Consider the following 48,213-nt stretch of genomic DNA (forward strand, 5'->3'; position numbering starts at 1 on the left):
TGGCGCGCGGCTACCTGCACCGCCCGGGGCTGACCGCCGACCGGTTCGTCGCGTGCCCGTTCGGTGGCCGTCCGGGTGAGCGCATGTACCGGACGGGCGACCTGGTGCGCTGGAACCGGGACGGGCACATCGAGTACCTCGGGCGCCTCGACCACCAGGTGAAGGTGCGGGGCTTCCGCATCGAGCTGGGCGAGATCGAGGCGGCGCTCGCGGCGCACCCGGCCGTGTCGCAGAGCGTCGTCGTCGCCCGCCGCGACGCCGCGGGCGACACCGTCCTCGCCGGCTACGTGGTCGGCGACGCCCCCGACCCGGCGGCGCTCCGCGAGTTCGTCGGGCGGACGCTGCCCGACTACATGGTCCCCGCGGCGGTCGTCGTGCTGGACGCGATGCCGCTGAACCCGAACGGCAAGCTCGACCGCGCCGCCCTCCCCGCGCCCGGCGTGGCCGGGTCCGCCGCCGGACGGGCGCCCCGCGACGCCCGCGAGGAGGCGCTCTGCGCGGTGTTCGCCGAGGTGCTCGGCGCGGAGCGGGTCGGGATCGACGACGACTTCTTCGACCTCGGCGGCGACTCCCTCAAGGCGACGCGCGTCGCGTCCCGGGTCCGCGCCGTCCTGGGCGCCGACGTGAAGGTCCGCGCGGTGTTCGAGGCGCCGACCGTCGCGGCGCTCGCCGCCCGGCTGGCGGCGGAGGGCGGCGGCGACGCCCGCCCGCCGCTCGTCCCCGCCGTGCGCCCCGACCCGCTGCCCGTCTCGTACGCGCAGCGCAGGCTGTGGTTCATCCACGACCTGGAGGGGCCGTCCGCGACCTACCACATCCCGATCCCGCTGCGCCTGCGCGGCGACCTCGACCTGGCCGCCGTCCGCGCCGCGACCCGCGACATGCTCGCCCGGCACGAGGCGCTGCGCACGGTGTTCGCCGAGGCCGGCGGCGAGCCGTGCCAGCGGATCCTGCCCGTCGGGGAGGCCGCGGCGGACCCGGTCGTCGCCGACTGCGGCCCGGACGAACTGGCCGGCGCGGTGCTCGCCGCCGCGACCCGCGGGTTCGACCTCGCCGCCGAGCCGCCGGTGCGGGTGCACGTGTTCCGCGTCGCGCCCCGCGACCACCTGCTGCTGCTCGTCCTGCACCACATCGCGGGCGACGGCTGGTCGATGGAGCCGCTGGCCCGCGACCTCATGACCGCGTACGCGGCCCGCGCCGCGGGGCGCGCCCCGGACTGGGCGCCGCTGCCCGTCCAGTACGCCGACTACGCCGTGTGGCAGCGCGCGGTGCTCGGCGACGAGGACGACCCCGCGAGCCCGATCTCCCGCCAGCTCGCTTACTGGCGGGCCGCGCTGGACGGGCTGCCCGAGGAGCTGGGGCTCCCGGCGGACCGCCCGCGCCCGGCCCGCGCGTCCGGGCGGGGCGCGCAGCACGCGTTCACGCTGCCGCCCGGGCTGCACGCGTCGCTCGCCGCGCTCGGCCGCGACCACGGCGCGAGCCTGTTCATGGTGCTGCAGGCGGCGCTCGCCGGGCTGTTCACCCGGCTGGGCGCCGGGACGGACGTGCCGATCGGCGCGCCGGTCGCGGGCCGCCCCGACGAGGCGCTGAACGACCTCGTCGGCGTGTTCGTCAACACGCTCGTGCTGCGCACCGACACCTCCGGCGACCCGACGTTCGGCGAGCTGCTCGCCCGCGTCCGGGAGACCGACCTCGCGGCGTTCGCGCACCAGGACGTCCCGTTCGAGCGGCTCGTCGAGGTGCTGAACCCGGCGCGGTCGATGGCGCGGCACCCGCTGTTCCAGGTCATGATCTCGATGCAGAACGACCCGTCCGCGCGGGTCGAGCTGCCCGGCCTGACGGTGGAGCCGGAACCCGTCGACCCGGGCGTCTCCCGGTTCGACCTGGCGCTGCTGGTGGACGAGCGGCACGACGCGTCCGGCGCGCCCGCCGGGATCGACTGCCGCCTGGAGTACGCCCTCGACCTGTTCGAGCCGGACACGGCGCGGGCGATGGCCGCGCGCCTCGAACGCCTCCTCGCGCAGGTCGCGGCGGCCCCCGACCGCCGGCTGTCGTCGGTCGACCTGCTCGACGGCGCCGAGCGCGCGATGCTGCTGGACGAGTGGAACGACACCGGCGTGCACGTCGAGCCGGCGGTCGTCCCCGACCTGGTGGAGGCGCAGGCCGCCCGGACGCCCGCCGCGACGGCCGTCGTCGCGGGCGCGGCCCGCCTCACGTACGCGGAGCTGAACGCCCGCGCGAACCGCCTGGCCCGGCACTTGATCGGGCGGGGCGTCGGCCCTGAGGACTTCGTGGCGCTGGCGCTGCCGCGCGACGCCGACCTCATCGTGGCGGCGCTGGCCGTGCTGAAGGCGGGCGCGGCCTACCAGCCGATCGACCTGGCCTACCCGGCGGACCGCATCGCGTACATGCTGGCCGACGCCGCCCCGGCGGCCGTCATCACCACGACCGCCGCCGATCTCCCGCCGCTCGACGCGGCCCGGATCGAGATCGACGCCCTCGACCTGGCCGGCGGCGACCTGGCCGGCGGCGGCCCGGCCGCCGACGCCGCCGACGTCACCGACACCGAGCGCGTCCGGCCGCTGCACCCCGGGCACCCCGCGTACGTCATCTACACGTCCGGTTCGACCGGGCGGCCCAAGGGCGTCGTCGTCTCGCACGCCAACGTCGTCGACTTCTGCGCCGAGTCGTGGGACTCCTACGGCTGCGCGCGCATGGCGCGGGTGCTGTTCTCGACGTCGCTGAACTTCGACGTGTCGGTGTTCGAATGGCTCGTCCCGCTGACCTGCGGCGGCGAGATCGAGGTCGTCCGCGACCTGCTGGAGGTCGCCGAGCGGGGCGGCTGGTCGGGGACGCTGATCAGCGGCGTCCCGTCGGCGGTCGCGGCGCTCGTGGCGCGCGGCGGGCTGCGGCTGGAGGCGGGCGACATCGCGCTCGGCGGCGAGGCGCTGCCGCCGCAGCTCGTCCGGGACCTGCGCGCGCTGCTGCCGGACGCCCGCATCTCCAACATCTACGGCCCCACCGAGGCGACGATCTTCGTCACCGGCTGGTACGACGACGGCAACGCGCGGGGCAACGCGCCGATCGGCCGCCCCATGGCGAACACCCGCGCGTACGTGCTGGACGAGCGGCTGCGGCCCGTGCCCGTCGGGACGCCCGGCGAGCTGTACCTGGCGGGGGAGGGCTTGGCGCGCGGCTACCTGCACCGCCCGGGGCTGACCGCCGACCGGTTCGTCGCGTGCCCGTTCGGTGGCCGTCCGGGTGAGCGCATGTACCGGACGGGCGACCTGGTGCGCTGGAACCGGGACGGGCACATCGAGTACCTCGGGCGCCTCGACCACCAGGTGAAGGTGCGGGGCTTCCGCATCGAGCTGGGCGAGATCGAGGCGGCGCTCGCGGCGCACCCGGCCGTGTCGCAGAGCGTCGTCGTCGCCCGCCGCGACGCCGCGGGCGACACCGTCCTCGTCGGCTACGTCGTCGGCGACGCCCCCGACCCGGCCGAGCTGCGCGCGTTCGCCGCGCGGACGCTACCGGAGTACATGGTCCCGGCCGCGGTCGTCGTGCTCGACGCGATGCCGCTGAACCCGAACGGCAAGCTCGACCGCGCCGCCCTCCCCGAACCGGACTTCTCCGGCGCCGCGACCGCGCGCGGTCCCCGCGACGCCCGCGAGGAGATCCTGTGCGGGATCTTCGCGGACGTCCTCGGGCTGCCCCGCGTCGGCATCGACGACGGGTTCTTCGACCTCGGCGGCGACTCCCTCAAGGCCACCCGCGTCGTCGCCCGCGCCCGCGCCGCGCTGCACGCCGAACTGCCCGTCCGGGCCCTGTTCGAGACCCCGACGGTCGCGGGCCTCGCCGCGCACGCCGCGTCCGCCGCCGCGGCCGGCCCGGCGCGCCCGGCGCTGCGCGCCGCCGCCGAGCGCCCCGACCCGCTGCCGGTGTCGCCCGCGCAGGAGCGGCTCTGGTTCCTCAACCGGTTCGAGGGCCGCACCGCCACCTACAACATGCCGATCCCGCTGCGGCTCACCGGCGCGGTCGACGTCGGTGCGATGCGGGCCGCGCTGCGCGACGTCGTCGCCCGGCACGAGCCGCTGCGCACGGTGTTCGGCGACGCGGACGGCGAGCCGCACCAGGTCGTCCTCCCGGCGGACGCCGTCGAGGTGCCGTTCACCGTCGCGGACGCCGACCCCGCCGACCCGCACGGCGCCCTGTTCATGGACGCGGCGCGCGGGTTCGACCTCGCCGCCGAACCGCCCCTGCGCGCCCACCTGTACCGGCTCGGCGCCGCCGCCGGGAGCGGGGAGGACGAGCACCTGCTGATGCTCGTGCTGCACCACATCGCCGGGGACGGCTGGTCGATGGCGCCGCTCGCCCGCGACGTGATCACCGCCTACCTGGCGCGCCGCGACGGCGGCGCCCCCGAGTGGGCGCCGCTGCCCGTCCAGTACGCGGACTACGCGCTGTGGCAGCGGGAGCTGTTCGGTTCCGAGGACGACCCGGGCAGCCTCGTCTCCCGCCAGATCGCCTACTGGCGCGGCGCGCTCGCCGGGCTGCCCGACGAGATCCGGCTGCCGCACGACCGGCCCCGCCCCGAGCGCGCGTCCTACCGCGGCGGGCAGGTCCCGTTCGAGCTGCCCGCCGACCTCGCCGCGGGGCTGCGCGCCCTCGCCCGCGACCACCAGGTCAGCGTGTTCATGGTGCTGCAGGCCGCGCTCGCCGCGCTGCTCACCCGGCTCGGCGCCGGGACGGACGTGCCGATCGGCTCGCCCGTCGCGGGCCGCACCGACGAGGCCCTCGACGACCTCGTCGGCGTGTTCGTCAACACGCTCGTGTTCCGCACCGACACCTCCGGCGACCCGGCGTTCGCCGAGCTGCTCGCCCGCGTCCGGGAGACCGACCTCGCCGCGCACGCCCACCAGGACGTCCCGTTCGAGCGGCTCGTCGAGGTGCTGAACCCGGCCCGGTCGCTGGCCCGGCACCCGCTGTTCCAGGTGATGCTGACGCTGCAGAACAACCCGGAGGCGTCCGTCGAACTGCCCGGCCTCACCGTCGCCGTCGAACCGGTGGACGCCGGGGTCGCCAAGTTCGACCTGGAGTTCCTGCTGGAGGACGCGCGGGACGGCTCCGGCGCCCTCGCCGGGACGGTCGAGTACGCCCTCGACCTGTTCGACCGCGACACCGTCGAGCGCCTCGCCGGCTGGTACCGCCGCGTCCTGGAGGCGGCCGTGGCGTCCGGCGGCGCCGTCACCGTCACCGGCCTCGACCTGCCGGGCGCGCCCGTCCCCGAACCGGTCGAGGAGCGGACGGAGAAGCGGCTCGTCGCCTACGTCGTCGCGGCCCCCGGCGAGAAGCCCGACCCGGAGGAGCTCCGCGCGCACCTGCGCGCGAACCTGCCGGAGTCGATGGTGCCCGCCGCCGTCGTCGTCGTCGACGAGATGCCGCTCACCCCGAACGGCAAGGTCGACGTGAAGGCGCTGCCGCGGCCCGACCTCGCCGCGCCCGAGCCCGCCGCCGCGTACCGGGCGCCGTCCGGGCCGCGCGAGGAGGCCGTCGCCGCCGTCTTCGCCGACCTGCTCGGCGCGGACCGCGACCGGATCGGCGCCGACGACGACTTCTTCGCCCTCGGCGGCAACTCGCTGATCGCGATGCGGGTCGTCGGCCGCGTCCGCCGCGCGTTCGGCGCCGAGATCCCCGTCCGCGCCCTGTTCGAGGCGCCGACCGTCGCCGGGCTCGCCGCCCTCCTCGACGCCGGCGCCGAGCCGGAGCCCGCCCGCCCGCCGCTGGAGCGGCGCGAGCGGCCGGACGTCCTGCCGCTCTCGTACGCGCAGCAGCGGCTGTGGTTCCTCGGCCGGTTCGAGGGCCCGTCGGCGACCTACAACATGCCGACCGCGCTGCGCATCCGCGGCCCGCTGGACGCCGCCGCGGTCGACGCCGCCGTCGGCGACCTCGTCGCCCGGCACGAGACGCTCCGCACGGTCCTGCCCGACCACGGCGGGGTCCCCCGCCAGGTCGTCCTCGACCCGGCCGCCGCCCGCCCCGAACTGGAGATCACCGACACCACCGAGGCCGAGCTGCCGATGCGGCTCGCGACGGCCGCCGGGTACGCGTTCGACATCTCCGCCGAGCCGCCGCTGCGCACCCACCTGTTCCGGATCGCCCCGGACGAGCACGTCGCGCTGCTGCTCATGCACCACCTCGGCGGCGACGGCTGGTCGATGGCGCCGCTCGCCCGCGACTTCATCACCGCGTACGCGTCGCGCGCGGAGGGGCGTGCCCCCGAGTGGGCGCCGCTGCCGGTGCAGTACGCGGACTACACGCTGTGGCAGCAGGAGCTGTTCGGTTCCGAGGACGACCCGGACAGCCTGATCTCGCGGCAGATCGCCTACTGGCGCGACGCCCTCGCCGGGCTGCCGGAGGAGCTGCCGATCCCGACCGACCGGCCGCGCCCCGCCGAGGCGTCCCACCGGGGCGCCACCGCCCGCTTCCGGCTCGGCCCCGACACCCTCGACGGGCTCCGCCGCCTCGCGCGGGACACCGGCGCGAGCCCGTTCATGGTCGCCCAGGCCGCGTTCGCCGCGCTGCTCACGCGGCTGGGCGCGGGGACGGACGTGCCGATCGGCTCGCCGATCGCGGGCCGCACCGACGAGGCCCTCGACGACCTCGTCGGCATGTTCGTCAACATGCTCGTGTTCCGCACCGACACGTCCGGCGACCCCACGTTCCGGGAGCTCGTCGCGCGGGTGCGGGACACCGACCTCGCCGCCTACGCGCACCAGGACGTCCCGTTCGAGCGGCTCGTCGAGGTGCTGAACCCGCCGCGCCACCTCGGCCGGCACCCGCTGTTCCAGATCGGCCTCACCTTCCAGAACAACCCCGAGGCCCGCCTCGAACTCGACGGCTTCAGCGCCGAACCCGAACCCCTGCACGCCGGCGCCGCCCGCTTCGACCTGCTGATGGTCCTCACCGAGCGGGAGGACGGCCTCGACGGCGAACTCGAGTACGCCCTCGACCTCTTCGACGGCCGCACCGCCGAACGGCTCGTCGCGCGCTTCGAGCGCTACCTCGCCGCGCTGCTCGCCGCGCCGGACGCGTCCATCGCCGCCCCCGACGTCCTCGACGCGGACGAGCGCACCGCCGTCCTCGGAGACTGGGCGGGCGGCTCCGGCTCCGCACGTCCCGTGGAGCGCGCCACGATCCCGGCGCTGTTCGAGGCGCGTGCGGCGGAGCGTCCGGACGCGGTGGCGGTGTCGTTCGAGGGGGTGTCGTGGACGTTCGGTGAGGTGAACGCGCGGGCGAACCGGTTGGCGCGTCGTCTGGTCGAGCGGGGTGTGGGTCCGGAGCAGTTCGTTGCGCTGGCGCTGCCGCGTTCGGCGGAGCTCGTGGTCGCGATCTTGGCGGTGTTGAAGGCAGGGGCGGCGTATGTGCCGATCGATCCGGACTATCCGGCCGATCGCATCGCCTACATGGTCGAGGACGCCCGTCCCGTCCTGACGATTCGCGCCGAAGACGTGGACGCAGCCGGATACGACGACGCGAACCTGGATGTCCAGGTCTCCCCGGACAGTCCGGCGTACGTGATCTACACGTCCGGTTCGACGGGACGTCCGAAGGGCGTCGTGGTCCCGCATCAGAACGTGGTGCGGCTGCTCCGTTCCACGGAGGAGTGGTTCGGTTTCGGTCCGGACGACGTGTGGACGCTGTTCCACTCGTACGCGTTCGACTTCTCGGTGTGGGAGCTGTGGGGCTCGCTGCTGTACGGCGGCCGTCTCGTCGTCGTGCCGTACCTCACGTCCCGTTCGCCGGCCGATTTCCTCGCGCTGCTCGAAGCCGAACGGGTCACGGTTCTGAACCAGACGCCGTCGGCGTTCTACCAGTTGATGGCGGCCGACAAGGAGTCTCCGGGGCGTGACCTGTCGGCGTTGCGGTACGTCGTGTTCGGTGGCGAGGCGCTTGAGCTGGGCCGTCTGGACGACTGGTACTCGCGGCACCCGGAGAACGCTCCGACGCTCGTCAACATGTACGGGATCACCGAGACCACGGTGCACGTCTCGTACGTCGCCCTCGACCGTGCCTACGCGGCGACCGCTCCGGGCAGCATCATCGGGACCGGCATCCCCGACCTGCGCGTCTACGTGCTCGACGACTACCTCCAGCCCGTTCCGCCGGGCGTCGTGGGCGAGCTGTACGTGGCGGGCCCCGGCCTCGCGCGCGGCTACCTGAACCGTCCCGCGCTGTCCGCGGAGCGGTTCGTCGCCGACCCCCACGGCAGAGCGGGCGCCCGCATGTATCGGACGGGTGACCTGGGCCGATGGCGCCGCGACGGGGCACTGGAGTACCTCGGGCGCGCGGACCAGCAGGTTCAGCTGCGCGGGTTCCGGATCGAGCCGGGGGAGGTGGAGGCGGCCCTCACCCGCCACGGCGACATCCGCGACGCCGCTGTCGTCGTGCGCGACGACCGCTTGGTCGCCTACGTCGTCGGCTCGGGCGTCGAGTCCGCCGAGCTGCGGCGGTTCGTCGGCCGCGATCTGCCGGACTACATGGTTCCTGCGGTCATCGTCGAGCTGGAGGCGCTGCCGCTGACGGTGAATGGGAAGCTCGACCGCAAGGCGCTTCCCGAGCCCGACTTCTCGGCCAAGGTTTCCTCCCGTACGCCGTCCACTCCCGAAGAAGAGACCCTGGCCCGTCTGTTCGCCGAGGTGCTGAACCTTGAGCGGGTCGGGGTGGACGACGGGTTCTTCGACCTCGGCGGCGACTCCATCATCGCCATCCAGCTCGTTTCCCGGGCCCGGCAAAGCGGCTTGGTGGTGAGCCCGCGCGAGGTGTTCCAGCACCAGACCGTCGAGGAACTCGCGGCGGTTGCCCGGCCGGTGGGGGAGGACGAGCAGGTCGAGGCGGAACCGCCCGGCGCGGGGGTCGGCCCGGTGCCGGTCACCCCGATCGTCGGGTGGCTGCGCGAGCGCGTGGACGGCGACGCGTCGCTCATCGCCGGGTTCCACCAGTCGATGCTGCTCCGCACGCCGCCCGCCCTCGGCGTCGACCGGCTGGCGGGCGCGCTCGCGACCCTCGTCGACCACCACGACGTCCTCCGCCTCCGCCTCGACGCGGACGAGGACGACGGCGGCCGCTGGCAGCCCGTCGTCCGCCCGGCGGGCACGGTGGACGCGGCCGCGCTCGTCACCCGGGTCGACATCGCGGGCCTGGACGACGACAAGCGCGCCGCGCTGCTGGCCGAGCAGGCCGCGGCGGCGCGGGACCGCCTCGACCCGCGGGACGGGACGGTGGCGCAGCTCGTCTGGTTCGACGCGGGCGACGAGCAGGGCCGGCTCCTCGTCGTCCTGCACCACCTGGTGGTGGACGGCGTGTCGTGGCGGATCCTGCTGCCCGATCTCGTCACCGCGTGGGCCGGGGGAGACCTGCGGCCGGTCGGGACGTCGTTCCGCCGCTGGGCGCAGAAGCTCACCGCCGCCGCGCCCGGCGAGGACGCGCTCGAGGACTGGCTCGACATCGTGGACGGGCCGCCGCAGCGGCTCGCGTCCCGCGACCTCGACCCGCGGGTGGACATCGCGGCCCGCGCCCGGCACGTCACCCTCGACCTGCCCGCGGACGTCACGGGCCCGCTGCTCACGGACGTCCCGGCCGCGTGGAACGCCCGCGCGAACGACGTGCTGCTCGCGGGCCTCGCGCTCGCGGTGGCGCAGTGGCGGCGGCACCGGCCGGGCGGCGGGCGCGGCACCGACGTGCTGATCGACCTGGAGGGGCACGGCCGCGACGACGTGGTGCCGGGCGCGGACGTGTCCCGGACGGCCGGCTGGTTCACCTCGATCCACCCGGTGCGCCTCGACGCGGGCCCCGCCGACTGGACGCAGGTCCGGGCCGGGGGACCGGGCGTCGCGGCGGCCGTCAAGAAGGTGAAGGAGCAGCTCCGGGCCGTCCCGGACGCCCAGCAGTACGGCCTCCTGCGGTACGTCGACCCCGACGGGGAGGCCGCGGCCGAGCTGGCCGCGGCGCCGACCGCGCAGATCGCGTTCAACTACCTCGGGCGGGTCGCGCCCGGCGGCGCCGAGGACTGGGCGCTCGCGCCGGAGGAGCCGCCCGCCGGGGAGGACCCGCGGATGCCGATGGCGCACGCCCTGGAGATCAACGCGATCACCCGGGACCTGCCGGACGGCCCCGTCCTGTCCGCCACCTGGACCTGGCCGGGCGAGCTGCTGGACGGCGCCGACGTGCGGGACCTCGCGGACGCCTGGTTCACCGCCCTGCGCGGCCTCGTCGCGCACGTCACCGCCGCCGCGTCCGCCGACGGCGCCGCGCCGGTCGGCGGGTTCACCCCGTCCGACCTGCTCGTGGACCTCGACCAGAGTGAGATCGACACGCTGCAGAACGCCTGGAGGAACCAGCATTGAACCGGGGGGACCTCGAAGACATCCTGCCGCTGTCGCCGCTCCAGCAGGGGTTCTTCTTCCACGCCCTGTTCGACGCCGACGACACGGACGTCTACACGGCCCAGTTCGTCCTCGACCTGGAGGGCCCGCTGGACGTTCCGGCGCTGCGGGCCGCCGCGGAGACGCTGCTGCGCCGCCACGCCAACCTGCGCGCCGCGTTCTGGCACGAGGACCTGTCGCGGCCGGTGCAGGTGGTCCCGCGGACGGCGGACCTGCCGTGGGAGGAGGTCGCGGCGGCGGACGCGGCCGAGGCGGACGCGGTCGTCGCGCGGGAACGGGCCCGCGGGTTCGACATGACCGCGCCGCCGCTGCTGCGGTTCGTCCTGGTCCGGACGGGGCCCGAGCGGTTCCGGCTCGTCTTCACCAACCACCACATCCTGCTGGACGGCTGGTCGACGCCGATCCTCGCGACCGAGCTGTTCATGCTGTACGTGCAGGGCGGCCACGACGCCGGGTTCCCGCGCGTCACCCCGTACAAGAACTACCTCGCGTGGCTCGCGCGGCAGGACCGGGCCGCCGCCGAGGACGCCTGGCGCCGCGCCCTCGACGGCGTCGACGGCCCGTGCCTGGTCGCGCCGGAGGCCGCCGCCCGCGCGCCCCGCCCGCCCGAGCGGACGGCCACCGCGCTGGACCGGCGGACGACGCGGCGGCTCACCCGCGCGGCCCGCCGCCACAACGTCACGCTGAGCACCGTCCTGCAGGGCGCGTGGGGGCTGGTCCTCGGCAGGCTCCTCGGCTCCCGCGACGTCGTGTTCGGCGCGACCGTCTCGGGCCGCCCGCCCGAGCTGCCCGGCATCGAGCAGATGATCGGGCTGTTCATCAACACGCTGCCGATCCGCGTCCGGTACCGGCCGGACGAGCCGCTCGCCGCGCTCCTGGAGCGGTTGCAGGCCGAGCAGACCGACCTGCTCCCGCACCACCACCTCGGCCTCACCGACATCCAGCGGGCCGCCGGGCAGGGCGGCGCGCTGTTCGACACGATGACGGTGCTGGAGAACTACCCGTTCGACCCGGCGTCGATGGAGGGCTCGCTGAACGGCGTCCGCATCGCCGCCGCCGACTCCTACGACGCCACGCACTTCCCGCTGTCGTTCGTCGCCGCGCCCGGGGAGGAGCTGTCGCTGCGGCTGCACTTCCGGCCGGACGTGTTCGAGCGGGACGCCGTGGAGGGGCTGCTCGCCCGGGTCCGCCGCGTCCTGGAGGCGTTCGCCGACGACCCGTCCCGCGCCGTCGGCGCCCTCGACCTCGCCGGGGACGGCGGGCGGGCCGCGCTCGCCGCGTGGAACGACACCGCCGCCGCCGTCCCCGCCGGGACGGTCCCCGACCTGTTCGAGGCGCGGGCCGCCCGCACCCCCGGCGACGTCGCGCTCGTCTGCGGCGGCGCGTCCCTCACCTACGCCGAGCTGAACGACCGCGCGAACCGCCTCGCCCGCGACCTCGCCGCGCGCGGCGTCGGCCCCGAGGACCGCGTCGCGCTCGTCCTGCCCCGCACCCCCGACGTCGTCGTCGCGATCCTCGGCGTGCTCAAGGCGGGCGCGGCGTACGTGCCGGTCGACCCGGAGTACCCGGCCGACCGCATCGCGTTCATGCTGGACGACTGCGCCCCCGCGTGCACGATCACCCCGGACGACGTCCCGTCCGCCGGGGACGGGCTCGGGAACCCGGACCGCGCCCTGCGCGGCGCGAACGCCGCCTACGTCATCTACACGTCGGGTTCGACCGGCCGGCCCAAGGGCGTGACGGTCACCCACTCGGCCGTCCTCAACTACTACGAGGCGCACCGGGACCGGCTCTTCGACCCGGTCGCCGAGGCGGCGGGCGGACGCCGGATGCGGTTCGCGCACCTCGCGTCGTTCTCGTTCGACACGTCGTGGATGGGCCTGCTGTGGATGATGCACGGCCACGAGCTCCACCTCATCGACGACGACACCCGCCGCGACGTCGAGGCGTACACCCGGTACGTGGCGCGCGCGCACATCGACGTCGTCAACACGACTCCCTCGCACTTCACGTCCCTGCGCGACGCGGGCCTGCTGGACGACGACGGCCGGCACCGCCCGGCGCACCTCCTCCTCGGCGGCGAGGCCGTCGGCGAGGCGCTCTGGGCCGAGCTGCGCGCCCTCGCCCCCGCCCTCACGGCCCGCAACTTCTACGGGCCGACCGAGTCGACGGTCGACACGACGAACCAGGTCGTCGCCGACGCCGACCGGCCCTCGATCGGCGGCCCGCAGCGCGGCACCCGCGCCTACGTGCTGGACGCCGCCCTCCAGCCCGCGCCCCCCGGCGTCCCCGGCGAGCTGTACCTGGCGGGCGCCCAGCTCGCCCGCGGCTACCTCGGCCGCCCCGGCCTCACCGCCGGACGGTTCGTCGCCGACCCGTACGGCCCGCCCGGCGACCGCATGTACCGGACCGGCGACCTCGCCCGGTGGCGCCCCGACGGCACCCTCGAGTACCTCGGCCGCGCCGACGACCAGGTCAAGATCCGCGGATACCGGGTCGAGCCCGGCGAGATCGAGTCCGTCCTGGCCGGGTTCGAGAGCGTCGCGGGGGCCGCCGTCGTCGTCCGCGACGGCCGCCTCGCCGCCTACGTCGTCCCCGCCTCCGTGGACGTCGCCGCGCTGCGCGCGCACGCCGCCGCGCGGCTGCCCGACCACATGATGCCGTCGTTCACGGCCCTCGACGCGCTCCCGCTCACCGTGAACGGCAAGCTCGACCGGGCCGCGCTGCCCGCCCCCGGCGGCACCGCCGGGGCCGGCCGCCGCGCGCCCCGCACCCCGCAGGAGGAGATCCTCGCGGGCCTGTTCGCCGAGATCCTCGGCGCGGCCCGCGTCGGCGCCGACGACTCGTTCTTCGACCTCGGCGGCGACTCCCTCACCGCCACCCGCCTCGTCGGCCGGGTCCGCTCCGCCCTCGGCGCCGAACTCCCCGTCCGGGCGCTGTTCGAGGCCCCGACCCCCGCCGGGCTCGCCGCCCGCCTCGCCGGCGCCGGACGCGACGTCCGGCCCGCCCTCCGGCCCGCCGAACGGCCCGACGTCGTCCCGCTCTCGCACGCGCAGCAGCGGCTCTGGTTCCTCAACCGGTTCCAGGGCGCCGGGGCCCTGTTCAACATGCCGGTCGCGCTCCGCCTCGACGGCGCCCTCGACCTCGACGCCCTCCGCGCCGCGCTCGCCGACGTCGCCGCCCGGCACGAGTCGCTCCGCACCATCTTCCCGGACGGCTCCGGCAGCGCCCGCCAGCTCGTCCTCGACCCGGCCGCCGCCCGGCCCCGCCTGGACGCGGCCGCGACCGACGAGGCGCGGCTGCCCGCCGCCCTCGCCGCGGCCGCCGGGCAGGGCTTCGACCTCTCCGTCGAGCCGCCGCTGCGGGCCCGCCTGTTCGCGCTCGGCGGCGACACGCACGTCCTGCTGCTGGTCCTGCACCACATCGCCGCCGACGGCTGGTCGATGGCGCCGCTCGCCCGCGACGTCATCCTCGCCTACGCGTCGCGCGCGGAGGGCCGTGCGCCGGAGTGGGCGCCGCTGCCGGTGCAGTACGCGGACTACACGCTGTGGCAGCAGGAGCTGTTCGGTTCGGAGGACGACCCGGACAGCCTGATCTCGCGGCAGATCGCCTACTGGCGCGACGCCCTCGCCGGGCTGCCGGACGAACTGCCGCTCCCCGCCGACCGGCCGCGCCCCGCCGAGGCGTCCTACCGGGGCGGCACCCACGAGTTCGACCTCGACGCCGACCTGCACGCCGGGCTCGTCGCCCTCGCCCGCCGGCACGGCGCCAGCCTTTTCATGGTCGTGCAGGCCGCCTACGCCGCGCTCCTCACGCGGCTGGGCGCGGGGACGGACGTGCCGATCGGCTCGCCGATCGCGGGCCGCACCGACGAGGCCCTCGACGACCTCGTCGGCATGTTCGTCAACATGCTCGTCCTGCGCACCGACACGTCCGGCGACCCGTCCTTCAACGACCTGATCGCCCGCGTGAAGGACACCGACCTCGCCGCCTACGCGAACCAGGACCTCCCGTTCGAGCGGCTCGTCGAGATCCTCAACCCGGCGCGCTCGATGGCCCGGCACCCGCTGTTCCAGGCCGTCCTGTCCTTCCAGAACAACCCCGAGGCCCGCCTCGAACTCGACGGCCTCACCGGCCGCGCCGAACCCCTCGCCTCCGGCGTCGCGAAGTACGACCTGTCGCTCTACCTGCGGGAGCGCCACGGCGACGACGGCGCGCCCGGCGGCCTCGAAGCCGCGCTCGAGTACGCCCTCGACCTGTTCGACCCCGCCACCGCCGCCTCGATCGGCGACCGCTTCGAACGGCTCGTCCGCGCGCTCGTCGCCGACCCCGACGCCCCCATCGGCACCGCCGACGTCCTCGACCGCACCGAGCGCCGCACCCTCCTGCGCACGTGGGCGGGCGGCCGCGCCCCGGTCGCCGAGCGGGCGACGATCCCTGCGTTGTTCGAGGCGCGTGCGGCGGAGCGTCCGGACGCGGTGGCGGTGTCGTTCGAGGGTGTGTCGTGGACGTTCGGTGAGGTGAACGCGCGGGCGAACCGGTTGGCGCGTCGTCTGGTCGAGCGGGGTGTGGGTCCGGAGCAGTTCGTTGCGCTGGCGCTGCCGCGTTCGGCGGAGCTGGTCGTTGCGATCCTTGCGGTGTTGAAGGCGGGCGCGGCGTATGTGCCGATCGATCCGGATTATCCGGAGGATCGGATCGCGTACATGCTGGACGACGCCCGTCCCGTCCTGACGATCCGGCCGGAGGATGTCGACGCTCCCGGATACGACGACACGAACCTGGACGTGCGGATCTCCCCGGACAACCCGGCGTACGTGATCTACACGTCCGGGTCGACGGGCCGCCCGAAGGGTGTTGTCGTCCCGCACCAGAACGTGGTGCGACTCCTCCGCTCTACGGAGAAGTGGTTCGATTTCGGTCCGGACGACGTGTGGACGCTGTTCCACTCGTACGCGTTCGACTTCTCGGTGTGGGAGCTGTGGGGCTCGCTGCTGTACGGCGGCCGTCTCGTGGTCGTCCCCTACATGACTTCACGGTCGCCGCAGGACTTCCTTCGCCTGCTCGAAGCGGAGCGGGTGACGGTCCTCAACCAGACGCCGTCGGCGTTCTACCAGTTGATGGCCGCCGACCGGGAGGACCCGGGCCACGACCTTTCGGCGCTGCGCTATGTCGTCTTCGGCGGGGAAGCCCTCGAACTCGGCCGTCTGGACGACTGGTACTCGCGGCATCCGGAGAACGCTCCGACGCTCGTCAACATGTACGGGATCACCGAGACCACGGTGCACGTATCCTACGTCGCCCTCGACCGTGCGTACGCGGCGACCGCTCCCGGCAGCATCATCGGGACCGGGATCCCTGACCTGCGCGTCTACGTGCTCGACGACTACCTCCAGCCCGTTCCGCCGGGCGTCGTGGGCGAGCTGTACGTGGCGGGCTCCGGCCTCGCGCGCGGCTACCTGAACCGTCCCGCGCTGTCCGCGGAGCGGTTCGTCGCCGACCCCCACGGCAAAGCGGGCACCCGCATGTACCGGACGGGTGACCTGGGCCGATGGCGCCGCGACGGGGCACTGGAGTACCTCGGCCGCGCGGACCAGCAGGTTCAGCTGCGCGGGTTCCGGATCGAGCCGGGCGAGGTCGAGGCGGCCCTCACCCGCCACGGCGACATCCGCGACGCCGCCGTCGTCGTGCGCGACGACCGCTTGATCGCCTACGTCGTCGGCTCGGGCGTCGAGTCCGCCGAGCTGCGGCGGTTCGTGGGCCGTGACCTGCCGGACTACATGGTTCCTGCGGTCATCGTCGAGCTGGACGCCCTCCCGCTCACTGTGAACGGGAAGCTCGACCGCAAGGCGCTCCCCGAACCCGACTTCTCGGCCAAGGTCTCCTCCCGCACGCCGTCCACCCCCGAAGAAGAGACCCTGGCCCGGCTGTTCGCCGAGGTGCTGAACCTTGAGCGGGTCGGGGTGGACGACGGGTTCTTCGACCTCGGCGGCGACTCCATCATCGCCATCCAACTCGTCTCCCGGGCCCGTCAAAGCGGCCTGGTGGTGAGCCCGCGCGAGGTGTTCCAGCACCAGACCGTCGAGGAACTGGCGGCCGTCGCCCGGCCGGTGGGGGAGGACGAGCAGGTCGAGGCGGAACCGCCCGGCGCGGGGATCGGGCAGGTTCCCGCGACGCCGATCATGCACTGGTTCCGGGACCTCGACGGGCCGGTCGCGGGCTACAGCCAGCGCATGCTGCTCCAGGTGCCGCCGTCCCTCGGCGTCGCGGACCTGACCCGGGCGCTGCGCACGGTCATCGACCACCACGACATGCTCCGTCTCCGCGTGCACGGCGCCGAGTTCGAGGTCGCCGAGCGGGGGGCGGTCGACGCGGCGCCGCTCGTCCGGCGCGTGGACGTCGCCGGGCTGGACGGCGCGGAGCTGCGGGCGGTCCTCGCCGCGGAGGCCCGCGCCGCGCGCGCCCGGCTCGACCCCGAGGCCGGGACGACGGCGCAGCTCGTCTGGTTCGACGCCGGCCCGGACCGCTCGGGCCGCCTCCTGCTCACCCTGCACCACCTGGTCGTGGACGGCGTGTCGTGGCGGGTCCTGCTGCCCGACCTCGTCACCGCGTGGGCCGGGGAGGCGCCCGACCCCGTCCCGACGTCGTTCCGCCGGTGGGCGCAGCGGCTCGCCGCCGAGGCGTCCGACCCGGCCCGCGCCGCCGAGCTGCCGCTGTGGGAGGACGTCCTCGCGACGCCCGATCCCGCGCTGGGCGCGCGGCCGCTGGACCCGGCCGCCGACACGTTCGGCGCCGCCCGCCACCGCACGGTGAGCCTGCCCGCCGACGTCACCGGGCCGCTCCTCGCGGACGTCCCGGCCGCGTTCCACGGGCGGGTCAACGACGTGCTGCTCACCGCGCTCGCGCTGGCCGTCGCCGAGTGGCGCCGCGACCGGGGCGTGACGGACGAGACGGCGGTGCTCGTCGACCTCGAGGGCCACGGCCGCGAGGAGATCGTCCCGGGCGTGGACCTGTCGCGGACGGTCGGCTGGTTCACGTCGATCTTCCCGGTGCGGCTCGACGCGGGCTGGGTGGAGCCGTCCGACGTCCGCGAGGGCGGCCAGGCGGTCGGGACCGCGCTGAAACGCGTCAAGGAGCAGCTCAGGGAGATCCCCGACAACGGGATCGGGTACGGGCTGCTGCGGTACCTCAACCCGTCGTCGGCGGCGCGGCTCGCCGGGCGCCCGCACCCGCAGGTCGCGTTCAACTACCTGGGGCGGTCGGCCGCCCCGGAGGCCGCCGACTGGGGCCCGGCCGCGCAGGAGGAGTCCGACGCCCTGGGCGGCGGGCAGGACGACGCGCTCGCGCTCGTCCACGCGATCGAGGTGAACGCCCACACCCGGGACCTGCCGGACGGCCCCGAACTGACCGCCACCTGGACCTACGCCGCGGACCTGTTCGACGACGCCGCGATCGCCGACCTGGCGGGGCGCTGGACGGCGGCGCTGCGCGGCCTCGTCGCGCACGTCGTGGACGGCGCCGCCGCGGGCCCGGTCGGCGGGTTCACGCCGTCCGACCTGTCGCTGGTGGACGTGAGCCAGGACGAGATCGACGAGCTCGCCGCGGAGCTCGACGGGGAATGGGAGGACGATTGAGCACGTCGCAACTCGAGGACATCCTCCCGCTGTCCCCCCTGCAGCAGGGGCTGTTCTTCCACGCCCTGTACGACTCGGACCGCGACGTCTACACGGCGCAGATCGTGTTCGACCTGCGCGGACCGCTGGACGCGGACGCGCTGCGGGCCGCCGCCGCGACGCTGCTGCGCCGCCACGCGAACCTGCGCGCCGGGTTCCGGCAGCGCAAGGAGGGCTCGCCCGTCCAGGTCGTCCACCGCACGGTGAAGCTGCCCTGGCGGGACGCCGACCTGACCGGCCTGCCGGACGCCGACCGGGAGGCGGAGGCGCGGCGGCTCGCGGACGCCGAGCGGGCCCGGCCGTTCGACATGGCGAAGCCGCCGCTGCTGCGGTTCCTGCTCATCCGGTTGGGCGACGACCTGCACCGCATGGTGTTCACCAACCACCACATCCTGCTCGACGGCTGGTCCACGCCCGTCCTGCAGACCGAGCTGTTCGCGCTCTACCTGGCGAAGGGCGACGACACCGGCATGCCGCGCGTCGCCCCGTACAAGAACTACCTCGCGTGGCTCGCGCAGCAGGACCGGGCCGCCGCCGAGGACGCCTGGCGCCGCGCCCTCGACGGGTTCACCGAGCCCGCGCTCGTCGCGCCCGGCGCGTCCGAGCCCGGCGCGGAGACGCCGGGACGGGTCCGCACCCGCCTCACCGAAGACCTCACCGCCGCGCTCGGCGCGCGCGCCCGCGCGCAGGGCGTCACCCTCAACACCGTCCTGCAGCTCGCGTGGGGCGTCCTGCTGGGCCGCCTCACCGGGAGCACGGACGTCGTGTTCGGCGCCGCCGTGTCCGGACGGCCCCCCGAACTGCAGGGCGTCGAGCAGATGATCGGCCTGTTCATCAACACGCTGCCGATCCGGGTGCGGGTCCGCCCCGCCGACACCGTCGCCGCCGCGCTCACCCGGCTGCAGGACGAGCAGGCCGCGCTGATGCCGCACCACCACCTCGGCCTCTCCGACGTGCAGCGGCTCGCGGGCGGCCGGGCGCTGTTCGACACGATGACGGTGCTGGAGAACTACCCGTTCGACCCCGACGCCGCGGGCACCGACCTCGGCGGGCTGTCCCTGCACGGCGTGGACGGCCACGACGCCAGCCACTACCCGCTGACGTTCGCGGCCGTCCCCGGCCGGGCGCTGTCGCTGCGGATCGACCACCGCACCGACCTGTTCCCGCCGGACGACGCCGAACGGCTGATGCGGCGGCTGGTCCGCGTCCTCGAGGCGATCGCGCACCGGCCCGGCCTGCCGCTCGGCGCCGTCGACGTCCTCGACGCCGAGGAGCGCGCGCTCGTCCTGCGCGACTGGCAGGGACCGGAGACCGGCCGCCCCGCCCGCACCGTCACCGGCGTCTTCGCCGAGCGGGTCGCCGCCGCGCCCGGCGCGGTCGCCGTCCGCACGCCGCACACCGGCGCGTCGCTCACCTACGCCGACCTGGACGAGCGCGCCAACCGGCTCGCGCACCGGCTCATCGGGCTCGGGGTCGGGCGGGACGTGCCGGTCGCCGTGCTGCTGGAGCGGTCCGCCGACATCGCCGTCGCGTCCCTCGCGATCCTCAAGGCGGGCGGCGCGTACGCGCCGATCCACCACGGGTACCCGGCCGAGCGCACCGCGTGGGCGGTCGCCGAGGTCGCGGCGCCCGTCCTCGTGGTGAACGCGCCGATGCGCGGGCGCGCCGCGGACCTGGAGACGTCCGCGCACGTCCTCGACCTCGACGGCGACCCCGAACTCGCCGCGCTGCCCGGCACCGACCCCGGCGTCCCGTGCCACCCCGAGCAGCTCGCGTGCGTCCTGTTCACCTCCGGGTCGACGGGCGTGCCGAAGGGCGTGATGCTCCGGCACCGCGACGCCGTCGACCTCGCCACGGACGGACGGCTGCGCGGCGGGGCCCACGACCGCGTCCTGGTGCACTCGCCGCACGCGTTCGACGCGTCGCTCTACGAGCTGTGGACGCCGCTGCTGCACGGCGGCACGGCCGTCGTCGCGCCGCCCGGCCACCTCGACGGCGCCGCCATCGAGCGGCTCGCCGAGGACGGCGACCTCACCGGCCTGTTCCTCACCACGACCCTGTTCAACCTCGTCGCGGACGAGCGGCCGCAGGCGTTCGCGCGGCTCCGCGAGGTGCTCACCGGCGGCGAGGCCGGATCCCCGGCGGCGGTCCGCAAGGTCCTCGCCGCGTGCCCCGGCACCGAGGTCGGCAACGTGTACGGGCCGACCGAGGCCACCACGTACACGACCGTCACCGGGCTGCGCGGCCCGCTCGCCGACCCCACCGAGACGTCCGCCGTGCTGGGCCGCCCGATCGGTGACATGCGCGTCTACGTGCTGGACGCGGGCCTGCGGCCCGTCCCGCCCGGGGTGGTGGGGGAGGCGTACATCGCGGGCGCCGGGCTCGGCCGCGGCTACCTGCGCCGCCCGGCGCTCACCGCCGAGCGGTACGTCGCCGACCCGTACGGCGCGCCCGGCGACCGCATGTACCGGACGGGCGACCTGGTGCGGTGGCGCCCCGGCGGCACCCTGGAGTACGTCGACCGCGCCGACTTCCAGGTGAAGGTGCGGGGCTTCCGCATCGAGCTGGGCGAGATCGAGGCCGCGGTCGCCGCGCACCCCGCCGTCGCGAACGTCGCCGTCGTCGCCCGCGAGGACGCGCCCGGCGTGAAGTCGCTCGTCGCGTACGTCATCGCCCCCGGCCTGCCGGCCGGGGACGGGGACGGAGACGGGACGGGCGGCCTGCGGCGGTTCGTCGCCCGCCGGCTGCCCGAGTACATGGTGCCCGCGGCGTTCGTCCGGCTCGACACGTTCCCCGTCGGGCCCAACGGCAAGCTCGACCGCCGCGCGCTGCCCGCCCCCGACTACGGGGAGGCCGCCGCCGGGCGCCCCCCGGCCACCCCCGAGGAGGAGCGGCTCGCCGGGATCGTCGCGGGCGTCCTCGGCCTCGACGAGGTCGGCGCGGACGTCAGCTTCTTCGACCTCGGCGGCGACAGCATCACCGCGCTGAAGGTCGTCACCCGCGCCCGGCAGGCCGGCATCGAGCTGACCCCCAAGGACGTGTTCACCCACCAGACGGTCGAGGCCCTCACCCGCGTCGGCGACCCCGAGGACCGGCTCGGCTTCGAGGTGCTGCTCCCGATCCGGGCGTCCGGGACGCGGCCGCCGGTGTTCTTCGTGCACCCCGCCGGGGGCCTCGCGTGGGGCTACCTGCAGTTCCGGCGGCACCTCGGACCCGACCAGCCCGTCTACGGGCTCCAGGCGCGGGCGTTCACCCGGTCCGAGCTGCCGGGGTCGGTCGAGGAGATGGCCGAGGACTACCTGGCGCAGATCCGCGCCGTCCGCCCGTCCGGCCCCTACCACCTCGCGGGCTGGTCGCTCGGCGGGCTCGTCGCCTACGAGATGGCCGTCCGCCTCCGGGCCGCGGGGGAGGAGGTCGGGATGCTCGCGCTCATCGACGCCTACCACGGGCAGGACCTCGAGTCCGAGCGCCGCGAGGTCCTGCCCGAGCTGCTCCAGGCCATCGGCATCGACGCCGGGATGATCGCCGCGGACGGCGCCCCCGACATGGCGCGGATCATGGCGGTGCTCGCCGAGCGCGAGGACGCCCTCGCCACCCTCGGCGAGGACGACCTCGTCAACGTCTACCGCAACTACGAGAACGGGCTCCGGCACGCCGAGGAGTACCGGCCCGGCCGGTACCGCGGCGACGTGGTGTTCTTCACCGCGCTCAGGGGGCGCACCGCCGACTCCCCCACCGGGCGGGCGAACTGGGGCCCGCTCGTCGACGGCGGCGTCGAGGAGTACCCGATCGACGTCGACCACCACCTGCTGATGGAGCCCGGCCCCGCCGCCGAGATCGGCGCCGTGCTCGCCGCAAGGCTCGACAAACTCCACAGCGAGACCGGAAAGGGATGACATGACGAACCCGTTCGAGGACCCCGACGGCACGTACCTCGTGCTCGTCAACGACGAGGGCCAGCACTCGCTGTGGCCGTCCTTCGCGGAGGTCCCCGCCGGCTGGACCGTGGCGAAGGACGAGGACACGCGCGACGCCTGCCTGCGGTACGTCGACGAGAACTGGACCGACATGCGGCCCAAGAGCCTCGTCGAGGCCATGGGTGACTAGCCCGGGAGAGCCCGTCGAAGTCCCCGCCGTCACCGAGTGGACGATGGAGATGCTCGACGCCGCCGACCTGCGCCCCGCGCCGCTGCCCGGCGCCGAGATGACGTTCACGCTGGCCCGGCGGCCCTCCGCCGAGGTCAACCGCGCCCTGTACGCGCTGGTCGGCGCCCGCGTCTGCTGGACCGACCGGTTCGGCTGGACGCACGCCGACTGGTGCGCCTGGGTGGAGCGCCCCGAGCTGGGCACGTGGATCGCGATGGCCGAGGGCACCGTCGCCGGGTTCTTCGAGATCGAGGCGCAGCCCGGCGGCGACACCGAGATCCACCTGGTCGGGCTGGGTCCCGCGTTCGTCGGCCGCGGCTGCGGCGGGTACCTGGTGGAGCAGTGCGTCCGGCGGGCGTGGCGGCGCGGCGAGCTGTGGGCGCCGGGCGCCGGCCCGGCCACGCGGGTGTGGCTGCGCACCAGCAGCCTCGACCACCCCAACGCGATGGCGAACTACCGGCGCCGGGGCTTTAAGGTGGCCGCGGAGACCGTTGCCCCCAAGCTCGTCCCCGACCCCCGGACGGCGCCGTGGCCGCTGCCGCGCGATCCGCGCGCCGTCCCCCGCCGGGGCGAGGAGGAGTTGATCACGTGAGCTGGTTCCGCTGCGCCGAGCCGCGCCCCTGGGCGTCCATGCGGCTGTTCTGCCTGCCGCACGCGGGCGGGTCGGCGGTGTTCTACCGGACCTGGGCCAAGGAGATCAGCCCCGCCGTCGAGGTCCACGCCGTCCAGTACCCGGGGCGCGCCGACCGGATGGGCGAGCCGCTCGTCACCGACCCGCACCAGCTCGCGCGGCTCGTCGCGGGCGCGATGGCGCCGCTCGTCGACCGCCCGGCCGCGCTGTTCGGGCACAGCATGGGCGCCGTCATCGCCTACGAGGCAGCGCGGCTGCTGCAGGAGCGGGGGAGCGCGCCCGTGCACCTGTTCGTGTCCGGTGCCCGCCCGCCGCACGACCGGGGGGACGACCGGGTCGCCGAGCGCGACGACGACGGGCTGGTCGCCGAGATGGTGAAGCTCGGCGGGACGGACGCCGAGGCGCTGCGCGACCCGGAGCTGCGGGAGCTCGTCCTGCCGTACGTCCGCAACGACTTCGCGCTGATCGAGGGCTACGCGCACCGGGACGGCACCCGGCTCGCCGTCCCGGTCACGGCGATCATCGGGGACGACGACCCGCACGTCACGGCGGACCAGGCCGCCGGATGGGCGGACGTCACCGACGGCCGGTTCGCCCTCAGGACGCTGCCGGGCGGCCACTTCTACCTGGCCGACCGGCAGCCCGACGTGATCGCCGAGGTCCTGCGGACCCTCGAGGTCCCCGCCGTCTAGCGCGGAACCCTTCGGAGACCGGCGCGAACAGGGGACCGGCGCGAACAGGGGACCGGCGCGAACAGGGGACCGGCGCGCACCGGGTCGGTGCGCGCCGGACCTGTGAGGTTCGCCGGATCGGGTCCGGGATCAGTACACGCTCAGGCCGTACCGGGACAGGGGCTCGGTGACCGGCTGGAAGAACGTGGTGCCGCCCCAGGTGCAGTTGCCGCTGCCGCCCGAGGTCAGGCCCAGCGCGGTCGACCCGGAGAACAGCGACCCGCCGCTGTCGCCCGGCTCGGCGCACACGGTCGTCCGGATGAGGCCGCTGACGCTGCCCTCCGCGTAGTTGACGGTCTGGTTGAGGGCGGTGACCTGGCCGCGGTGGACGCCGGTGGTGCTGCCGCTGCGGGTGACGCTCTGGCCGACCGTCGCGTTGCCGGCCCGCGTGATGTCCTGCGTGCCGCCGCCGTACAGGTGGACGACGCCGCGGGTGTCCTGCGGGGTCGACGTGTACCGCACGACGCCGTAGTCGTTGCCGGGGAAGCTGCTGGCGTAGTTGCGGCCGAGGGTGCGCCCGCTGCCGTCCGTCCAGGTCGACCCGATGGCGGTGCAGTGCCCCGCCGTCAGGAAGTAGTAGGTGCTGCCGCTGCGGACGTTGAAGCCGAGCGAGCAGCGGCCGCCGCCCGCGTAGATGGCCTGGCCGCCGGCGGTGAACATGCGGAACTCGCCGGCGACCCGCTCGGTGCGGACGGCCGCGCCGTGCTGGGCGGCCTCGCCGCGCACCTTCTCCAGGTTCGCGCCCTTGACGGTGCTGTCCATCGTCAGCACGACCTTGTTGGACACGGGGTCGATCGCCCACGCGGTGCCGGGGACGGTCGCGTCCCGCTTCAGCTCGGCCATGACCTCCTTCAGGTCGGCGCCGCTGCGCTCGACCGTCTTCGGCTGCGCGCCCGCCGCGCGGACGGTCCGCGCGGCGGCGGCGTCGGTGACGGTGACGACGAGCTTGTCGGTGGACGAGTCGAGGTAGGCGCCCGCGCTGCGGGCGCCGAGCCGCTCGGCGAGCTGGGCGGCCACCTGGTCGGGGGCGCCCGGGGCCGCGGGTGCGGCGGCCGCCGGCGGGGCGGTGACGAGGGCGGCCGCCGCGAGGCCGGCCGCCGCGGCGGCGGTTGCGGCGGCGGCGCGGGCGCGTCCGTGACGCTTGGACATTCGTGCCTCCAGGGGGGAGCTGGCACGCCCCGATGGCGCGCCGGAGACACCGCACATGGTTGAGGAACCGGCAAAGCAGACGTAAGGCAAGAAGGTGACAAACATGTGTGAACCCGTTGGCACGTTGAGTGCGGAGCCGCAGGCGGCGGGCGGAGTGAGGGGGGCGCCGTTCGACGTGCCGTTCAATGTTCAATCGCGCGTTCGATAAGGCCCCGGCCCGCCCCCCCGGACCACCGTCCGGACCGCCGCTCGGACCGCCGCCCGGTCCGGGCCCGATCCGGCGCACGCTGGGCCTCCCCAGCGGGCCGATCGGGGCGTACAACGGAGGGACGGGGGACCGGACGAGCGCCGGCGGAACCCCCGCCGCCCCCGGTCCCGCGCGGAAGGCACGGGAGGGCCCATGGGCGTCGAGATCCGGGTGGAGGGGCTCAGGAAGTCGTTCGGGCGGCAGGTGATCTGGGACGACGTGTCCCTCACCGTCCCGGCGGGGGAGATCTCCGCCCTGCTCGGCCCCTCCGGAACCGGCAAGTCCGTGTTCCTCAAGAACCTCGTCGGCCTGCTGCGCCCCGACCGCGGCCACGTCTACGTCGGCGGCGGCGACGTCCCCCGCCTGCGCGAGCGCGACCTGTACCGGATGCGCCGCACGTTCGGGGTGCTGTTCCAGGACGGCGCCCTGTTCGGCTCCATGAACGTCTTCGACAACATCGCGTTCCCGCTCCGCGAGCACACGAGGAAGGGCGAGGCCGAGATCCGCAGGATCGTCCTGGAGAAGATGGACATGGTCGGCCTCGCGGGCTCGGGCGACAAGCTGCCCGGCGAGATCTCCGGCGGGATGAAGAAGCGCGCCGGCCTCGCCCGCGCGCTCGTCCTGGAACCGGAGATCATCCTCGCCGACGAGCCCGACTCGGGCCTCGACCCCGTCCGCACCGCCTACCTCAACCAGCTGTTCGTGGACGTCAACGCCGAGTTCGGGACGACCTTCCTCATCGTCACCCACGACATCGGCACCGCCCGCGTCCTCCCCGACAACCTCGGCCTGCTGTTCCGCCGCGGCCTGGTCATGTTCGGGCCGCGCGAGATGGTCCTGTCCAGCACGCACCCGGCGGTGAACCAGTTCTTCAACGCGCGCCGCGAGGGCCCCATCGGGATGGCCGAGGAGAAGGACGTCGCGGAACTGGCGGCCGAGAGCGCCCCGGTGCCGCCGCCCGCGCCGATCCCGCCGCAGCTCATGCCGAGCGACGGGCGGATCCGCCCGTCCATGCACCGCCCCGGCGAATGGCTCGCCGCGCACCGGGTGACGCCGCCGCCCGGCTCGTTCATCGACGAGAACGGGCGCGACTGGCTCACCGACTGGGACGCCCTCGTCGCCGCGCGGCAGCGCCCCCGCCCGTGACGCCGCCCGCCCGGATCGGGAGAATGGTCCGGTGACGCTCCTTCTGAACCGTTCCGACCTGGAAGGGCTGCTCGAGCCCGCCGGGTGCCTCGACGCGATCCGCCGCGGTTTCACCGCCCCGCCTGCCGAGACGGCGGCGCACCGGACGGTCGCGCCGCTGCCCGGCCCCGGCACCGCGACGGCGCTGCTGCCCGGCCTCGTCCCCGGCGTGCCCGCCTACACCGTGAAGGTCAACGCGAAGTTCCCCGGGAACCGGCCCGCGCTGCGCGGCGTCGTCTGCCTGCACGACGCGGAGACCGGCGAGCTGCTCGCCCAGCTCGACTCCGCCACCGTCACCGCGTGGCGCACCGGGCTCGCCGCCGCGCTCGGCACCCACGCGCTCGCCCGGCCCGCCGCCGACACGGTCGCCGTCGTCGGCGCGGGCGCCCAGGCGGAACTCGTCCTGCGGGGCCTCGCCGAACTGCGTCCCGTCCGCGCCCTCACCGTCTGCGACGTGGACGCCGGACGCGCCGCCGCGTTCGCCGAACGGCACGGCGAGCGGCTCGGCGCGCCCGCGTCCGTCGCGCCGAACCCGCGCGCCGCCGCCCGCGCCGCCGGGATCGTCGTCACCGCCACCTGGACGCGCCGCCCGCTCCTGCACGCCGCCGACGTCGCGCCCGGCACGCACGTCACCTCCCTCGGCGCCGACGAGCCCGGCAAGGCCGAACTCGGCCCCGACCTGCTGAAGAACGCCCGCGTCGTCGTCGACGACATCGCGTTCGCGGTCGAGACGGGCGTCCTCGCGTCCGCCGGCCTGGACGTCCAGCACGCGGCCGGGACCCTCCGCGACCTGCTGCGCGGCGAGGTCCCGGGCCGGGCGCGGGACGAGGAGGTGACCGTGTACGCGCCGGTCGGCCTGCCCTGGCAGGACCTCGCGCTGAGCTGGGCCGCGTACGAGGCCGCCCGCGCCGCCGGCGTCGGCCGCGAGTTCGACTTCCTCGCCTGACGGCCCGCCCCGCCTACAGCACGAACTCGTCGAGGACCGGCACGAGCCGCTCCTCCTCGTGGTCGAGGTGGGCGTTCACTTCGGCCACGAGGCGGTCGACGTCGGCCGCGAGCGCGGCGGGGTCGGGCGCGTCCGACGCCAGCGCGGCCCGCAGCTCCGCCAACAGGCCCTTCAGCACCTCGTGCTCCTCGCGGAGCAGGTCGATGACCGGGGCCAGCTCGGGACGGTTCCGCTCCAGAGTCGGGAAGATCATGCGGTCCTCGCTCCCGTGGTGGAACTCGAGCCCGTGGCAGAAGGTGAGGCAGTTGACGCGGAGCTGGGCACCGATCGTCGTTCCGGACGCGGCGACCTCCCGCCGGATCGCGTCGAGCTCGCGGCGGAACTCGCCGTGGATCCGCTTGAGCCCCTGCCCCTGGGGGCCGCGCGGCGGGCCCGAGTCGATGGGAGTGAGCGCGACGACCGGCAGCGTGCGGCCGGACTTCTCCTCGTACTCGGCCCATCCGGCGTCGGCCTCGACGGCGCGGGCGAACAGCCGGTCGCGCTCCTCGCCGTCCAGGACGGACGCGTCCGCCTCCTGCGTGAACGCGCCGGTCTCGATGGTGACGCGCGGGTTCGCGACGAGGTTGCGGAACCAGGCCGGGTGCCGGGGGGCGCCGCCGGCGGACGCGATGACCAGCAGCCGCTCGGGCCCGTCCGGCAGGTAGCCGAGCGGGACGGTGTGCCGGGCGCCGGACCGTGCGCCGGTCGTCGTCAGCAGGAGCAGCCGGCCGCCCTCGAACATGCCCCCGACGCGGCCGTCATTGGCGCGGAACTCCTCGATGACCTGACGGTTGAAATCCATTCTGCGGTGTCTCTCCTTTTGTTTTCGGGCAGGGGTGATCGGCCATGGGGCGAGGCGCGGCCTGGCTGGGAAAAGGGTGGGGAAAAGCGCGCCGAATCGGTTCGCGCGGCGCGAAGGGAACCGTGCGCGGAACGTCACCGAGAGGCGCGTCGGAAGGCGCGTCGGAACGCTCAGAAAGCGTTCAGGGAGCGTTCAGGGCGCACCTGCGGCGCGCACGGAGCGCACACGGAGAAGAGAAGAAGGAAGTGCGAAGGAAGGGCGGGGCACGCGCCCGCCTCGGGCTCACGCCGAGGCCGGGTGCCTCACTCGCTCATGCCCAGACAGGGCAGACCCGGCAGTCACGATCGAAAAGGTATCAGCGTCGGCCGGTCATCGCAATCGGCAATTCACAGATTCTCGCGGAGGGCGAGCGCGGCGGCCTGGGTGCGGCCGGAAACGTTCAGTTTCGCGAGGATGTTGGAGACGTGGACGCTCGCCGTCTTCGGCGAGATGAACAGCGTCTCGGCGATCTCGCGGTTGCTGCGGCCCTCGGCGACGAGCTTCAGCACCTCCCGCTCCCGCGCGGTCAGCGCGGCGAACGGGCCGCCCGCGGCCGGGCGCTCCGCGGGCGCGGCCAGCCGGGCGCGGGCGCCGAGGTCGCGGAGCGCCGCCAGCAGCGGCGCGGCGCCCAGCCGCTCGGCGGTCCCGGCGGCGCGCCGCCACTGCGCGGCGGCGGCGTCCCGGTCGCCGGCCTCGGCGAGCGCCTCGGCCAGCCGCCAGCGCGACCGCGCCACCTCGTACACGAACCCGCCGCCGTCCGTCCCGTACCGGAACAGCTCGGCGGCCCGGCGCCACAGGTCAGGGTCGAGGACGCCGTCCACGCGGCGGCGCTCGGCCTCCACGCGGGCGAGCCACGCGCGCCCCTCCACGCCGAGGGACGGGCGGTGGCGCCCGTCGGGGTCGTACTCGGCGACCGTCCGGGCCCGCTCGGCGAGCGCGTCGGCGGCCGCGGCGGCGGCCGCCGCGGCCGCCGCGTCCCCGGCGGAGCGGGCGCGGGCGGCGAGTTCGGCGTGCGCCCACAGGCCCGTCGCGGCGATCCGGATGGCGCTGGTCTCGGCGCCGTACGGGCCGGCCAGCACCGCGTCGACGTGCGCGACCGCCGTGCCGGGGTCGCCGCGCCACAGGGCGTGCTCGGCGGCCAGGCCCCGCGTGATGTAGATGAGGAAGTGGTCCTCCGGCAGGAGCGGCTCCAGCCGGCGCAGCCGCTCGTCCACGCCGGCGTCGCCCCGCGCGACCTCCAGGAACAGCGCGTAGGCGGAGACCTGCGCGTCGGCCCGCCGCGTCGCCTGGACGCCGAACCCCTCCGCCAGGCGGGCCGCCTCCGCCCAGTCGCCGGCCGTGTAGCGGATCAGGAACCGCAGGCAGCGCAGCAGCGCGCCGTACGTGCTCCAGTCGAGGCCGTTCTCGTGCGCGTACCGGGCGCCGTCGTCGGCGGCGCGGGCCGCGTCCGCCAGGTCGCCGCGGTCGAACCGGACGCCCGCGTACTGGAACATCGAGCGGAGGGCGACCAGCGGGTCCCCGCCCTTCAACGCGAGGGCGCGGGCCCCCTCGATGACCTCGTCGGCCTTCTCGTCGGCCCGCCGCTTCCAGTAGGCGCCGAGGCTGATCAGCAGGCTCGCCTCCGCGTCGACCGCGCCCGCCGCGCGGGCCACCGCCACCGCCCGCTCCGCGAACTCCGGCATCTCGCCGTCCGCGTCCCGGTACAGCAGCGTCTTCGCGTAGGTGGCAAGGGCGCGAGCGTGCTCCGTCGTGGGCGGGTCGGGAGGCAGCATCGACACCGCCTCCCGAGCGGTCGCCTGCGCCTCCTCGTCCAGGTCGAGCTCACCGAGGTAGGTGGAGAGCTGCTCGCGGATCAGCACGCCGAGCCGCAGGTCGGCCGGGTCGGCGCTCTCCAGCATGCGGCGCAGCCGCTGCACGGCGCGGCGCACCTCGCCGGCCTCCGCCGCGGCCTGCGCGGCGGCCAGCGCCAGCCGGCTCCGGTCCGTCCCGGCGGCCGCCTCCGGGTCCGCGACGGTGTCCCACAGCTCCAGCGCCCGCTCGTAGTGCTCGAACTCCTCCGCGGGCGCGCCGAGCCGCCCGGCCTCCCGCGCGGCCCGCACCGACGCGGCGAACGCGGCGGGCAGGTCGTGCGCGGCCCGGCTGTGGTGCGCCAGCTCCGCCGCCGAGCCGCCCCTCCCGTCGCCGTCCCCGGCGAGCAGCCGCGCGAAGTCGGCGTGCAGCCGGGTCCGCTCGCCCGGCAGCAGGTCGGCGTAGACGGCCTCGCGCAGCAGCGCGTGCCGGAACACGTACCCGGCGCCGTCCGGGACGAGCAGCTGGTGCGACACCACCTCGCGCAGCGCCTCGCCGGCCGGGTCCTCCGCGAGGCCCGACACCCGCCGCACCAGCTCGTCGTCCACCCGGCGGCCGGCGACCGCCGCGACCCGCACGACGCGGCGCGCGTCCGGCGACAGCCGCTCGACCCGCGACAGCAGCAGGTCGGCGAGCCCGGCGGGCAGCTCCTCCAGGTCCCCGGTGGCGTGCAGCTCGGCGGCGTAGAACGGGTTGCCCTCGGACCGCAGGTGCACGCGCTCGACGACCTCGGCGGCCACCGGCGCGGACGGCGTCCCCGACAGGGCGGCCAGGTACGCGCCGGTCTCGTCGCGCCCGAACGGCCGCACCTGGACGCCCGTCACGTTCGGCAGCCGCCGCAGCTCCGCCACCAGCGGGCGCAGCGGGTGCCGCCGGTGCAGGTCGTCCGACCGGTACGTCCCGACGAGGCAGATCCGCTCGCGCTCGAGCACCCGGCACAGGAACGTCAGCAGGTCGCGGGTGGAGCGGTCGGCCCAGTGCAGGTCTTCCAGGACGAGCAGGACGGGCCGGTCGGCGCCCAGTTCGCCGAGCAGTCCCAGCACGGCGCCGAACAGCCGCTGCCGGCCGAGGTCGGGCGCGAGCGGGTCGCCCTCGCCGGGGCCGCCGTCGCCGTCGGGCAGCAGCCGGCCCAGCACCGGGCGGGCGGCCAGCGCGTCCCGGACGGCCGCGGCCTCCGGGCCATCGCCGCGCGAGGCCGTCCACAGGGCGTCCGCGAGCGGCAGGTACGGGACGCTCTCGCCCAGTTCGGCGCACTGCCCGACCAGGACGGCGCAGTCCCGCTCGCGGGCCGCGCGGCGCAGCGTCGAGACCAGGTGCGTCTTGCCGATCCCGGCGTCGCCGCCGACGAGGACGGCGCGGGCGCGGCCCGCCGCGGCGCCGTCGAGCGCGCCGGTCAGCTCGGCGAGCTCCGCCGCCCTGCCGATCAGCACCGAACGTCCTTCTGTTCCATCGCGTCCAGTATTCCACCGGGCGGGCGGTGGTCCGGGCGCATGCGCCGGGCCCCGGACCGGCGCGGGGTCCGGGGCCCGGACGGGCGGTGCGGCGGGCGGTCAGCGGGCGAGGGCGGGCTCGCGCTCCGCCGCCGCCGCGGGCTCCTCGAGCCGGTCGGCCTCCTCGTCGCGGGGCGCCGGGACCTCCGGCACGGGCAGCACCTTGTGGTAGGCGCGCAGCGTCTCGGCGGCGATCCGCTCCCAGGAGTAGCGGGAGCGGGCGCGGTCGGCCGCGGCGATCGAGTAGCCGTGCCGGGTGGTCTCCTCCGACAGCAGGTGCCGGACGGCGCGGCCGATCTGCACCGGGCGGCCCGCCGGGACGTGCAGCCCGGTGATCTTGTCGAGCACCTCGTCGGCGTTGCCGCCGGCGGTGGTCGCCACCACCGGGACGCCGCAGGCCATGGCCTCCAGCGGCACGGCGGGCGACGGCTGGACCGGCTCCAGGCACAGCGCCAGCCGGGCGGTGCGCAGCAGCCGCGGCAGCGACTTGCGGGGCAGCCGGCCCAGGAAGATCACCCGGTCGGCGACGTGCAGTTCCTTGGCCATGAGCTTGAGCCGGTGCACGACCGGGTCGTTCTCCAGCTCCTCGCGGGCGGGGCCGCCGGCGACGGCCAGTTCGGCGTCCGGGACGTGCACGAGGGCGCGCAGCGCGGTCGGGACGTCCCCGGCCTCGAGGTCGTCGCAGACCATCACCAGCCGGGGGCGGTCGCCGTGCGGCATCGCCGGGCCGGTCTGCGCGAACTGCTCGCCGTCCACCGCGTAGGGGACGACCGTGACGGCGGGGCGCGGGACGCCCATCCGCACGATCGCGTTCGCCTCCTCGGCGTGCCCGGCGAGCACGACGGCGGCGTCCCGGCCGATGGCCTTCTCCAGCCGGTCGCGGTGCGGGTGCACCGCGCGGCCGGTGCGGCGCTCGGCGGCGGCGACGCCGTGGTAGCTGTGCGCGAAGGGGATGTCCAGCTCGCGGGCGACGGCGCAGGCGGCGAGGCCGCCGATCCAGCCGTGCGCGTGGACGATGTCGGGACGGCCGGCGCCGGACCAGCGGCGCCGGAGCCCGTCGGCGAAGTCGCGCAGGTACGCGAGCGTCTCGTCCTCGGTCAGCGGCCGGGCCGGGCCGGCGTCGAGGTGGACCAGGGCGGCGCCCGGGCCGAGCCGGACGCGGTTCTTCGCGTCCTTGTCCTGCCGGCGGGCGTAGACGGTCACGTGGTTCGGCTCTCCGTCGCCGTGCAGGGGGCGGACCAGAGAGCGGGCGAGATCCCGGACGTGGACGGACTGCAGGTGTTCGCCGTCGAGGTCGGAGGCGGACACGAGCGCGATGTTCAGCGGGCGGTGCATAACGGGACCCTCCGGGACAACACAGGGGAAGCCTGGAGGTATCTGCGTCGTAGACACCTGCTCGTAGAGATCCTTACCCCTGGCGGCGTCTCCGTCAAACCTCACGAATCGGATGGCTCCACCGGATCGCCTCCGATCAGCGCGGATACCGGCAGAATTACTCGCCCGCGTCCGCCCGTCCGACGCCCCCGGCCTCTTCGGCGCCGCCGGTGTCCGCGGTGTTCCCGGCGTCCTCGATGCGCCCGGCGCCCGCGGGGACCACGGGAAGGTTGATCGTCGAGGGCCGGCCGGGTGTGTGGAAGATCTCCTGGTCGGCGGTGAGCATCTCGGTCGCGGTGCCGATCGGCGCGCCGGTGCCCGGGTTGCGCGCGACCCGCGGGTAGGCGCCGCTGGCCACCTGCACGCGGACGCGGTGCCCGGCGCGGAACCGGTGCCCCGCGGGCCACAGCTCGATCGCGACCGCCCGCACCCCGTCCGCGTCCGCGTCGGGCGCGCCGGGGACGAGCCGCCGCATGCCCTCGCACAGGTTCAGCGACTCGCCCTCCGGCGTGACGTCGCAGAGCCGCACCACGAAGTCGGTGTGCTCCCGGTTCGACCTGATGTGCAGGTCGGCGGTGACCGGGCCGATGATCTCGAGGTCCTCGTCGAGTTCCGCGGACGTGAACGTCAGCACGTCCCGCCGCCGCTCCAGCCGCCGCTGGTCGGTGGACGGGTGCGTCTCGCCGAGCAGCGTGGGCCCGCCGAGGAACGGCGTCGGGTGCTCCGGGTCGTACCGGTACCGGTCGGGCTCGGACTCGGGCGGCTCCGCGGGCGCCAGGCCGCCCTCCGGCCGCAGGTGCCAGCGCTCCTCCCGCATCCCCGGGACGGGCCAGTGCGGGAACTCGCGCCACTCGCCGGCGCCCGTCACGTACAGCCGCACCGGGTTCGGGCGCAGGCCGGACGGGTCGTCCAGCAGGTGGGCGCGGAACCACGCCACCGACTCGCCGACCGAACCGCGCATCATCCGCTGGTCGGCGTGGAACCAGGGGCCGATCGTCAGGTAGGGCTCCTGCCCGGCGGCCCGCAGCGCCGCGTAGTCCTTCAGCTGCCAGGGCAGGAAGATGTCGTACCAGCCGCCGGTCATGTTCACCGGCGCGGTGACCCGCGACACCGTCGGGCTGAAGTCGCGCTTGTCCCAGAACGGGGTGTCGGGGCCGTTGACCAGGAGGTCCTGGAAGAAGCGCTGCTGCTCGCCGGTGGCGATCCGGTCCAGCTCGGCGAGCGGACGGCCCGACAGCGCGGCCCGGCGGGCGCGGCGCGGCGACAGGAAGCCGGTCGTGATGCCCGACAGGGAGTTCTTCATCCGGGCGGTCATGTCCACCCAGATCAGCGCCGACTCGAGCGCGAACGTCCCGCCCACGTTGACGGCGTCCCGGAACGTCGACGCCGTGACCTGCATCGACAGCGCCTTCAGCTCCGGGCCGGCCTCGGCCGCCACCGCCCACTGCACGTAGCCGAGGTAGCTCGGTCCGTGCATCGCGAACGTCCCGCCGAACCAGGGCTGCGACGTCAGCCACGCGATCGTGGCGAGGCCGTCCTCCCGCTCGTCCAGCGCCTCGAACACGCCGCCGGACCCGAACCCGCCGCGGACGCTCTGCACCACCGCCTGGAACCCGTGCGACGCGAACGCCTGCCCGCACATCAGCCCGAACGGCCCGCGCCGCCCGTACGGGGAGCGGACGAGCACCGTCGGGGCGTCGCGCACGTCCCCGTCCTCGAGGACGGGCGCGTACCGGTCGGCGAGCAACGTCACACCGTCGCCGGCGGGGACTTCCAGGTCCCGCTCGACGGTCACCTTGTGGGGGCCGTTCCGCAGTCCCAGCGCCGTGACCCCCAGCCGGCGCATCATGCCCACGCCTACCACGCGATCGATCGTAAACGACACCGTTCACTGGCCGGCGGGCGCCCATTCGCCGCGATCGGGTCTCGAGCGGGCCGCGGGTTAACTACGATCGAGGCGATCCGCGTAAAGCGTACTTTGCACGCACATCACGCAAACCTCACCTGACCGGCAAAGGCCGCACGGCCGTGCCCGGAAGGAGACTGCACCCCTCATGAGTGATAGCTGGGAACGGCCGATCGCCGCCGCGATCACCCTCGCGGTGGCCGTCGTGGTGGCCGTCGGGCTGCGGCTGCTGACCGCCCGGCTGGGCAAGCGGGCCGGTGACACGCGCTGGACCTGGGACGACCTGGTCGCCAAGCTCGTGCACGACCTGGCGCTCCCGCTCACGCTCATCGCCGGGATCTGGATCGCGCTGAAGATCTGGGACGCGCCGCGCGGCACCCTCGACGTCCTCGCCCGGCTGCTGACCGCCATCGCGATCTTCTTCGTGTCGGTGGCGGCGGCGCGGCTGATCGCCGGAAGCCTCTCCTCCTACGCGATGGCCCGGCAGGGCGTCGCGGCGAACGTGACGATCTTCGCCAACATCGCCAAGGTGATCGTGATCGGCATCGGCATGCTGATCATGCTGCAGAGCCTCGGCGTCTCGATAGGACCGCTGCTCGGCGCCCTCGGCGTCGGCGGTCTCGCCGTCGCCCTGGCCCTCCAGGACACCCTCGCCAACCTCTTCGCGGGCGTGCACATCCTGGCCGCCAAGACGATCGAGCCCGGCCACTACATCCGGCTCGACACCGGCCAGGAGGGCTACGTCGTCGACATCAACTGGCGGAACACCACGATCCGGACCCTGTCCGACAACATCGAGGTGATCCCCAACCAGCGGTTCTCCGACACGATCCTCACCAACTACAGCCGTCCCGGCGAGGAGATGTCGGTCCTCGTCTACGCCAAGCTGCCCTACGAGATCGACCTCGACAAGGCCGAGAGCCTGCTCGAGGAGGTCGGGCACGAGGTGATGAAGGAAGTGCAGGGCGGCGTCGAGGGCGCGGGCATCTTCGTGCGCTTCGACGACTTCAACGACTCGTCCGTCGGCTTCCACGTCATCGTGCGCTCCACCGAGTTCGAGGACCAGTTCCGCATCAAGCACGAGTACCTCAAGCGGCTCCACCGGGAGCTGCGCCAGCGCGGCTACGCGCCGCCGTACTGGCACCACCGCGTCAGCCTCCAGGAGGCGAACGGCAACGGCAGCGGCAACGGGAACGGGAACGGCGCCGCGAAGGGCGAACCGCCCCTCTGACCGGCCCCGCGAGCCCCGCGCGCCCGGCCCGTCCGGGCGCGCGGGGCTTTCGCTTTCCCGCCCTACTCGACGAACCGGACGTGCGGGTACCGGGGCGACGGCCGGTCCAGGACCGGGCGCGTCCGACCCTGCAGCGACCGGTCGAAGAACGCGGTCACGTACGCCCGCAGGGACGCCGTCATCCGCTCCGGATCGACCGTCCCGATGAGCTGCTCCCGCGCCTCCGCGGGGATGTCGCCGCGCACGTCCACCTGCGGCAGGATCGACTGCACCGCGGTGAACGAGTAGTGGCCCGCCGCCGGGACGTTCAGGTCCCGCTTCCAGCCGGTCGAGTTCCGCCAGAACGCCCCCCACGACGGGTTCGTCAGGTGCGTCTGCGGCTTCCCGGCGATCGACCCGCCCATCAGCAGGAACGGGCGGTCGAGCCCCTCGGCCGCGACGGGCATGAGCGTCCCGTCCTCGTACTGCAGGGTCCCGTCCAGGTCGATCCCGGCGTCCACCCGCCGGTCCGTCCGCATCGCCTCGGCCGCCTGGATGCCGCCCGCCGAGTGCCCGACCATGCCGATGTCCGACAGGTCCAGCGTCCGCGCGAGCCCGGCCGGGAGCGCCCGCCCGCCGGCGTCCGGGTTGCCGCCCCGCCGCAGCTCGGCGAGGGCGTCCAGGACCAGCCGGGTGTCCCGCGCCCGCGCGTCCATCGCCGTCTTGAGCCGGTCGGGGGTGCGCTCGGGCAGCCGCCCGGCGTCCACCCGCCCGCCGGGGAACTCCACCGGCGCCTCGCCGCTGTGGTCCATCGTGACCACGACGTACCCGCGGCTGACGAGCTCCTCGGCGAGCGGCGTGCCGAGTGTGCGCGGCACCCCGAACCCGGGGGAGTACAGCACGACGGGCCGTGCCCGGCGCGCGTCGGCCGGGGCGGATTCCGCCGCGTGCGTCCGGGCGCCCGCCCAGTCGACGGTCCCGGCCTTGAAGACGCCCAGCGCGTCGACGCCCGTGAACAGCCGCGCGACGCCCGGACGCAGGAACGGCGCGACCGGACGGTCCCCGTGCGCGCCCTTCGCCGCCGGGTACCAGACGCTGATCATCAGTTCGCGGTCGCGGTCGGGCGTCCACGGGTCGGGACGCCCCGCGTCGACCAGGTGCAGCTCGGTCGTCCCGACGGCCCGCGGCCCGGTCGGCGGCGGCAGCGTGAACGTCGCGGGCGCGGCGGTCTCCGCCGCGCCCGCCTTCTCCGCGGCGACGGGACCCGCGGCCGAGAGGCCGCACCCGGCGAGGACGAAGGGGATCAGGGCCGCCGCGACGAGCGGACGGCCGGACATACGTGTTCGCATGCCCTCCACGCTCGCGTCCGGCGCCCGTCGGCCGCCATGAACGAACGGCCCGCGTGCCCCCTTCCGTTGGTCAGGAACCGGACGGCGGGGCCTGCTCGAACCAGGCGAGGAACTCGGTGTGGCCGAACATCTGCGCGGTGTCGACGGCGGACGGCGTCCCCGCGCGGGGGTCGGCGCCCGCGTCCAGCAGCGCGCGCACCACGTCCGGCTCCTTCTTGAACACCGCGCCGGCGAGGGGACGCTGCCCCCGGTCGTTCGGCCGCTCGGGGTCGGCGCCGCGCGCGGCCAGCGCGCGCACCGCGTCGGCGTGCCCGTGGTAGGCGGCCAGCATCAGCAGCGTGTCGCCCTTGTCGTTCGCCAGGTTCGCGGGCACCCCCGCGTCGATGTAGGCGACGAGCCGCTCGGTGTCGCCCGTGCGCGCCGCCTCGAACAGACGGGACGCGAACTCCTCCAGTTCGGGATCGGCCTCGCTCATGTCCGTGACCCCACTTCCCGCGACGAGCAGCCCGCCGAGGCTGCCCTCCCCGTAGCTGAGCCGCTTCTCCAGGGCGACGAGCGCCCCGTCCTCGGCGTGCGTGCCGAATCTGACGTCGTCGGCCAGCGACCGCATGATCATGAGGCCGCGGCCGTGCTCGGCGCCCGGGTCCGGCTCCGGCACCCGCTCGGCGTCGAACCCCCGGCCCGCGTCGATGACCTTGATCAGGCACCGCCGGTCCTGGATGGTGGCCCGCACGGTGTAGTCGGCGCCGTTCTCGGCGTGCTCGATCACGTTCGTGCACGCCTCGCTCAGCATCATCTCGATGTCCCCGCAGATCTGCTGCTCGACGCCGAGCGTCTGCAGCGCCGCGTCCAGGATCCTCCGGGTCGCCGGGACGCTCGCCGCGTCCCTCGGCAGCAGGAGGTCCAGGCTGATCTCCACGTCGTCTCCGTGCTCGTCCGTCTCGGCCCTCCACGAAAAGGTGCCCGAGCGGGCGGGATCAAACATCCTTTCGGTCGGGCCAGGCGCCGCGCCGCACGGTGTCCAGGACGAGCGCCGCGATGTTCCAGGCGTCGTCCGCCCCGCTGTGGTGGCGGCCCTCCAGCGGCAGGCCGGCGTGCCGCAGCGCGCCCGCCATGCCCATCCGGCGCAGCCCGTGCGACGCCGCGTACACGGCCTTCGCGTTGACGTGCCGCCGCCCGAACGGGTACCGGACGCCCCCGTCGCCCCCGCCGCACTGCCGCTCGAACTGCTTGCGGTCGTAGTCGCCCCAGCTCGCCCACGTCCGCGTGTGCGACCGGTGCTCCCGCTCCAGCAGCGCGCACGCCTCCCGGAACGGGACGCCCCCGTTCACCTCGTCCTGCGTGAGCCCGGTCAGCTCGGTGCAGAACGCGCTGACCTCCGACCGTTCCGGACGCACCAGGACGCGGTGCCGCGCGACCCGCTCGCGCTCCTCGAGGTCGACGACGCAGAGCCCGATCTCGATGATCTCGTTCGCCTGCCCCGGCGGGACGGGCCCGTCCCAGCACGTCGCCTCGAGATCGACGACGTTGAGGAAGCGGCCGGTCTTCTCGTCCATGGCGGCGGACGATACCGGGGCCGCCGCCGGTTCACGAAGGGTTTTCCGCCGCCCGGCCGTCCCCGGGCGGCGGGGCGTAGGAGCCGGCGTACTCCTGTCCCGACAGGTCGCGGATCGCCGCCATGATCTCGTCGGTGACCTCGCGGGCGGCGCGGCCGCGCGGCGTCCCCGCGTCCCGGCCGGCGAACCGCAGCGGCGCGCCGAACCGCAGCGCGATCCGGCCCGGGCGCGGGACGGCCCGGCCGCGCGGCTGCACCCGGTCCGTGCCCTCGATCGCGACCGGGACGACCGGCGCGCCCGTCCGCAGCGCGAGCCGCGCCACGCCCGTCCGGCCCCGGTAGAGCCGGCCGTCGGGGGAGCGGGTGCCCTCCGGGTGGATCGCGAACACCCCGCCGCGCTCCAGCACGCGCGCCGACGCGTCGAGGGCGGCCAGGGCGGCGCGGCCGCCGGAACGGTCCACCGCGATCGCGCCGAGGCCGCGGAAGAACGCGGCCGTCGCGCGGCCGCGCGGGCCCGCCGCGGTGAAGTACTCCTGCTTGCCGAGGAAGTGGACCCGCCGCGGCACCATCAGCGGCAGGACGAACGAGTCGAGGACCGCGAGGTGGTTCGCCGCCAGGATCACCGGCCCCCGCCGGGGGACGTGCCCGAGCCCCCGCACCCGCGGCAGGAACGCGACCCGCATCGCGGGGCCGAGCAGGAGGTGCTTCGTGACGGGATAGATCAGGCGTTCGGGGTCCATGCCGGAGGAATCTATGGGCGCCGCCCGCCCGCGCGCGGTGGGGCCCCGATACAAGACGGCACCGCCGGATCTTGTCGGAACCCCTCATTGCGCGGCCCCGGCCGGCAGCCGGGGCCGGGGCGGGTCAGCCGCTGCTCGCGGCGGCGTACTCCGCCTGGAGGACCTTGCGGACGGCGCGCGGCGCGGGACCCGACCGGGCGGTCAGCTCCTCGATCCGGCGCTTGTGCCGCCGCCGGTCGCGGGCGGGCAGCACCGACTTCAGCTCGCAGGCCGCCGCCAGCGCGACCGCCGCCGCGTCGTAGCTGTTGACGTGCGCGACCGGCCGGCCGCGCAGCGCCGAGGACGCCCCGCCCCACAGCGCCTTCACGACCCGCGGGTCCTTCACGGTGACGTCCTCGACGGCGAACACGCCGAGCACCCGCCGCCGCCGCACCCGGACCAGCCCGTCCGCCACGAGCTCGTCGCGCACCGGCGCGACGAGCGCCTTGGCGTCCTTGCGGACCCAGTGCTGCCAGGAGCGGGGCCGGGGCGCCTCGGCGATCTGCGCCACGAGCCCGTAGGGGTCGGTGCCGGGGGTGCCCGGCCGCGGCCGGGCCTTCTCGTCCTCGCCGAGCCGCCCGTCCAGGTACAGCTCGGTCAGCGCGGCGGCCCGCAGCAGGTAGCCCAGGTGGCGGCCGCTCTTGGTCATCTTCTTCTTGCGCAGGTCGTAGGCCAGCAGGAACATCCGCGCCGGCAGCGACTCGGGAATCCGCACCACCATGGTCAGTCCTCGCTCCCGCCGGGCGGCGGGTCCTTCGGGGGTTCCGTGTCCGTCTCTCGTCGGGTCGTGTCCGTGTCGCCGGCATCCTCCTGGGCGTCCGGACCGTCCGGGCCGTCCGCGGCGCCGGTCTTGCGGGGACGGCCCCGCTTGCGCATCCGGCCCACCGAGCCGGGCAGCCGCCCCGCGTCGGCGAGGGCCCTGCGCAGCAGGAACTCGATCTGCGCGTTCGTGCTGCGCAGCTCGTCCCCGGCCCACCGGGCCAGCGCGTCGTGGACGGCCGGATCGAGCCGCAGGAGGATCTTCTTGCGCTCGGAGGTCAAGGCCGATCATCGCCCGCCGTCGGTTCGCTCACTGGTACAGGCTGCCGGTGTTCAGGACGGGCTGGGCGTCGCGGTCGCCGCACAGGACCACCAGCAGGTTGCTGACCATGGTGGCCTTGCGCTCCTCGTCGAGCTCGACGACGTCGTCCTCGACCAGGCGGTCCAGTGCGAGCTGCACCATGCCGACGGCGCCCTCCACGATCCGCTGCCGGGCCGCGACGACCGCGCCCGCCTGCTGGCGGCGCAGCATCGCCTGCGCGATCTCCGGCGCGTACGCCAGCCCGGTGATCCGCGACTCGATGATGTCGACGCCCGCGGACGCGACCCGCTGCGTCACCTCGGCCGACAGCTGCGCGGTGATCTCGTCGGCGTTGTCGCGCAGCGAGGTCTGCTCGTGGCTGTCGTAGGGGTAGCTGCCGGCGATGTGCCGGACGGCCGCCTCGGTCTGGAACGCGACGAACTCGACGAAGTCGTCCACCTCGAACACCGCGCGGGCGGTGTCGCGGACCTGCCAGACGACGACCGCGGAGATCTCGATCGGGTTCCCGTCCAGGTCGTTGACCTTGGCGAGCCCCGTCTCGTGGTTGCGGATCCGGGTGGAGATCTTCTGCCGCTCGCTGATCGGGTTGACCCACCGCAGGCCGTCCGTCCGGACGGTCCCGGCGTAGCGGCCGAGCACCTGCAGCACCCGCGCCTCGCCCGGCGCGACCGCGGTCAGCCCGACCGCCGCGACCAGCCCGGCGATGACGAGCACCGAGCCGGTCGCGATGCCGGCGGTGAGGGCGGCGGCGCCGCCGGCGAGCACGCCGAGCACCACGGCCAGCGCGCCCGCCAGGATCAGCACCACCGCCAGCGCCAGCATCCCCCAGCCGTTCATGTCGCTCGCCGGGCGTTCCGAGATCTTCGGAGCCGGCATCTCGACCTTCGCCGTGGTGTCCATGGGGCCTCCCTCTGTCCTGTTATCGCCAATCTAGCAAAGTGATATCACTTTTCCAAACGGGCGCGGACGGAGGGAACGCGGACGTCACCGCGCGGCGACGGGCTCCGGGTCCGGCAGCTCCTCGATCACCTTCGGCACGCGGCGCAGCGTGACCAGGGAGAGCACCGCCACCGCGGCCGCCAGCACCGCCGCGCACAGCAGGGCGGTGTGCATGCCGGAGACGAACGCCTCCCGCGCCGTCGCGAGGACCTCCGCGCCCGCCCGCCCGGGCAGGGCCGCGGCCGCCTCCACCGCGCCGGCGAGCGAGTCGCGCGCCGCTGCGGCCGCGGGCGCCGGCGTCCCGGCCGGCAACTCCAGGTCGTTCCGGTACACCGCCGTCAGGACGCTGCCGAGCACCGCCATCCCCAGCGCCCCGCCCAGCTCGATCGCCGTCTCCGAGATCGCCGACGCGGCGCCCGACCGCTCCTTCGGCACCGACGCCAGCACCGTGTCGCCGGTGACCGTCATCGCCATCCCCATGCCGAGCCCCGCCAGCAGCATCGCCGGGAGCATCAGCGGGTAGCCGGTGTCCAGCCCGATCGTCAGGAACAGCGCGTACCCGCCCGCCGAGACGACCAGGCCGAGCGCCACCACCCGGGCGCGGCCGAGCAGCGTGATCAGCGGCGGGGCCAGCGCGGCGCCGCCGAGCATCGCGCCCGCCGCGCCCGGCAGCCCCGCCAGGCCCGCCTTGAGCGGGGCCCAGCCCAGCGCGAGCTGGAAGAACATCGAGAAGATCAGCGACTGCGCGACCAGCGCGAACATCGCGAACATGTTGGTGACGACGGCCCCGGAGAACGCCGCCCGGCGGAACAGCCGGACGTCGATGAGCGGCTCGGCGGCCCGCGTCTGCCGGACCGCGAACGCCGCCAGCGCGAGCGCCCCGACCAGCGCCGCCGCCCACACCCGCGGCTCGTCCGCGCCGTGCGCCGCCGCCTCCTTCACCGCGTACACGACGCCGAGGACCCCGGCGACCGACAGCGGCACCCCGGGCAGGTCCGGCCACCCGGTGAGCCGGTTGCGCGACTCGGGCAGGACGAGCGCGCCCGCGACCAGCGCGACGATCATGATCGGCACGTTGATGAGGAACACCGAGCCCCACCAGAACCGCTCCAGCAGCGCGCCGCCGAGCACCGGGCCGAGCCCGACCGCGAACGCGCCGAGACCGAAGAAGCCCCCGACCGCCGCCGTCCGCTCCTTCGGATCGGTGAACACCCGCCGGATCAGCGACAGCGCGGACGGCATCAGCGTCGCCCCCGCGACGCCCAGCAGCGCCCGCGCCGCGATCAGCGCCTCGGCGGACGGCGCGTACGCCGTCACCGCCGACGCGGCGGCGAACACCGTCGTCCCGATCAGCAGCAGCCGGCGGTGCCCGATGCGGTCGCCGACCGCGCCCATGGTGATGAGGAGCCCCGCGAGCGCGAACCCGTAGGCGTCCGCGATCCACAGGATCTGCGTCGCCGACGGACCGAGGTCGGCCGACAGGTGCGGGATGGCCTGGTTGAGGGCGGTCAGGTCGAGGGCGGGCACCAGCGCCACCAGCGCCCCGACCGCGAATGTGGCCCGCTTGCGGGCCGGACTGTACGACATGCGGACGAGCGTCGCCGGGCGCGCTGACCGTCCGCGCACCGTCCGCGCACCGCCGCCCCGCCGGGCGGTCAGCGGCGCGGCAGCGCCGCCAGGGCGTCCGCGTGCGACAGGGCGGCGCCGCTCGCGTACCGCTCCTCGAACCGCGCGTCGCCGAGCAGCGCCCGGGCGGACGCCTCGACGCGCTCGGCGTCGTGGTCGCCCGGGATCTGCACGCCCCGCAGCGCCCGCGCCACGCCGAGCAGCACCGCCGCGCGCTCCCCGTCGCCGCCCGCCAGCGCGAGACCGGCCAGCCCCACCGCCACGCTCGCCCGGTAGCCGAAGATCGGATGGTCGTGGGCCATGGCCAGGGCCTCGCCGAACAGCGCGCGGGCCCGCCGCACGTCGCCGTCGTCCAGCGCCACCCAGCCGAGCCCCACCAGCGTGGCGCCCCGGACGGCGGCGACGACGAACCGGTCCGACGCGTAGCCCGTCCGCGCCGTCTCGTACAGGCGCCGCGCCTCCGCCCGGTCCCCGCGCAGCCGCGCGATCTCGGCGAGCCCGTGCACCGCGGCGGCCACCTTGTCCGGCGTCCCGGCCCGCCGGGCGAGCTCCGCGGCGCGCTCGAAGTCGGACCGGGCGCCGTCCAGGTCCCCGCCGTGGATGCGCACCTCGCCGCGGCGGCACAGCAGGTCGGCGCCGTCCTCCAGCGCGCCCAGCTCGCCGACCAGCTCCAGCGCCTCGCCGAGCAGCGCCAGCGCCGCGGCCCGGTCGCCGCGCCAGTCGGCGAGCTGCGCGAACGGGTCGAGGCAGTTCGCCATCCCCCACCGGTCGCCGATGGCGCGGAACCGCGCCAGCGCCGCCGCGCACCTTCGCTCCGCCCGCTCCCGGTCGCCGGAGAACTGGTCGAGGAACCCGTCGCTCATGTCCAGCAGCGCCAGCGTCCACGGATCGTCGCCGATCTGCTCGATGAGCACGGACTCCTGCGTCCGCTCCGGCCCCGCCGTCATCGCCCACAGCACGGTCGTCGCCGGGAACGCCAGCAGCCGCCGGACGCCCGCCAGCGTGCGCTCCGCGCGGTCCAGCCACGCGAGGACCGCCGGACCCGTGCCGCCCGCCGACACCACGTTGCACACGCACAGCACGTACTCCTCCTCCAGTCCCGGAGGAGGCTCGCCGCCGATCTTCTCGAGCAGCGCGGCCGCGAGCGGCGCCCCCTCGACGCGGCCCCGCAGCCACCAGTACCAGGACAGCGCCGCGATCAGCCGCAGCGCGCGGGCGGTCTCGCCCGACCCGACGCACCGGCGCAGCGCCGCGTGCAGGTTCGCGTGGTCCGCGGCCAGCCGGTCCAGCCACGCGAGCTGCTCGGCGCCCCGCAGGTGCGGGTCGGCGCGCAGCGCCAGGTCCAGGAAGTACGCGGCGTGCGCCCGCCGGAACCGCTCGTCCTCGCCGGCGTCCGCGAGCCGCTCCGCGCAGAACGCCCGGACGGTGTCGAGCATCCGGTAGCGGTCGCCGCCCCCGTGCGGTTCCAGCTGCACCAGCGACTTGTCCACCAGCTCCGCCAGCACCTCGTCGGCGTACTCGAACCCGCAGACCTCCGAGACGGCCTCCACCGTGAACCCGCCGGTGAAGACGGTCAGGCGGCGCGCGAGCGTCTGCTCGTCCGCGCCGAGCAGGTCCCAGCTCCACCCGACGACCGCGCGCAGCGTCTGGTGGCGCGGCGCGGCCGTCCGGTCGCCGCGCGACAGCAGCCGGAACCGGTCGCCCAGCCGCGCCGCGACCTCGCCGACCGGCAGCGACCGCAGCCGCGCCGCCGCCAGCTCGATCGCCAGCGGCAGCCCGTCCAGCGCCGTGCAGATCCGCAGGACGTCCGCCGCGTTCGCCGCGTCGACCGCGAAGCCGGGCCGGACGGCCGCCGCCCGGTCGGCGAACAGCCGCACCGCCGGGTACCCGGTGAGCTCCCCGGCCGGCGTCCCGGGAGGCGGCAGCGCCAGCGGCGGCAGCGGCCACACCGCCTCCCCGGTGACGCCGAGGACCTCCCGGGACGTGGCCAGCACCCGCAGCGCCGGGCACGCGCCGAGCAGCCGCCGCGCCAGCCCCGCCGCCTCCGCGACGACGTGCTCGCAGTTGTCGAGGACGAGCAGCATGCGGCGTCCCGCCAGCGCCGCGGCCAGCCGGTCCGCCGGATCGGCGGGCCGCTCGCCCGGCGCCTGCCGCACCGCGCTCTCCCGCAGCCCCAGCGCGGCGAGCAGCGCCCGGCCCGCGTCGCCCCGGCCGACCGGCGCCAGGTCGACGAAGCAGACCTCGCCATCCTCGCGGGCCGCCGCCTCCACCGCCAGCCGCGTCTTGCCCGCCCCGCCCGGTCCGAGCAGCGTCACGAGGCGCCCGGCGGCGAGCATCCCGCCGACGTGCCGGACCGCGTCCTCCCGGCCGACGAAGCTGGTGAGCTGCGCGGGCGGCGAGACCGCGCGCGGGGCGTCCGCCGGGGCGCGGTCCGGTCCGCCGCGCAGGACGTCCAGGTGCGCCGCGGCCAGCTCGCGGGACGGGTCGGCGCCCAGCTCGTCCGCCAGCAGCCGGCGGCCCTCCTCGAACACCGCGAGCGCCTCGGCCCGCCGCCCGGCGGCGTGCAGCGCCCGCATCAGCAGCGCGCGCGCCCGCTCGCGCAGCGGGCGCTCGTCCACCAGCGCCCGCAGCTCCGCGAGCACCGCGCCCGGCTCGGCGCCGGACGCGAGCACCGCCGCGCCGCGCTCCTCGACGGCCGCCGCGCGCTCGTCCTCCAGCCGCACCGCGCGGGCGGCGGCGAACGGCGCGTCCACCCCGGCCAGCGCGGGCCCGCGCCACAGGTCGAGCGCCTCCCGCAGCAGCCCCGCCGCCCGCGCGTGCTCGCCGCGCCCCGCCGCCGCGCGCCCCTCCCGCGCCAGCCGCGCGAACCGGTGGGCGTCCACGGCGCCGGGCTCGACCGCCAGCCGGTACCCGGCCGGCCCGCCCTCGACGAGCGCGGCGTCGCCGAGGCCGCGGCGCAACCGCGACACCTGCGACTGCAGCGCGTTGGCGGCGCCGCGCGGCGGGTCCGCCCCGTACAGGCCGTCGATGAGCCGCTCGGCGGGCACCACGCGCCCGGCGTCCAGCGCGAGCATCGCCAGCAGCGCCCGCACCCGCGGCCCCCCGACCGCCACGGCCCCACCCGCACCGGTCCCGCCCGCGGCGGGCTCGTTCGGGGGGGCTCCGGCGGGGGCGCGTTGCGCCGTGTCCCGCCGGACCTCGACCTCCCCGAGCACCCCGAACCGCATGCGCCCGATTCTTCCGCATCCCGGACGCACGCCGCACAAGCGGGCGAACCGGCGGGGCAGAATAGCCGTTCGCATTGCACCGGGGGCGCGATTGCGCATTTCTCCGCCCGCGTTTCCCGTGGAACGCTCCGACGCGCCCCGCCGGGGCATCCGGGCGACGACCAAGACGTCACCCGGACATTTCTGGCAAGCCTGAGCGTCACCGATGGTTCGCCCGGGATCGCCTTGACGCGGCGCGGTGCGTCACGCTTTGCTTGCGAAGTCCAAAATCCCCCCAGCGTGAATCTCGAGGCCGAATGTCGCACGCGACACCGGACGGGAACACGGCCATTTTCCGGGCCGCGCATTCGTCCCGTCCGCATTGCGGTTATCGGACGCCCGAATGGAGTCCGCCCGTCCCGCCGGAGTGACCCCCCTCCGCCCGGCGGGACGCGCCGCGCGCCGCGTCACCTCGTCCGTCACGAAAGCCGATGATGAACACAACCCCGCTCCCGTCCGCTCCGGGGCCCGCGGCGCTGCTGCCCGCCGCCGGCGCGGCCGTGCTCGCCGTCGCGGCGCCCCTGCTGCCCGGGGGCGGCACGGGACCGCTGCACCGGGGGCTGGCCGTCCTGCTCGCCGTCGCCGCCCTCGCCGCCGCGGCCGCCGCGTGGCGGCTGCACGCCCGCTGCCGCGCCGCGTGCGCGGCGGCCGCCCGGGACGCCGCCGCGCACGCCGCCGAACTGCGCGGCCGCGACGACGAGCTGCGGCGCCGCGACCGGGCCGAGACCGACCGGGAACGGGCCCGGCACGCCCAGGTCGCGGGCGTCGCCGCGCAGCGCGACGCCCTCGCCGCGATGGCCGACCATCTGCTGACCGCGCAGCTGCCCGCCGCGCTGCGCGGCGAGCCCGTCCCGCCGCCGCTCGCCGGCGACCCCGGCGCCGGCTCCGGCGGCGCCGCGCTCGCCGCCGCCCGGGACGCCGCCCTCGAAGCCGTCGCCGAACTGCGCGCCGAGGCCCGCGGCCGGCTCGAGTCCCAGCAGCTCGCGACCGTCGCGCTCGCCCGGCGCGTCCAGTCCGCCATGCACCGCGTCCAGGCCGAGGCCGCCGTCACCGCCGAACGGCACAGCGACCACGCCGACGTGTACCTCGCCTGCCAGGCCATCGACCACCTCGCCGCGCAGTCCGCCCGCCTCGCGCAGGGCCTCGCCGTCGCCGCCGGGACGTGGGAGGGCCAGCAGTGGGACACCCCGATGCGGCTCGCCGAGGTCGTGCAGTCCGCCGCCGCCCGCATCGAGGACTTCCAGCGCGTCCGCATCGAGGGCGACCCCGACCTCGCGGTCGGGCCCGTCGTGCTCGAGGCCGTCATCCACGTCCTCGCCGAACTGCTCGCCAACGCCACCGAGTCGTCGCCGACCGCCGCGCCCGTCACCGTCCGCGTCACCGCCGCCGCGCAGGGCGCCGTGTTCCGCGTCGACGACCACGGCGCCGGCCTCGAGGAGCCCCGCCTCACCCTCGCCCGCGAACTGCTGGACGGCTCCCGCGAGGTCACCCTCGCCGAGATGGGCGAGGTGCCGCGCCTCGGCTTCGCCGTCATCGCCCGCTACGTGCGGCGGCACGGCTTCAAGGTCAGCCTCGGGGAGTCGCCCTACGGCGGCTTGCAGGCCGTCGTCCTCGTCCCCGACGCCATGGTCGCCGACGCGCCCGCGCCGGGCCGCGCCGGGGCGCCCGCGCCGCCGGACGCCCCGGCGCCGCGGCCCGAGCCGCCCGCCGCGCCGGACCCGGCGGGGGACGGCGGCCCCGCCGGCCCCGGCGATGTCCTCCCGCAG

The 48,213-nt window shown here is 75.6% G+C and carries 24 protein-coding genes and 1 pseudogene; 10 read left to right on the forward strand and 15 right to left on the reverse strand.

Annotation, left to right across the window (positions count from 1 at the left end; all coding sequences use genetic code 11):
- From DMH08_RS08085 to DMH08_RS08110, 6 genes are all read left to right on the forward strand, one after another.
- The coding region (locus DMH08_RS08085) for a non-ribosomal peptide synthetase (RefSeq protein WP_125612761.1) at window positions 1–10,400 on the forward strand (10,400 nt) is incomplete at its 5' end.
- Entirely contained in the window at window positions 10,397–18,070 is a 7,674-nt protein-coding gene (locus DMH08_RS08090; RefSeq protein ID WP_125612763.1) for a non-ribosomal peptide synthetase, read from the forward strand. The genes DMH08_RS08085 and DMH08_RS08090, both read left to right, overlap by 4 nt.
- Window positions 18,067–22,005: a non-ribosomal peptide synthetase gene (locus DMH08_RS08095; RefSeq protein ID WP_233617476.1), complete on the forward strand. Its 3,939-nt coding sequence runs from the start codon at window positions 18,067–18,069 to the stop codon at window positions 22,003–22,005. The genes DMH08_RS08090 and DMH08_RS08095 overlap by 4 nt, the downstream gene beginning before the upstream one ends.
- A 1-nt stretch (window position 22,006) precedes the next feature.
- Window positions 22,007–22,216: an MbtH family protein gene (locus DMH08_RS08100; protein ID WP_026400350.1), complete on the forward strand. Its 210-nt coding sequence runs from the start codon at window positions 22,007–22,009 to the stop codon at window positions 22,214–22,216.
- The gene (locus DMH08_RS08105) at window positions 22,209–22,847 is read left to right on the forward strand and encodes a GNAT family N-acetyltransferase (RefSeq protein WP_026400349.1); all 639 of its coding nucleotides are present in this window, start codon (window positions 22,209–22,211) and stop codon (window positions 22,845–22,847) included. Before DMH08_RS08100 ends, DMH08_RS08105 begins: the two co-directional genes overlap by 8 nt.
- Complete coding sequence (locus DMH08_RS08110; RefSeq protein ID WP_026400348.1) at window positions 22,844–23,578, forward strand: thioesterase II family protein; 735 nt, start codon at window positions 22,844–22,846, stop codon at window positions 23,576–23,578. Before DMH08_RS08105 ends, DMH08_RS08110 begins: the two co-directional genes overlap by 4 nt.
- A 129-nt stretch (window positions 23,579–23,707) precedes the next feature.
- Here the strand turns inward: DMH08_RS08110 and DMH08_RS08115 are convergent, their stop codons facing one another.
- Window positions 23,708–24,766, reverse strand: coding sequence for a S1 family peptidase (locus DMH08_RS08115; protein WP_026400347.1), 1,059 nt, complete (start codon window positions 24,764–24,766; stop codon window positions 23,708–23,710).
- Between the two features lie 400 nt (window positions 24,767–25,166).
- Between DMH08_RS08115 and DMH08_RS08120 the strand changes: the two genes are divergently transcribed.
- Window positions 25,167–26,159, forward strand: coding sequence for an ABC transporter ATP-binding protein (locus tag DMH08_RS08120; protein ID WP_125612767.1), 993 nt, complete (start codon window positions 25,167–25,169; stop codon window positions 26,157–26,159).
- 31 nt (window positions 26,160–26,190) lie between these two features.
- The gene (locus tag DMH08_RS08125; protein WP_026400345.1) at window positions 26,191–27,144 is read left to right on the forward strand and encodes an ornithine cyclodeaminase family protein; all 954 of its coding nucleotides are present in this window, start codon (window positions 26,191–26,193) and stop codon (window positions 27,142–27,144) included.
- A gap of 13 nt (window positions 27,145–27,157) precedes the next feature.
- Here DMH08_RS08125 and DMH08_RS08130 read toward each other — a convergent pair whose 3' ends face one another.
- The 4 genes from DMH08_RS08130 to DMH08_RS08145 all read right to left on the reverse strand — a co-directional run bounded on the left by DMH08_RS08130 (window position 27,158) and on the right by DMH08_RS08145 (window position 34,600).
- A complete protein-coding gene (locus DMH08_RS08130) occupies window positions 27,158–27,985 on the reverse strand; it encodes a nitroreductase/quinone reductase family protein (protein WP_026400344.1) in 828 nt (275 codons plus the stop codon).
- A 386-nt stretch (window positions 27,986–28,371) separates the two neighbouring features.
- On the reverse strand, window positions 28,372–31,302 hold the full coding sequence (locus DMH08_RS42620) for a helix-turn-helix transcriptional regulator (RefSeq protein WP_125612769.1): 2,931 nt from the start codon (window positions 31,300–31,302) through the stop codon (window positions 28,372–28,374).
- A 120-nt stretch (window positions 31,303–31,422) separates the two neighbouring features.
- Entirely contained in the window at window positions 31,423–32,697 is a 1,275-nt protein-coding gene (locus DMH08_RS08140; protein WP_125612771.1) for a glycosyltransferase, read from the reverse strand.
- 157 nt (window positions 32,698–32,854) lie between these two features.
- Window positions 32,855–34,600 (reverse strand): CocE/NonD family hydrolase, encoded by a 1,746-nt coding sequence (locus tag DMH08_RS08145; RefSeq protein ID WP_233617477.1) that lies wholly within the window; start codon window positions 34,598–34,600, stop codon window positions 32,855–32,857.
- A 190-nt stretch (window positions 34,601–34,790) separates the two neighbouring features.
- On the opposite strand from DMH08_RS08145, the gene DMH08_RS08150 reads away from it, so the two are divergent.
- Window positions 34,791–35,873, forward strand: coding sequence for a mechanosensitive ion channel family protein (locus DMH08_RS08150; protein WP_064743421.1), 1,083 nt, complete (start codon window positions 34,791–34,793; stop codon window positions 35,871–35,873).
- Window positions 35,874–35,935: 62 nt separating this feature from the next.
- On the opposite strand, the gene DMH08_RS08155 is transcribed toward DMH08_RS08150, so the two are convergent.
- The 10 genes and pseudogenes from DMH08_RS08155 to DMH08_RS08200 form a co-directional block, all read right to left on the reverse strand.
- Window positions 35,936–37,201: an alpha/beta hydrolase family protein gene (locus DMH08_RS08155; protein ID WP_233617478.1), complete on the reverse strand. Its 1,266-nt coding sequence runs from the start codon at window positions 37,199–37,201 to the stop codon at window positions 35,936–35,938.
- Window positions 37,202–37,271: 70 nt separating this feature from the next.
- The gene (locus DMH08_RS08160; protein ID WP_026400340.1) at window positions 37,272–37,676 is read right to left on the reverse strand and encodes an ankyrin repeat domain-containing protein; all 405 of its coding nucleotides are present in this window, start codon (window positions 37,674–37,676) and stop codon (window positions 37,272–37,274) included.
- Window positions 37,677–37,757: 81 nt separating this feature from the next.
- Window positions 37,758–38,186 (reverse strand): annotated as a pseudogene (locus tag DMH08_RS08165) (ATP-binding protein); the annotation flags it as partial.
- Window positions 38,179–38,757 carry a 3'-5' exonuclease gene (locus DMH08_RS08170; RefSeq protein WP_026400339.1) on the reverse strand — a complete coding sequence of 193 codons (579 nt, stop codon included), beginning with the start codon at window positions 38,755–38,757 and terminating at the stop codon, window positions 38,179–38,181. The pseudogene DMH08_RS08165 and the gene DMH08_RS08170, both read right to left, overlap by 8 nt.
- A gap of 31 nt (window positions 38,758–38,788) precedes the next feature.
- On the reverse strand, window positions 38,789–39,496 hold the full coding sequence (locus DMH08_RS08175) for a lysophospholipid acyltransferase family protein (RefSeq protein ID WP_051299955.1): 708 nt from the start codon (window positions 39,494–39,496) through the stop codon (window positions 38,789–38,791).
- Window positions 39,497–39,620: 124 nt separating this feature from the next.
- Window positions 39,621–40,256, reverse strand: coding sequence for a GOLPH3/VPS74 family protein (locus DMH08_RS08180; protein WP_034516051.1), 636 nt, complete (start codon window positions 40,254–40,256; stop codon window positions 39,621–39,623).
- A 2-nt stretch (window positions 40,257–40,258) separates the two neighbouring features.
- On the reverse strand, window positions 40,259–40,576 hold the full coding sequence (locus DMH08_RS41520; RefSeq protein ID WP_125612773.1) for a hypothetical protein: 318 nt from the start codon (window positions 40,574–40,576) through the stop codon (window positions 40,259–40,261).
- 28 nt (window positions 40,577–40,604) lie between these two features.
- Window positions 40,605–41,516 (reverse strand): SPFH domain-containing protein, encoded by a 912-nt coding sequence (locus DMH08_RS08190; RefSeq protein WP_026400337.1) that lies wholly within the window; start codon window positions 41,514–41,516, stop codon window positions 40,605–40,607.
- A gap of 84 nt (window positions 41,517–41,600) precedes the next feature.
- A complete protein-coding gene (locus DMH08_RS08195) occupies window positions 41,601–43,142 on the reverse strand; it encodes an MFS transporter (RefSeq protein WP_125612775.1) in 1,542 nt (513 codons plus the stop codon).
- A gap of 68 nt (window positions 43,143–43,210) precedes the next feature.
- Window positions 43,211–46,408 (reverse strand): BTAD domain-containing putative transcriptional regulator, encoded by a 3,198-nt coding sequence (locus DMH08_RS08200; protein ID WP_125612777.1) that lies wholly within the window; start codon window positions 46,406–46,408, stop codon window positions 43,211–43,213.
- A 473-nt stretch (window positions 46,409–46,881) separates the two neighbouring features.
- Between DMH08_RS08200 and DMH08_RS08205 the strand changes: the two genes are divergently transcribed.
- Window positions 46,882–48,213, forward strand: a 1,332-nt coding sequence (locus tag DMH08_RS08205; protein ID WP_125612779.1) for an ATP-binding protein, incomplete at its 3' end; no start/stop codon positions are given.

It is taken from the genome of Actinomadura sp. WAC 06369 (assembly GCF_003947565.1).
Classification (GTDB): Bacteria; Actinomycetota; Actinomycetes; order Streptosporangiales; family Streptosporangiaceae; genus Spirillospora; species Spirillospora rifamycini.

Coding starts and splice junctions, on each gene's coding strand:
- DMH08_RS08200 (WP_125612777.1), bottom strand. CDS start 46,408: ATGCGGTTCGGGGTGCTCGGGGAGGTCGAGGTCCGGCGGGACACGGCG.
- DMH08_RS08195 (WP_125612775.1), bottom strand. CDS start 43,142: ATGTCGTACAGTCCGGCCCGCAAGCGGGCCACATTCGCGGTCGGGGCG.
- DMH08_RS08175 (WP_051299955.1), bottom strand. CDS start 39,496: ATGGACCCCGAACGCCTGATCTATCCCGTCACGAAGCACCTCCTGCTC.
- DMH08_RS08150 (WP_064743421.1), top strand. CDS start 34,791: ATGAGTGATAGCTGGGAACGGCCGATCGCCGCCGCGATCACCCTCGCG.
- DMH08_RS08190 (WP_026400337.1), bottom strand. CDS start 41,516: ATGGACACCACGGCGAAGGTCGAGATGCCGGCTCCGAAGATCTCGGAA.
- DMH08_RS08115 (WP_026400347.1), bottom strand. CDS start 24,766: ATGTCCAAGCGTCACGGACGCGCCCGCGCCGCCGCCGCAACCGCCGCC.
- DMH08_RS08130 (WP_026400344.1), bottom strand. CDS start 27,985: ATGGATTTCAACCGTCAGGTCATCGAGGAGTTCCGCGCCAATGACGGC.
- DMH08_RS08100 (WP_026400350.1), top strand. CDS start 22,007: ATGACGAACCCGTTCGAGGACCCCGACGGCACGTACCTCGTGCTCGTC.
- DMH08_RS08180 (WP_034516051.1), bottom strand. CDS start 40,256: ATGGTGGTGCGGATTCCCGAGTCGCTGCCGGCGCGGATGTTCCTGCTG.
- DMH08_RS08160 (WP_026400340.1), bottom strand. CDS start 37,676: ATGAGCGAGGCCGATCCCGAACTGGAGGAGTTCGCGTCCCGTCTGTTC.
- DMH08_RS08170 (WP_026400339.1), bottom strand. CDS start 38,757: ATGGACGAGAAGACCGGCCGCTTCCTCAACGTCGTCGATCTCGAGGCG.
- DMH08_RS08120 (WP_125612767.1), top strand. CDS start 25,167: ATGGGCGTCGAGATCCGGGTGGAGGGGCTCAGGAAGTCGTTCGGGCGG.
- DMH08_RS08140 (WP_125612771.1), bottom strand. CDS start 32,697: ATGCACCGCCCGCTGAACATCGCGCTCGTGTCCGCCTCCGACCTCGAC.
- DMH08_RS08155 (WP_233617478.1), bottom strand. CDS start 37,201: ATGCGAACACGTATGTCCGGCCGTCCGCTCGTCGCGGCGGCCCTGATC.